Annotated in this window: 44 protein-coding genes, 4 tRNA genes, 6 rRNA genes and 1 pseudogene (1 of these 55 running past the window's edge); 17 read left to right on the top strand and 38 right to left on the bottom strand. The window is 41.0% G+C overall.

What is annotated here, in order from left to right; genetic code table 11:
* From AC3ITD_RS00275 to AC3ITD_RS00260, 4 genes are all read left to right on the top strand, one after another.
* On the top strand, positions 1–673 hold the 3' portion of the coding sequence (locus AC3ITD_RS00275) for a FecR family protein (protein ID WP_489363076.1). 452 nt of this gene lie to the left of the window's left edge; 673 of the gene's 1,125 nt are visible here — the last part of the coding sequence; its start codon lies off the left edge, out of view; it ends in the stop codon at positions 671–673.
* A gap of 74 nt (positions 674–747) precedes the next feature.
* Complete coding sequence (locus AC3ITD_RS00270; RefSeq protein ID WP_489363075.1) at positions 748–4,056, top strand: TonB-dependent receptor; 3,309 nt, start codon at positions 748–750, stop codon at positions 4,054–4,056.
* Positions 4,057–4,067: 11 nt separating this feature from the next.
* Positions 4,068–5,747 carry a RagB/SusD family nutrient uptake outer membrane protein gene (locus AC3ITD_RS00265; protein WP_489363074.1) on the top strand — a complete coding sequence of 560 codons (1,680 nt, stop codon included), beginning with the start codon at positions 4,068–4,070 and terminating at the stop codon, positions 5,745–5,747.
* Positions 5,747–7,744 (top strand): FAD-dependent oxidoreductase, encoded by a 1,998-nt coding sequence (locus tag AC3ITD_RS00260; protein WP_489363073.1) that lies wholly within the window; start codon positions 5,747–5,749, stop codon positions 7,742–7,744. Before AC3ITD_RS00265 ends, AC3ITD_RS00260 begins: the two co-directional genes overlap by 1 nt.
* Positions 7,745–8,195: 451 nt before the next feature.
* Here the strand turns inward: AC3ITD_RS00260 and AC3ITD_RS00255 are convergent, their stop codons facing one another.
* From AC3ITD_RS00255 to AC3ITD_RS00175, 17 genes are all read right to left on the bottom strand, one after another.
* Positions 8,196–8,492, bottom strand: coding sequence for a hypothetical protein (locus AC3ITD_RS00255; protein ID WP_489363072.1), 297 nt, complete (start codon positions 8,490–8,492; stop codon positions 8,196–8,198).
* Between the two features lie 203 nt (positions 8,493–8,695).
* The gene (locus AC3ITD_RS00250; protein WP_489363070.1) at positions 8,696–9,199 is read right to left on the bottom strand and encodes a hypothetical protein; all 504 of its coding nucleotides are present in this window, start codon (positions 9,197–9,199) and stop codon (positions 8,696–8,698) included.
* 152 nt (positions 9,200–9,351) lie between these two features.
* Positions 9,352–10,239: a hypothetical protein gene (locus tag AC3ITD_RS00245; RefSeq protein WP_489363068.1), complete on the bottom strand. Its 888-nt coding sequence runs from the start codon at positions 10,237–10,239 to the stop codon at positions 9,352–9,354.
* Positions 10,240–10,361: 122 nt separating this feature from the next.
* Positions 10,362–11,084 (bottom strand): LytR/AlgR family response regulator transcription factor, encoded by a 723-nt coding sequence (locus AC3ITD_RS00240; protein WP_489363067.1) that lies wholly within the window; start codon positions 11,082–11,084, stop codon positions 10,362–10,364.
* A 301-nt stretch (positions 11,085–11,385) separates the two neighbouring features.
* Positions 11,386–12,024 (bottom strand): hypothetical protein, encoded by a 639-nt coding sequence (locus AC3ITD_RS00235; RefSeq protein ID WP_489363065.1) that lies wholly within the window; start codon positions 12,022–12,024, stop codon positions 11,386–11,388.
* Between the two features lie 44 nt (positions 12,025–12,068).
* Positions 12,069–13,166 carry an RCC1 domain-containing protein gene (locus AC3ITD_RS00230; protein ID WP_489363063.1) on the bottom strand — a complete coding sequence of 366 codons (1,098 nt, stop codon included), beginning with the start codon at positions 13,164–13,166 and terminating at the stop codon, positions 12,069–12,071.
* A 20-nt stretch (positions 13,167–13,186) separates the two neighbouring features.
* The gene (locus AC3ITD_RS00225) at positions 13,187–13,828 is read right to left on the bottom strand and encodes a hypothetical protein (RefSeq protein WP_489363061.1); all 642 of its coding nucleotides are present in this window, start codon (positions 13,826–13,828) and stop codon (positions 13,187–13,189) included.
* Positions 13,829–14,269: 441 nt separating this feature from the next.
* Positions 14,270–14,839 (bottom strand): hypothetical protein, encoded by a 570-nt coding sequence (locus AC3ITD_RS00220; RefSeq protein ID WP_489363059.1) that lies wholly within the window; start codon positions 14,837–14,839, stop codon positions 14,270–14,272.
* A gap of 10 nt (positions 14,840–14,849) precedes the next feature.
* The gene (locus tag AC3ITD_RS00215) at positions 14,850–15,956 is read right to left on the bottom strand and encodes an RCC1 domain-containing protein (protein ID WP_489363057.1); all 1,107 of its coding nucleotides are present in this window, start codon (positions 15,954–15,956) and stop codon (positions 14,850–14,852) included.
* A gap of 25 nt (positions 15,957–15,981) precedes the next feature.
* Positions 15,982–16,587: a hypothetical protein gene (locus AC3ITD_RS00210; RefSeq protein ID WP_489363055.1), complete on the bottom strand. Its 606-nt coding sequence runs from the start codon at positions 16,585–16,587 to the stop codon at positions 15,982–15,984.
* Positions 16,588–16,602: 15 nt separating this feature from the next.
* On the bottom strand, positions 16,603–17,274 hold the full coding sequence (locus AC3ITD_RS00205) for a hypothetical protein (RefSeq protein WP_489363053.1): 672 nt from the start codon (positions 17,272–17,274) through the stop codon (positions 16,603–16,605).
* A 15-nt stretch (positions 17,275–17,289) separates the two neighbouring features.
* On the bottom strand, positions 17,290–17,946 hold the full coding sequence (locus AC3ITD_RS00200) for a hypothetical protein (protein WP_489363051.1): 657 nt from the start codon (positions 17,944–17,946) through the stop codon (positions 17,290–17,292).
* A 47-nt stretch (positions 17,947–17,993) separates the two neighbouring features.
* Positions 17,994–18,653, bottom strand: coding sequence for a hypothetical protein (locus AC3ITD_RS00195; protein ID WP_489363049.1), 660 nt, complete (start codon positions 18,651–18,653; stop codon positions 17,994–17,996).
* A gap of 32 nt (positions 18,654–18,685) precedes the next feature.
* A complete protein-coding gene (locus AC3ITD_RS00190; RefSeq protein ID WP_489363047.1) occupies positions 18,686–19,432 on the bottom strand; it encodes a hypothetical protein in 747 nt (248 codons plus the stop codon).
* A 137-nt stretch (positions 19,433–19,569) separates the two neighbouring features.
* Positions 19,570–20,256, bottom strand: coding sequence for a hypothetical protein (locus tag AC3ITD_RS00185; RefSeq protein ID WP_489363046.1), 687 nt, complete (start codon positions 20,254–20,256; stop codon positions 19,570–19,572).
* Positions 20,257–20,309: 53 nt separating this feature from the next.
* Positions 20,310–20,957 (bottom strand): hypothetical protein, encoded by a 648-nt coding sequence (locus AC3ITD_RS00180; RefSeq protein WP_489363045.1) that lies wholly within the window; start codon positions 20,955–20,957, stop codon positions 20,310–20,312.
* 53 nt (positions 20,958–21,010) lie between these two features.
* Complete coding sequence (locus AC3ITD_RS00175) at positions 21,011–21,538, bottom strand: hypothetical protein (protein WP_489363044.1); 528 nt, start codon at positions 21,536–21,538, stop codon at positions 21,011–21,013.
* Between the two features lie 292 nt (positions 21,539–21,830).
* Between AC3ITD_RS00175 and AC3ITD_RS00170 the strand changes: the two genes are divergently transcribed.
* Positions 21,831–23,969 carry a tetratricopeptide repeat-containing sensor histidine kinase gene (locus tag AC3ITD_RS00170; protein WP_489363043.1) on the top strand — a complete coding sequence of 713 codons (2,139 nt, stop codon included), beginning with the start codon at positions 21,831–21,833 and terminating at the stop codon, positions 23,967–23,969.
* 684 nt (positions 23,970–24,653) lie between these two features.
* On the opposite strand, the gene AC3ITD_RS00165 is transcribed toward AC3ITD_RS00170, so the two are convergent.
* The 3 genes from AC3ITD_RS00165 to AC3ITD_RS00155 are packed head-to-tail and all read right to left on the bottom strand — an operon-like array spanning position 24,654 to position 26,798.
* Complete coding sequence (locus AC3ITD_RS00165; RefSeq protein ID WP_489363042.1) at positions 24,654–25,703, bottom strand: carboxymuconolactone decarboxylase family protein; 1,050 nt, start codon at positions 25,701–25,703, stop codon at positions 24,654–24,656.
* Positions 25,703–26,131, bottom strand: coding sequence for a cupin domain-containing protein (locus AC3ITD_RS00160; RefSeq protein ID WP_489363041.1), 429 nt, complete (start codon positions 26,129–26,131; stop codon positions 25,703–25,705). Before AC3ITD_RS00160 ends, AC3ITD_RS00165 begins: the two co-directional genes overlap by 1 nt.
* Positions 26,132–26,147: 16 nt before the next feature.
* Positions 26,148–26,798, bottom strand: a complete 651-nt coding sequence (locus tag AC3ITD_RS00155; protein ID WP_489363040.1) for a DapH/DapD/GlmU-related protein — start codon at positions 26,796–26,798, stop codon at positions 26,148–26,150.
* Positions 26,799–26,885: 87 nt separating this feature from the next.
* Between AC3ITD_RS00155 and AC3ITD_RS00150 the strand changes: the two genes are divergently transcribed.
* Complete coding sequence (locus AC3ITD_RS00150) at positions 26,886–27,728, top strand: helix-turn-helix domain-containing protein (protein ID WP_489363039.1); 843 nt, start codon at positions 26,886–26,888, stop codon at positions 27,726–27,728.
* A 157-nt stretch (positions 27,729–27,885) separates the two neighbouring features.
* Here AC3ITD_RS00150 and AC3ITD_RS00145 read toward each other — a convergent pair whose 3' ends face one another.
* Positions 27,886–28,641: a GDSL-type esterase/lipase family protein gene (locus AC3ITD_RS00145; protein WP_265802020.1), complete on the bottom strand. Its 756-nt coding sequence runs from the start codon at positions 28,639–28,641 to the stop codon at positions 27,886–27,888.
* Between the two features lie 76 nt (positions 28,642–28,717).
* Entirely contained in the window at positions 28,718–30,103 is a 1,386-nt protein-coding gene (locus AC3ITD_RS00140) for a DASH family cryptochrome (protein WP_489363038.1), read from the bottom strand.
* Positions 30,104–30,288: 185 nt separating this feature from the next.
* Here AC3ITD_RS00140 and AC3ITD_RS00135 point away from each other — a divergent pair, with 185 nt between their 5' ends.
* The 4 genes from AC3ITD_RS00135 (at position 30,289) to AC3ITD_RS00120 (ending at position 34,060) form a co-directional block, all read left to right on the top strand.
* On the top strand, positions 30,289–31,101 hold the full coding sequence (locus AC3ITD_RS00135) for an MOSC domain-containing protein (RefSeq protein ID WP_489363037.1): 813 nt from the start codon (positions 30,289–30,291) through the stop codon (positions 31,099–31,101).
* A 72-nt stretch (positions 31,102–31,173) separates the two neighbouring features.
* Positions 31,174–32,352 carry a glycosyltransferase family 87 protein gene (locus tag AC3ITD_RS00130; protein ID WP_489363036.1) on the top strand — a complete coding sequence of 393 codons (1,179 nt, stop codon included), beginning with the start codon at positions 31,174–31,176 and terminating at the stop codon, positions 32,350–32,352.
* Complete coding sequence (locus tag AC3ITD_RS00125) at positions 32,349–33,281, top strand: glycosyltransferase family 2 protein (protein ID WP_489363035.1); 933 nt, start codon at positions 32,349–32,351, stop codon at positions 33,279–33,281. Before AC3ITD_RS00130 ends, AC3ITD_RS00125 begins: the two co-directional genes overlap by 4 nt.
* Positions 33,281–34,060, top strand: a complete 780-nt coding sequence (locus tag AC3ITD_RS00120; protein WP_489363034.1) for a polysaccharide deacetylase family protein — start codon at positions 33,281–33,283, stop codon at positions 34,058–34,060. The genes AC3ITD_RS00125 and AC3ITD_RS00120 overlap by 1 nt, the downstream gene beginning before the upstream one ends.
* A 37-nt stretch (positions 34,061–34,097) precedes the next feature.
* Here the strand turns inward: AC3ITD_RS00120 and AC3ITD_RS00115 are convergent, their stop codons facing one another.
* From AC3ITD_RS00115 to AC3ITD_RS00085, 7 genes are all read right to left on the bottom strand, one after another.
* A complete protein-coding gene (locus tag AC3ITD_RS00115; RefSeq protein ID WP_489363033.1) occupies positions 34,098–35,867 on the bottom strand; it encodes a S8 family peptidase in 1,770 nt (589 codons plus the stop codon).
* Positions 35,868–36,108: 241 nt separating this feature from the next.
* Positions 36,109–36,220: ribosomal RNA gene (gene rrf / locus AC3ITD_RS00110) — 5S ribosomal RNA — on the bottom strand.
* Between the two features lie 137 nt (positions 36,221–36,357).
* Positions 36,358–39,234 (bottom strand): 23S ribosomal RNA (locus AC3ITD_RS00105).
* Positions 39,235–39,597: 363 nt separating this feature from the next.
* A tRNA-Ala gene (locus AC3ITD_RS00100) sits at positions 39,598–39,671 on the bottom strand.
* A gap of 13 nt (positions 39,672–39,684) precedes the next feature.
* Positions 39,685–39,759, bottom strand: a tRNA-Ile gene (locus AC3ITD_RS00095).
* Positions 39,760–39,941: 182 nt separating this feature from the next.
* A 16S ribosomal RNA gene (locus tag AC3ITD_RS00090) occupies positions 39,942–41,461 on the bottom strand.
* The 16S, 23S and 5S rRNA genes sit together here with 2 tRNA genes alongside, the layout of an rRNA operon.
* Before the next feature lie 1,188 nt (positions 41,462–42,649).
* Positions 42,650–42,844: a hypothetical protein gene (locus tag AC3ITD_RS00085; RefSeq protein WP_265802114.1), complete on the bottom strand. Its 195-nt coding sequence runs from the start codon at positions 42,842–42,844 to the stop codon at positions 42,650–42,652.
* A gap of 243 nt (positions 42,845–43,087) precedes the next feature.
* On the opposite strand from AC3ITD_RS00085, the pseudogene AC3ITD_RS00080 reads away from it, so the two are divergent.
* Positions 43,088–43,384 (top strand): annotated as a pseudogene (locus AC3ITD_RS00080) (transposase); the annotation flags it as partial.
* A 599-nt stretch (positions 43,385–43,983) separates the two neighbouring features.
* Here the strand turns inward: AC3ITD_RS00080 and rrf (AC3ITD_RS00075) are convergent.
* From rrf (AC3ITD_RS00075) to AC3ITD_RS00055, 5 genes are all read right to left on the bottom strand, one after another.
* Positions 43,984–44,095 (bottom strand): 5S ribosomal RNA (gene rrf / locus AC3ITD_RS00075).
* Between the two features lie 137 nt (positions 44,096–44,232).
* Positions 44,233–47,109: ribosomal RNA gene (locus AC3ITD_RS00070) — 23S ribosomal RNA — on the bottom strand.
* 361 nt (positions 47,110–47,470) lie between these two features.
* Positions 47,471–47,544 (bottom strand) — tRNA-Ala (locus AC3ITD_RS00065).
* 13 nt (positions 47,545–47,557) lie between these two features.
* Positions 47,558–47,632, bottom strand: a tRNA-Ile gene (locus tag AC3ITD_RS00060).
* 180 nt (positions 47,633–47,812) lie between these two features.
* A 16S ribosomal RNA gene (locus tag AC3ITD_RS00055) occupies positions 47,813–49,332 on the bottom strand.
* A 906-nt stretch (positions 49,333–50,238) separates the two neighbouring features.
* Here AC3ITD_RS00055 and AC3ITD_RS00050 point away from each other — a divergent pair.
* Entirely contained in the window at positions 50,239–50,448 is a 210-nt protein-coding gene (locus AC3ITD_RS00050; RefSeq protein ID WP_489363032.1) for a hypothetical protein, read from the top strand.
* A 50-nt stretch (positions 50,449–50,498) separates the two neighbouring features.
* Here AC3ITD_RS00050 and AC3ITD_RS00045 read toward each other — a convergent pair whose 3' ends face one another.
* Genes AC3ITD_RS00045 through AC3ITD_RS00035 form a run of 3 tightly spaced genes read right to left on the bottom strand, consistent with a single transcriptional unit; the run spans position 50,499 to position 52,918 of the window.
* A complete protein-coding gene (locus AC3ITD_RS00045; RefSeq protein ID WP_489363031.1) occupies positions 50,499–50,858 on the bottom strand; it encodes a CoA-binding protein in 360 nt (119 codons plus the stop codon).
* Between the two features lie 9 nt (positions 50,859–50,867).
* Complete coding sequence (locus tag AC3ITD_RS00040; RefSeq protein ID WP_265799915.1) at positions 50,868–51,344, bottom strand: DinB family protein; 477 nt, start codon at positions 51,342–51,344, stop codon at positions 50,868–50,870.
* A 32-nt stretch (positions 51,345–51,376) separates the two neighbouring features.
* Positions 51,377–52,918 (bottom strand): NAD(P)/FAD-dependent oxidoreductase, encoded by a 1,542-nt coding sequence (locus AC3ITD_RS00035; RefSeq protein ID WP_489363030.1) that lies wholly within the window; start codon positions 52,916–52,918, stop codon positions 51,377–51,379.
* A gap of 219 nt (positions 52,919–53,137) precedes the next feature.
* Here AC3ITD_RS00035 and AC3ITD_RS00030 point away from each other — a divergent pair, with 219 nt between their 5' ends.
* The 5 genes from AC3ITD_RS00030 to AC3ITD_RS00010 all read left to right on the top strand — a co-directional run bounded on the left by AC3ITD_RS00030 (position 53,138) and on the right by AC3ITD_RS00010 (position 56,104).
* Positions 53,138–53,719 (top strand): LemA family protein, encoded by a 582-nt coding sequence (locus tag AC3ITD_RS00030; protein WP_056852010.1) that lies wholly within the window; start codon positions 53,138–53,140, stop codon positions 53,717–53,719.
* A gap of 83 nt (positions 53,720–53,802) precedes the next feature.
* The gene (locus tag AC3ITD_RS00025; RefSeq protein WP_489363029.1) at positions 53,803–54,246 is read left to right on the top strand and encodes a TPM domain-containing protein; all 444 of its coding nucleotides are present in this window, start codon (positions 53,803–53,805) and stop codon (positions 54,244–54,246) included.
* A gap of 3 nt (positions 54,247–54,249) precedes the next feature.
* Complete coding sequence (locus AC3ITD_RS00020; RefSeq protein WP_489363028.1) at positions 54,250–55,044, top strand: TPM domain-containing protein; 795 nt, start codon at positions 54,250–54,252, stop codon at positions 55,042–55,044.
* An 88-nt stretch (positions 55,045–55,132) separates the two neighbouring features.
* Positions 55,133–55,519, top strand: coding sequence for a hypothetical protein (locus tag AC3ITD_RS00015; RefSeq protein WP_265799921.1), 387 nt, complete (start codon positions 55,133–55,135; stop codon positions 55,517–55,519).
* Between the two features lie 24 nt (positions 55,520–55,543).
* Positions 55,544–56,104: an NUDIX hydrolase gene (locus AC3ITD_RS00010; protein WP_489363027.1), complete on the top strand. Its 561-nt coding sequence runs from the start codon at positions 55,544–55,546 to the stop codon at positions 56,102–56,104.
* A gap of 136 nt (positions 56,105–56,240) precedes the next feature.
* Here AC3ITD_RS00010 and dnaA read toward each other — a convergent pair whose 3' ends face one another.
* Positions 56,241–57,671, bottom strand: a complete 1,431-nt coding sequence (gene dnaA / locus AC3ITD_RS00005) for a chromosomal replication initiator protein DnaA (protein ID WP_056852006.1) — start codon at positions 57,669–57,671, stop codon at positions 56,241–56,243.

Here is a 57,671-nt window from a genome sequence, read left to right as displayed (position 1 = left end):
AAAACAAAAAGAATTAAGTTACGCTCCGACAGAAACTGGTAATAAAGAATGGGCAACCCTGCATGTACCACCAACTAAAGATTACAAGATTACCCTGCCCGATGGAACAGCAGTCTGGATGAATTCTACTTCCAGCCTGCGTTTCCCCTATAGCTTTGATAAAAAAATAAGGGAAGTCTATTTAACAGGCGAAGCTTATTTTGATGTAGCCCATAACCCAAATCTTGAATTTATTGTACATACCGATTTTGCCGACATTAAGGTTCATGGTACTTCTTTTAATGTGAATGCTTATGATAAAAAAACCTTTGCGACATCCCTGGTAACCGGATCAGTTTCGGCCGTAAAAGGAAGTGAAACCGTTAAATTAAAGCCAAACCAACAGGTAAGCAACAGCAATGATAAACTTATCATCAAAACGTTTGACCCTCAAGAGGTCCTTTCCTGGCGAAACGGCACCTATTATTTTCATAACCAGTCTCTGGCCGAAATTGCACAGGTACTCAGCCGTTGGTATGATGTAAAAATCAACTGGAAATCCCCTACTGTATCCGAACAAAACTTTACCGGGGAAATCGACAAGAAGCTTCCCTTGGGTGTAGTGCTATCAAATTTAGAATTATCTTCAGGCATAAAGACTAAACTGGAAAGCGGGATATTGACTTTCAGATAAAAATTTTCAGGTTCCATTCACCCATTCTGGTTACAGTTGCATCTTAAGGGAAACCGATATAAACTTTAACTGTTATGAACAAAAAATTTACCCGAACGGGCCGGATTTCATTGCCGTTTTTTTTCATGATGCTGTTCACCCTCATTACAGGTGCAAGTCCTCAGGCACCCGGAAAGATCAGCATAGAAGGCAAAAACCTCTCCATTGCTTCTGTATTCAGAACCATCAAAAAACAAACAGGCCTCACTGTTTTCTACAGCAACAAGCTGCTTAACGATTCAGAAAAAATTTCTGTTAATTTTAAACAGGCAGAACTTCCCGAAGTAATGAACCTGACTCTAAAAGGGAAAAAGCTCGATTGGGTTTTAAAGGAGAATTACATTGTACTGCAAAAAGCTGCATCTATCGAAAAGGCTGAGGAACGTATTCAAATTAAGCCCAGCCTGGAACAAAAAAAAGAAGATAGAATTGGTATTGTTACCGACGAAACCGGAAAACCGGCTCCAGGGGTAAGTGTAAAGATAAAAGGCCGTAATGGCGGATCAGTGACCGATGTAAATGGTCAGTATAAGATTGATGCTAATGCAGGAGATATCGTGGTATTTTCATATATAGGCTTTGCAGTACAGGAAATACTTGTTGGAGCGGAAAAACGGATAAACGTTAAACTCCTGCCCCTTGATGAAAACCTGAACGATGTCGTGATTGTGGGCTACGGCACCCAGAAAAAGGTAAACCTTACCGGGGCGGTTTCACAGATTTCGGGTAAAGACATTGCTGCGCGGCCAATGGGACAAACATCCGCTACGCTACAGGGAATGGCACCCGGGGTTACCGTAAGGCAGAGTTCCGGAAGACCGGGAGGCGATGGCGGTACCATCAGAATAAGGGGAATCGGTACCTTAGTTGATCCCAATCCGCTGGTCATGATCGATGGAATTGAAGGCTCGATGAACAATATTGACCCCAATTTGATTGAGTCTATATCCATTTTAAAAGATGCAGCTTCCGCCTCCATTTATGGCTCAAGGGCAGCAAACGGGGTAATTCTGATCACCACAAAAAGAGCTGTTGGCGATCAGATCAATGTATCTTACAATAACTATATCGGCTGGCAGGAGGCAACCAATATGCCCAAGCTTGTTGATGCATTAGACCATATGCTGCTAACCAATGAAGCTTATGTGAACACCGGACGCACGCCGTTATATTCTGAAGCGCTTATACAAAAATATCGCGAACAGGGCGGGGTCAGTTCCGATCTGTACCCCAATACCGATTGGCAAAAGGAAACCTTAACCGGTTCAGGCCTACAGCAAAGCCATTTCCTGACCATCATGGGTGGAACCCAAAAAGTAAAACTGCTGGGCTCGTTCGGACTTTTTGATCAGAAAGGAATTATTGAAAACTCAGGCTTTAAACGCTATACCATCCGGAACAATGCGGACATAACGTTTTCGGAAAAATTGAAGGCCAGAATAGACCTGCAATTTGTGAATGCCATCACCACTGACCCCGCAGCAGCATCGAGCGAAATTTTTCAGTGGATGAATGGAATTCCTGCAAATCAGATAGGTATAAACCAGAGCGGCCAGTGGGGTGTTGGATGGAACGGTTCCAATCCGATTTCTGCAGCTAGAGACGGTGGTATCAACCGGACGAGAGGTCCTTTTGGTAGCCTTAATGCCACGCTGAATTATAAACCTGTAGAATGGCTGGAAGCCGAGGCTGCTTATTCACCGAAATATGCCTTATCCTCATCAAAAAATTTCAGGAAAGCAATCCAATCTTACTTGCCAAACGGTGCCACAAGTTTCCTCACCCCTGCCCTGACATCACTCTCGCAAAATAAAAGTGAATCATTTTATAACAATATGCGCGCTACAGTAACGGCCTCAAAAACATTTGGAGACCACAGTTTAAAACTTTTGGCCGGGGCATCAAGGGAGGATTATTTCAATGAATGGACTACCGCCTTTCGCGACACCTACATATTACCTGATTACCCAGTGCTAAATGCTGGTTCGGCCCTAAATCAGCAAGCCACAGGCAGTGAAGAAGAATGGGCATTACAATCGCTTTTCAGCAGGTTCAATTATGTATATAAAAACAAATATCTGCTGGAGGTGAATGCCCGTTATGATGGTTCTTCACGCTTTTCATCCGGAAATAAATACGGCTTTTTCCCATCTGCATCGGCAGGCTGGCGCATCTCGGAGGAAAATTTTATGGCTGGCTTAAAAAACGTAGTTAACGAAGCCAAACTAAGACTTTCATGGGGAAGGTTGGGTAATCAGAACATTGGTACCTACCCCTCCGTTACTACAATCTTACTTGAATCCTATACCCTTGGAAAACAGATTGTAAATACTGCTGCATTAAATACGCTGGCCAACAAGATGATTTCCTGGGAAACCACAGAAGAAAAAAATATCGGTATCGATCTCACTTTGTTCAACAACCTGAGCATAACCGCAGATTATTACAGAAGGAGAACAAGCGATATCCTGCTTCCGTTGGATATTCCGTTAATAGTTGGTGTTGCTAAGCCCTTTCAGAATGCCGGAATTGTTGATAATAAGGGCTGGGAACTTGGACTTGCTTACAAAGGAAAAATAAATGATTTTAATTATAACGTCAGCTTCAATATTTCAGATGTAAAAAACACCATTGTGGATACCAAAGGCGTTAACCAGACCGGGCTGACTGTAAACCGTGAAGGTTATTCAATCGGTTCTCTTTTTGGTTACCAGGCCGAGGGACTCTTTGCTTCTGATGCAGAGGTTGCCACCCATGCTAAACAGTTTGGTACGGTAAAGGCCGGAGACATCCGCTATAAAGATCAAAACGGCGATAACCTGATCAATGAGGCCGATAAAATGGTTATCGGCAGCACCGTACCAAGGCTCACTTATGCATCAAACTTAAGCGGCTCTTACAAAGGTTTTGATCTTTCCGTGTTAATTCAAGGGGTTGGTAAAGCAAACGGCTATCTTGCAGGCCCTGGTATCTTACCATTCAATGTTGGGGGCGCAATTGGCGGAACCATAAGGGAGGATAACAAAGACCGATGGACACCAGATAATCCCAATGCCAAATATCCACGCCTTGCCTTCGGTGAAACCAATAACGAACAGGTTTCTACCTTCTTTTTAAAAGACGCATCCTATCTAAGGATAAAAAATGTCCAGGTTGGTTATACTTTGCCCGTTGGCATTGCCCAGAAAATGGCACTTAAAAGGCTCCGCGTTTTTGCAAACGGATCCAATTTATCTTCATTCGACAGATTCTGGGAAGGGTATGATGTAGAAGCGCCGGTTGGTGCTGGGAATATATACCCCCAGGTTAAGGTTTATAGTTTCGGTTTAGAAGCCACTTTTTAAAAACAGAACAGATGAAAACTAAGATATACAATTTAATGCTCGTGCTTTTATGCACTTCCCTATTTTCCTGTCAAAAAGATTACCTGGACAAAAGCCCCTTAAGCGGCCCTTCAGACGAATCATTTTTCAGCAACCAAGATGAACTTATATTGGCGGTAAACGGCCTCTATCGATATGGAAGTTATGCCCCTTTAGATAACATGCCTCTTAACCTGCTTACCGACAATGGCACGGATATCGGCTGGGATCGGAATAATAGTGCACTACAGAGTCTGGGCAAGGGCAACCAGGATAGCAATAACGGTTTTTCCTTAAGCGTATGGACCGAGGGCTACAAAGTAATTGCCAAGTGTAATTTCATTTTAGATAATATCGATAAAGTAAAAGATAAGGCCACTGCCGCCATCTACAACAGAAGTAAAGCTGAAGCACGTTTTATGCGTGCCTACACTTACCAGTACCTTATTGATTATTTTGGGAGCGTACCCCTGGTTACCAAAACTTTGACACTCGAAGACTCACAACTACCTAAAACGCCAAAGGCCGAGGTACTGAGCTTTGTACTCAAAGAACTGACTGAATCAGCTGCTGATCTCCCTGTTAGCTATGGCGCTGCAGATGTGGGAAGGGCAACCAGGGGTGCCGCGCTGGGAATTAAAGCCAGAGTTGCCCTGAACAATGAGAAATGGGCGGAAGCCGCAGAAGCTGCAAAAGCAGTTATGGACCTGAAAGTTTATAGCCTGCACAATAATTTCGGCACACTGTTTTCTTACGCCGGACAAAATTCGCCTGAAATTATATGGGCTTTTCAATACCTGAAAGCCTCAAAAACAAAAATGCATTCCACCCCCAATAACCTGGTGTCGCGCAATGGTTTGGGGTTCACCAATAAGGTACCGTCTCAATCTCTTGTCGATGCCTATCCATGCACAGACGGGCTCAATATTGACAAGTCTCCCCTGTACGACCCTACATCTCCATATAAAAACAGGGATCCCCGGCTTGGCTTTACAATTGCAGTCCCCGGTTCTATGTTTTACAACTACCAGTTTGAAACACACCGAGACAGCGTAAAATGCTGGAACTACAATACCACACCAGCTACACGTGTAGATAACCAGGATGCCCTGAATGCTTTCGCCACGTTTACCGGTTACTGCTGGAAAAAATATGTCGATCTGGAAGATAAGGCCGACCGGACAAATTCAGAACTCAACGTAATCCAGATCAGATATGCAGAGATACTGTTAATTTATGCGGAAGCAAAAAATGAACTCGGACAGCTGGACCAGTCTGTTTATGACGCCATAAACCTGGTAAGAACACGGCCGAGCGTTAACATGCCGCTTATCACGACAGGAAAAACAATAGCGGAATTCAGAAGCTTGGTTCGTAAAGAACGGATGTATGAACTAGCAATGGAAGGATTCAGGCTTTCTGATTTGCGGAGGTGGAAAATTGCCGAGAAGGCGATGACCGGAAACTTTTATGGCAGGGTTCAAAAAGGATTGCTGGTTGCCGCACCACAAATTGATGTAAATGGCCTGGCCGATTACAGCGCTGTACCAAACCGGGCAGATCTTAGGATAATCGAAGTCCGCGTTTTCGATACCGGAAGAGATTACCTTTGGCCTATTCCAAATATTGAGACTGTTACCAATCCGAAACTCATTCAAAACCCCAAATACTAATGATGAAACATACCTTTCTATACACCATGCTGCTAATGGTATGCGCTTTAACAAATCTTAAGGCGCAAACCTCATTGTATAAAAATTATGACATCTGCATTTATGGGGGAACCTCTTCGGGTGTTATAGCAGCTTACACGGCCGCCAGATCGGGGAAATCTGTTCTTTTGATCGAGCCCGGAAAAAATCTGGGTGGTATGAGTTCGGGTGGGCTCGGTTTAACAGATATTGGAAATAAATATGCCATCAGCGGACTTGCCCTCGATTTTTACCGGAGAATAGGCAAACATTACGGTAAGTTTGAGCAATGGATTTTTGAACCTCATGTGGCCGAAAACCTCTTTAACGAATACATCAAAAAAGCAAGGGTACCTGTTCTATACGAAAACCGGATTACAGGTGTGGAAAAGAATGGAAGTAGCATAACGGCCATTACTCTGGAAAATCCTGCAAATAAAAGTAAGGGAAGCGTAAAAGCTAAAGTATTTATCGACTGCTCATACGAGGGTGATCTGATGGCTAAAGCAGGGGTTTCCTACACCGTTGGGCGCGAAGCAAACAGCACCTATAATGAAACCTTCAATGGTGTACAGCTGATGAACGGCCACCAGCTCCCCGAAGGCATAGACCCTTATAAAATTAGAGGAGATGCATCCAGCGGACTGCTCTGGGGGATTAATTCAGGAAAACTGTTGGAAAAAGGCAGCGGAGATAAAAAGGTGCAGGCTTATAATTTCAGGATCTGCCTTACCAACAATCCTTCTAACCTAATCCCGATTACCAAACCTGAGGACTATGAACCTGAACGCTACGAACTGCTCATCAGACAGATGGAAAAAAGGAACTGGAAGTCCCTCCAGGATGTTTTTATCTGGAGCGGGATGCCCAATCAAAAGACAGATATCAACAACAGGAACGGATTTTCAACCGATATGATCGGGATGAACTGGGACTACCCTGATGCAGACTATACAAAACGCGAACAGATCTGGACAGCCCATACCAATTATACAAAGGGACTGCTTTATTTCGTCGGTCACGATTCCCGGATTCCGGAACACATCCGGAAAGAAATCAGCCAATGGGGCTACCCTAAAGATGAATATACAAACAACGGCAACTGGTCCCCTCAGCTCTACGTAAGGGAAGCACGAAGAATGGTTGGCGCGCTTGTAATGACACAGCAACATTGTCAGAGCAGGGAAGTTGTAACGGATGGGGTCGGGATGGCGGCCTATACAATGGATTCGCACAATTGCGACAGGCTGGTTGTTAACGGCATGGTCAAAAATGAAGGCAATGTAGAAGAAGGCGGATTTGGTCCATACCCTATTTCCTACCGTGCAATCATACCAAAGGAAAGCGAAGTTTCAAATCTAATTGTCCCGGTTTGTCTTTCTGCTACGCACATCGCTTACGGTTCCATCCGGATGGAACCGGTTTTCATGGTGCTTGGACAATCTTCAGCAATGGCGGCCGTACAGACGATAGACCGTAAGATTTCTGTACAAAAAATCGACGTCGCCCTCCTTCAGCGACAATTAAAAAGTGACCCACTGGCTGACGGAAGCACGCCCGATATACTGATCGACAACAGCGATACCGATAAAGTACAGGTAAAAGGCAACTGGACGAAAAAAAGCCGCGGAGGCTTTGGCCCTGATTATTTTGAGGCTTCCCAAGATACAGATACCGCTAAATTTATACGTTATATGCCCGGTTCAAAAACCAGTGGAAAGTATGATCTGTACACCTATTACCCAAAACTTGAGGCGACCGATGCAGAAACCAGCATAACAATATTTGATGGTAAGAAAAGCAATACCACAATGATTAAAGGCGCAGAGGTTAAGGTAGTTGGTCAAACCTCAGGTGAATGGGTACACCTTGGACGCTATACATTTACCGGAAAGGGAAAGCCTTACATTGAAATCAGGGCTAATGGACAGAAAGTGGTTGCCGATGCGGTATTGCTGGTAGCTTCACCCAGGGAATAAGTTTATAGTATTATAATAACATTAAGAATTACAGAATTATCACTCTTAATGTTCAGTGTCCGGTAATGGATATTAATTAAAAGCTCATCGAAAGATGGGCTTTTGTTGTTTAGATCTATCTAAAATTAGTTGAGTTGGGTCTTAGCGGGATTGCGACGACCAGAATGAGTCTGAGTTTATTTAGCCAGAGTTTCGATGATCGATCCAAGCTTTTTACGACTGAAATATTCGTAAAAATACCTATAACTGGGTATTTTTAAGTTTGTAGGATTTGTTGACTTAAGTAAAAGGATTGAATTAGTAATTTAACTACATTACAATTAATAAAACCTACAACTTAGAAATTAAACTCAACTAAAAACGACCACAATTCAACAAAATTTTTGTGAAATACGTTCTAATTTTACTAGCAAAGCGAAATAGGGTGTTATTTTAAAAGAGGAACGCGCGGCTATTTTTGCCGAAATGCCCACTTTAGCCGCATTAAATGCAAAGAAATACTATTTAATAAATCAGCACCAGCGCTTAAATACAATTTATTATCAGTATCAACGCCGGATATCATACAACGCCCATAAGTACCTTTTGAAGAAGTCTTCTTTCCAAAAAACCTGCTTTCACCTGCGCTGACAATAAAGCCCTTTCCCGGCTTTACACCTAAATCTTTTATAGTCAGAAAATTCAGCTTTGCCAAAGCGGTAAACGGCACCGCTAGCAATGATGCCAAAAGAAAGTTACGTCGTTCCATGGGATGTTCTTATTTGTGGTATTGATGTTTCCGTTTGTTTAATATTCAATCTCATTAACTTAAACCTTATTTATCGATAACAGCCTGGCTCTTTTCCGGATAATAGGTAAGCTCAATTTTATCTCCAGTGCAGCTATGCCTTTTACAATTTTGGGTCTTCGAAAGATATTACACGTTCACTAACTTCCGGGATGATCTTATGCTTACGGTCTGAAGTCTTTTTTGAATTCTATTCGGTATGCTACACCATTTTCAAAACCTAAATTCGTAATGGAAGTAGGCCCTTCGGGTTTGATTAACTGGCCAATGTCTACAGGCATTTCATTAATTCGCAAGCTGTCTGATCTAATCAGACTTCCATTCGCATTTTTCTTATAGTTATTTATTTGACAGGGAACAATTGGCTTTGCAATCCACATGATGCTTTTCCATTTATGGGTATGAATTGGCTCTGATTCTTTTCCATTCAGAATTACTGCCAAGACTCTGACATTATCGTCTTCATATACCACCTTATGGTTATCCGCCGCAGCTTTTATTGCATCCAAGCTGTCGGGCCATTCCCATTTTGCAGAACGGGAAGAACTATCAATTGTTTTTGGCTTGGTACCGACACTTTGCTGCCTGATTTTGTCAAAATATTTTGTTAAACCAAAGCCCAAAAGTATACCAAGAAAAAGTCCGGCAAGTAATTGTTTAATTTTCATAGCGTTGTTTTTGTTTTTTGTCATTGAATCTGCGGGTAGGATTTTGGCAAACGTTTTTGGAGATTGGGGTTAGGGCTGAAAAACCAAACACACACTTTCCCGATATACTTTTGGAAAGGCCAGGTTTATGTTTGACGTTTAATCGAAGATTTTTATTTTTTCCAATTGACAATAGCTTGATCCAGAGCGGGATGAGCTGTCTTTAATAAATTTATTAGTTCCAGATCGCTGAGTTTCTGCTTATGGCTCAACAATGCACCCCATAGGTTGTTCATAGCGGCCAAGCCCCCCGAATCGTAGATTTGCCCGGCTACAACGTGAAAACGACATTGATACCAACCATAATTGTCGGGATTTTTCTGCGCAATGTCATTGTAATATATTTCAAAATCCTCAAGACTTGTATATTTCAATCTTTCCAAAGGAAATCCTGCGACGGTCACCTGTGGAAATACCGTGAGCGAGGGTATAAGCCTGGGATTTTTTTCGGCAATGAACGTATGAAGCATTACATTGCAAAGCAACTCACTTAACCAATTGCGTTGTCCTAACATTCCTGCAGCTTTTTGGAACGCATGTCCCAATTCATGAACAGCAAGAAGATCAAAAAAATCTGTTAAGTTAACTTGTCCATTTTTATCCAGGTAGGTGGCTCTCAATTTTCTAACCTGTGCTTCTGGAAGTTTGTCGACTGGTGGTGTATTTCTTTTCCAGAAGTCGTTATTTTCAGAGGCAACCACCAGCCTGCCATCCTGCAGATAGTGAGGGATGCCGTAAATGGCATTGGGATGAGCATAAATTTTCCAGTCTGATGGGGAGAGCACCAACAAAGTATAATCTGGGTGAACTTTTAATTTCTTCTCAAAATAGATCTCAGCTTTGGCAACATTATCTAAAACTTTCCTTGCCCGTTCTCCCGCACTTGCACTAAAATATACTTTTTGGCTTACTCCATTCATTTTTTGGAGACCATTATAGGCCTGCGAGAAAACCATTTTGGTTAATAATAACAGCGTTAAAAAAATGATATTTTTTTTCATGTCTTTTTTATTAATGTTTGAACAATTAGCCAGGAAATTAATCTTTGCTTTTTTAATTGTCAATGAATTTGTTTTTTAGCTCAGCACTAGCACCCTGTTTGATTTTTCTCCTTTCGTTTAAATCAGAACAACTTTTGCAGTAAAGCTTCTTTTCTTTGGGCCGATACTTCTACTTCCGAGCCGTCCGAGAGTTCTAGAGTTCCTCCGTCTCCTTTCCGGTATTTAACGACATAAGTTAAATTGATGATCATCGAACGACTGATACGGGTAAAAAACTCATCATCCAATATGCTTTCAAATTCTTTTAAGGTTTTGGAAACCACTATTTTTTTGCTGCCTGCCAATATAAATACACTATAGTTACTCATGGCTTCAATCCGGATAATTAGAGTCTTATCTACAATATAGATGCCTTCGGCAGTAGTCAGCGCTAGCCGATTGCTATTGATTTTTTCTTTTTTTAAAGACTTGTAGTTAGATTTTTCCGCCACACGTTTTCTTAATCTGGTAAGGGCAGTTTTCAGTTCCTCCTCATCAACTGGTTTAAGCAAATAATCTACAGCACTTAACCGGAGTGCCTCAAGGGTGTAGCTATCATATGCGGTAGTAAAAATGACCTCAAAATCGAAGCTGCCCAAACGCTCTAAAAATTGAAAACCATTTATTTGCGGCATTTCGACGTCTAAAAAAAGTACGTCCGGTTTAAGCTCAAGAATAGCATTTAAAGCCTTAGCCGGCTGATTAAAAATGCCAACCACCTGTAACTCATCTTCAAAAAATCCGAGCTTTTGACTGAGCAGTTTACTCCCCTTAATCTCGTCATCCAATATCGCGGCTTTTAACATGTTTTTTTATTAAATTTCGTTTATTAATTTGGGCTAAACAAATAAAAATTAAGCTGTTAAAACTGATCTAGATATTTAAAAAAGTTGAAGGCTTTGAGTTTATCGTCCCCCATATTTCTGGAAAAAAATTCCACTTATGAGTGCTAAACCTATAGGGTCATGCATGTGACTAATAGGTCTATGCTGGTTTAATGTGCATCGCGGTTTCAAATTTACTTGGTCTATCCACCTCAAATGAACGACAGGGAAGGCCTGGCAAACTGTTTTTTCTTCAGATTAAGTGATTTATTTGGCGAAAATGTTATAGACCTTCAATTCTTATTGACGTTTTATTTTTTTTAGGAGGAATGGGTTGTGGATTCAGAATTACTTTGTCTTTTGGATAAATCTTTACAGGTCCTAATTTTTGATCAGGAATTTTATCGGTGATGGGTCGCTGCGGAATAAGATGAGTTGTAGGGGTTTGATCCAGAGCTTTGTTATGTATTGCGGGCGGACCAACACGGTTAATTATAGTATACCAAAATAAAGATTTTTTTCCCATATATTCCTGGTAAACATTTAGCCGATAAATTGTTTTTCCTTCAACCATCTTCTTACCAGGTATATGGTAGGGTTTAGGTTCGATATATAGATTTGTAATGCTCCATTTACCGCCATTTCCAATATTTACCGCCAGCGTTCTTTTATTCCCATATCTTTTTTGGTCGCCTTCCATGTTGTAAGCCATCATGATTTCGGCCTTCACCGATGCAGAAACTTTATTCGGCCAAACGGCGCCTGGTATTTCAGAGAATGGAACACCTACTATATCAAAGGGAAAGCTTACTGTCATTTGCGTGTCTGTTGGCACGCCTACCACTTGTGGTATGGTGAGTTGTTGAGCGAAGCCTATGTAACTTAAACTCATTAAAACGATGTAAAAAAAGTATTTTTTCATGATAGATAATGTTAAATTGTTTGTGAAAAGCAGGTGTAAATTGACTACAGCTTTATCTCCGTAAAACTGTTTTTGGCTATAGTTGTGCCGTCACCCAGCTGCCCTGAACTATTTACACCGGTAACCCAAACTGTATTGTCATTTTTTATAATCAGACTGTGCTGATGACGCGTTTTAACTTCCCTTACATCCATCATTACTTGTTTAAAAGTTCTGACACTGGTATTGGTAGCGTCACCAATCTGGCCGGCAACATTAAAACCGGCAGCCCACAATGTGTTGTCCGTTTTTAACACCATGGTATGAGCATCTCCGGAACTTACCGCTTTTACATTGGTCATTATCTGTTTGGCTACATATGCAGTACCTTGGGTATTGTCACCAAATTCGTACATGCTACCATTTCCCAGGCCCCAAAGCGTTTTGTCGGTTTTCAAAATCATGGTGTTGAGTGTTCCGGCAGTTACCGACTCTACATCTGCCATAATTTGCTTAAAGGTTTTTACGTTATTTTTGTCAAAGCCCCCAAGGTTGTAATAAGCATTTTCTCCTGCTGCTAATAAGCTGTTATCTGTACGCAAAACGAACGTGTTATTATTTTTTGCTAAAATGCTTTTTACATTTACCATTATTTGCTTCGGTAGTGTAGACACGGTCGTTGTGCCATCTCCATACTGTCCATAACTGTTGTTTCCCATTGCCCAGAGTGTATTGTCAGATTTTAAGATCAATGAATGAAAATTGCCTGTGGCGACCGACTTCACCTCTGTCATAATTTGTTGAGGTGTTTTCGCAGCAATAGTGGTACCATCACCCAACTGACCGTAAGTATTATTTCCCATTGCCCATAGGGTTTTATCTTTCTTCACAATCAAAGTATGTTCAGGAGCTGCGCTTACCATTTCTACGTTGTCCATAATCTTTTTTGCCTTAGTCACATTGGTTGTCGTGCCATCACCCAGTTGTCCGAACTGATTGGCTCCGGTGGCCCATAAGGTGCCGTCAGCTTTTAGAAAGAAGCTGTTCAAATCTCCTGCAAAGATATTGACCACCGTATTTTGACCCTTATCCTGAGATTTATCTTTTTTACATGCCATAAAGCTCAAAAGCAATAGCAGGGGTAGCATTCTTAAATTTTTCATAATAATGATTAAGTTTAAAATTATTGTTTCGTGAACTCGCCTGTTGCCAATTCTCCGTTAGCATAATTTCTTGTTCCGTAAAGTTTTCCGTCAATCATTATCAATAGCGTGCTTACATTATTGATGTAGCTATAAGCACCGATATTTTTAATCGATGTGTACTGTTTATTTGGAACAGGCAAATCAAATGAAGCCTCGGCAAAATGCGTGTCTGTAAATTTGAATGCTGAAGCTTGAAACAGTAGGCTTCCGCGATTTTTCCAGCTGCCAGAATAGGTATTGCCATTTAGCTGATTTCCTTTTGGTATTTTAATTAACTGACAACTATAGGGCTGATTTTTATTAGAATAGGAGATGATTTTTTGATTTTCAATTTTGAACTCACTGTGAAGAGTGGCTCCCTGGTAAATTCTTAAAACACCATCATTATAACTATAGGTAGGACCCGAAAGAAACCCAGACGAGGTGTACCAGATAGCTTTACCTTGTAATTCGAAGGTGGTAATGACATGATCATTATCCGAAACACCTAAGCCTTTTTCTACCAGTACATACGCTGTAATATCAAACGGCTCTTCTAAGGTTTCTGGCCCAACTTTTTCTTTTTTACATGCCATAAAACTCAGCAGCAATAGCAGGGGTAGTATTCTTAAATTTTTCATGATTATGGATATAATTGCCGTCCCAAAAAAACGATTTTAATGCTTTCTAATTTTTGATAATGAGTGAGTGGGTAATTTGAATGAGTAAACAAGGTTATGGATTAGCGAATGAAGATTATGCTGGCACAATTTATTGAAGCGCAGTACCTGTGTCTTGATTAAGTTATTCCCGCTGCTGCAGTCTTTTTTTGTTTTTTACTGATGATGAAGCATCTGCTTTTGTATCACAAATCCATCACGTCCCAGTAAATATTTGAAGTTGCTTGGAAAAAAAGGATTTCCTGGACAATCGGGGCCACGAATTAAGGGCGATCTAAAGTTATGCACCTACTGGGCAGAATGTACAAAAGAACCACTGGCTCTAAATGATAAACCCGATTGTAAAGCGGTGTTCAGTTGCGAAGCGCTACCAAGATTAATTTTCAAATACTTTTATACTTGCTATGGATTTACTATCAGTTTTTTTTTAATCGTCCTTGGCGGAATAGGCTGCGGATTAAGAATTACTTTATCTTTTGGATGGACAACCACCGGGCCTAATTTTTCCTCTGGTATTTTACGAATTTGCACATCGCTACGATTGATATTCGCATACCACATTGCTGAATGCTTACCCCCAAAAGACTGATAAACAGACAGCAGGTAGGAAGTTTTTTCGTACACCATGCCTTTGCCTGGTTTAGAATAAGGTGATGGTGCCACGGCGAGACCAGTTATAGTCCAGCTTCCTGCTTTTTCTGAAGGATTTACGAACTTGACTGTTTTAGTGGTGTATTTCGTGGCATCTCCCTCCATGTAATAAGTCATTAGTAACTCGGCCACGATACTCGAATTAGGATACCATGTACTGCCCGGCGTTTGTGAAAACGGAACTCCCTTTATACCAAAAGGAAAACTCACCTGAATTGTACTACCACTAACATAGTCCTTTACCTGTGGGGGCGTTAACTCTTGAGCAAAGCCCAGATAGCTTAAGTTTATCAAAACGATATATAAAATAAATTTTTTCATGATAGTAAGGTTAAAGTTTAAGTTCTTTGAACAGGAATCTGAATTTATCTGCTTCATCTCCTAACTGGCCGTAAACATTGTAGCCGGTAAGCCAAACTGAATGATCAGTTTTTAAAATTATCGAATGATCGCTTCCCGCACCTATGCTTTCAACATTATCAGTTACAAATTGTGGTGAGCTAAACATGGGCATATCACCTATACCTAGCTGACCGGCCCTGTTATCTCCGGTAGCCCAAAGTGTATTGTCTGTTTTTAGAATTAAGGTATGGTGCGCCATCGAACTCATCGCAGCTACATTTGTCATCATTTGTTTTTGGGTACTGATATTATCATAAGTTCCGTCACCTAATTTACCGGTAGGATTAGCGCCAATCGCCCAAAGTGTATTGTCATCCTTTAAAATCAGACTGGCATCAATAGTTGCATTTATGGCTCTTACACCAGACATAATGAATTTGGGTGTTTTAGCACTGGTGGTATTGCCATTGCCAAACTTCCCATATTCGTTAATGCCGGTTGCCCACAGGGTATGGTCTGTTTTTAAAATTAAAGCGTAATTATACTCTGTGCTTACGGCCAGCACATCTGTCATAATTTGTTTGGGTGTTTTAATCATTTGGTTCGTACCATCTCCCAGCTCGCCATAATAGTTGCCTCCCATAGCCCAAAGTGTGCCGTCGGTTTTTATTGCAAATGTTTGGTTAATCGAAGTACTTATCGCCCGTACATCCGTCATAATTTGCTTTGGGCTTGCCGAAGGCTGAGTGGTATTATCACCCAATTGTCCGCCCGAATTATAGCCCACTCCCCAAAGTGTTTTATCGGTTTTTAAAATCATAGTATGTGTACCTCCGGAACTTACAGCAGAAACGTTACTCATCACCATTTTTGGTCTGGTTATCCCCTTTGTCGTGCCATCAGCCAATTGCCCATGATCATTCCTCCCAGTTGCCCATAGACTATGGTCAGCTTTGATAAACATAGAAAATTGTGCGCCGGCGTAGACGGCTATAACTCTGTTATTTTCTTCTGCATCATTATTTTCATGATCTTTTTTGCATGCCATAAAGCTCAGTAGCAGTAAGAGCACCGATGTGATTTTTAATGTTTTCATTTTGAAATGTTAAATAAAAAATGTGTCAGCCTTCTTGCATCATAAAAGTGCCCCAAACATTAACCGGATATGTACTGCGGCCTCCCTCAAGCCTATTGTTCATTATCGTAAATAAGGTAATGCTGTTGCCCTCCTGTTTTTTAACTGCGAGGTTATTGATCAGCGTATAATTAGCTTCACTTTGCTGGTTATTGGTAACTTCTGTGTACTTGGTTCCGGTGAATTTAATTTGTGTTGAATGCCCTGTCCCATTCCAATTCCCTTTAAATGTTTTACCATCAAATTGATTGGTAACAGGTATTTTTACCAAATCGTAGGTGTTAATTATCACTGGTCCGTTATAAGCTTTGATTTGACCATTTTCGATCACAAAAAAACCTATAAGCTCATTATCGAAATTAAACTTAAAGACACCATTGATGTAAGTATAGCTTCCACTGCTGACGCTGTAATGGGTAAGCGTTGCTTTATCAGCTCCTTCTAATGTTAGAATATAAGGGTAGCCACCAGTTAATTTCCCAATAATGGCGTGTTTGGTAATGTCAAAGACTTCTGGACGAGGGTCTTTCTTTTTACAGCTCGCCATTATCGTTAACAATAATATTGGTAGCATTCTCAATATGTTTTTCATGATTATGGTTTGAAATTACTGTTTAGTGAAAGTGCCCGTTGATCTATTGGGATTATTATTGCCGTAGTAGGTTCGATACCCTTCCAAATTTCCGTCTGATAGTACCCAAAGTGTGAGGACCTTATTGGTTACATCTTTTTTATAAGCAGCTATATTTTTAATGAGCTCGTAGGTTTTATCTGGTACTGGTAAATTGATGGAAGCCTCACTAAAATGAGTGTCAGTAAATTTTAAACTGGCAACAACCGTTACCAAGCTTCCTTCGGACTTCCATCCACCTGAGTAAATATTTCCATTAAATGGATTATCTGAGGGTATTTTAATCAATTTATATGATCTGCCTGCTGCATTATCTGTCGTTGCTTTAATAGCGTTATTTTCGATCATCAATTCGTGATTAGGCCTTCCGTCATAAAATAGTTTCAAGATACCTTTATCATAACTATAGGTAAACCCATTATCGGCAATAGGCCCGCTTTCAGTAATTATGACACATTTATCTTGCGCTTCGAAAGTCCTTAACCTGATATCATCTACCCAACCGTTACTTTTTGTTTGTTTTATTACCAGAACATATTGCCGGATGTCAAAAAGCTCTTCTTCCGGCTCCAGCGTAACTTTATCCTTTTTACATGCCACAAAGCTTAATAGCAAAAATATCATTGGTAGTATTTTTAATATTTTCATGATAATTCTTTTAAATTATTGCTTAGTAAATGTGCCCACGCTTTCCTTTAAAGTGTTGACATTAATTCTGGTTCCCTCTAGTTTTCCATCATCTAGCAACCAAATACTTCCTATGCCATCTATATAACTTTGAGCAGCTATATTTTTAAATAAGGTATATTCTTTATTTGGTATAGGTAGGTTAATTGACGCCTCACTGTAATGCGTATCTGTAAATTTCAAGCTGGCCACAAAAATCAGTGTGCTTCCTTCGGTTCTCCAACCTCCAGCATAGGTATTTCCATTAAACATGTTATTAGCAGAGGTTGGAATTTTAACCAGTTTGCAGGTATAATTAGCTAATTTTGCTGAACTTGATACGATGGCTTTATTTTCTATTTTAAATTCCTTTCGAAGCGTGCCTTCGTAAAAGATTTTGAGAATACCATCCTGATAAGTGTGGGTATGGTTTGGGATACTACCTCCAATTATTGTCAGGATTGCAGTTTTGCCCTGCGGATCAAATGTATTGATGATCGGATCATTCCGTGTAAATCCAAGTCCTTTTTCCACGATAACATATTTTGTAATATCAAATGGTTCTTCTATAGGATCTGGCGTAACTTTATCCTTTTTGCATGCCATAAAGCTTAAGAGCAATATTGACAGCAATTTGATTTTTAGCGTGTTCATAGCGATTTTTTGTTGTTCAAAACTAAGTTCATGAGATCTTCAAACGTTTATTCTGCTTTGAGCAGTCCGTAATAATGTGTGTTACCGGCAGCATTATATTGTGAATAATATAACTTTCCATTGGCAATGCTCATCAGATGGAGCCTTCCCTCGTTGCCCGTATTCGCGGTAGCTACTCCGTTATTTTGCAGGGTGTAGTCGGCTCCATTACCGGTCTGGCCAAACCCGTCGATACTTACAGTAAATTTTTTAGCTGCAGTAAATTTTATTGAGCACGTTTTTCCATTAACAAGACCGTTTGTCGCTACCGTTCCTCTAAAGTTCCTTCCCGAAAAAGCATCGGCATCTGGTATTTTTTGTAAATAGTAAGATTTGTAATTCGGGTTGCTACTGGAAGTAACCGCACCGTTTACGATTGTAAAGGCTACACCAATATTTTCAGCTTTTAAAGCACCACCTTCGTATATATAATTAAAAGAGGCATTCTGGATTCCGCCACGCGCACTGAAATGGCCCAGGGCATTGGGTTTTAAAACGATAGCATATGATGTGCTATAGCTATCTACTCCCTCCCCTGTAATGTAATACTGAGTAGGATCGAAAACATCCTCCTTAGTGGCATCTTTATCTTTCTTGCAAGAAGCAAACACAGCCCATACAGCAAAAATGAAGAGTGTTTTTGTGAATATATATTTTAAGCTTTTCATGACTTACTTTTTAACGATTTATATTATCCGCATTATTGTAACCAAAACACCATTTTGTTATACATTTGCTTGGTCCAGTCGCCACCACAATGGCTGTTACAATTATTGTCTGTTATCCCTTCACTCTTAGCTTTAACAGCAGAACTAACCGGAATTTGATCGTAAAGCGCCTTTCCATTAAAGTTTCCTTCGTTATTAGCACTACAGTTTATTGCAAAAACTGGGACTTTAAAATTTTGTGCGTTCCAGGCTCCGCTTCCGCCACATGCGCCTAAAACGCCTTTGGTGTAACTAAGGGTTGTATTTACAGATATATCTGAAAACAGCATGAATGATGCATAAGAGAAACCACCCACAACCGACTTGTTTTTATCGATACTGTATTTTCCCGAAATACCTACAATGGCCTTATTGAAATCTTCGCCCATTAATTTGGCCCTGCTATTCCAGTCAGCACCATTTGGAGGTTTTTGATATCTTACAATTGCTGCTGCATAACCGTTAGCGGCGGCTTTTTCGCACAAAGCAGTTTCACTTGCACCGTTGATTTGGCCTTCTGAAGGATTATTTTCGTCGTTACCGCTGCCCACAACCAAAATCCCTTTGAAATCGGTTGCATTTTTATCCGTAAAGATTTTGTAGGTGATGCCATTTACAGTTTCCACAATTTGTTTGATATCACCTTTAATCACCTCTTGATCTTCTGCAGGTGTTTTATGCTTTTTACAAGCAAGTGCCGTAAGGATGATACACATTGGTACGATTAATGATTTTTTCATGGTTCTTGGTTTTATGTTATTTTTGATTTGCTTACCCAAACTTAACAAGCACCTGGAAGGTATTTGTTAACGATGATTGAACACTGCTTTTTAACGAGTGGAGGCTATGGTGAAATGAGCAAACAGATACTTATTTTTTATGGAACTTTAGTAAATATGCCGTAAGTGAAAATTTCTGAGCCAGTACCTACCAGATTTTTCTTATTGCAGGTGACCTCCAATTTGCCATCAATTAACACGATATCATACTCTGCGTAATTGTTGGCTGCTGCATCTGGTGTATTGCTTCTGGCTGCGAGGTTTGCAATTAAAGTGTACTTGCCGGAAAATGGATAAATTGCACCAGCTTTTTCATCGTAATTATCCGGGCGAAAAGTAAACACCGAAAATGTTTTCGCTATGTTGGTCCAATTTCCTTGATAGGAAGTTCCATTCAGTTGATTTTTAGCTGGCTTTTTTTGCAGATTGTAAGTGGTAAATGGATAGCGTTTGAACAAATCTTCGTAAGCAGTAATCGCCTTGTTTTGCACAGTAAAAACCATTGTGCCATCAATTCTGATTTTGCCGTCTTTAAAAGTAAACGGTTTAGCGCTTTCTCTCAATAGTGATGCTTTTCCATATTCATCAAAGTTAATAATGTAAGGTATTGGTAAGGTTTGGCCATTGGAGAGTTGCGCAGGTTTTCTGCCAATGATACAATAGTCTGCCAGATTAATTTCTCCTTCATCTTTATTATCCGCATCCACTCCATCCTTCTTGCAGGAAGCAAATAGTACTAGGCAAAATATTATCCCATATTTCAGGATGTTTTTTAAAGTTTTCATTAGTAGATGGTTTTAAGATTGGTAATTATTGAGTGTTTATACCAAAAAAAAAACTAGTTGGCATTCCACAATATTTTTAGGATACGCCTGTTCACATAATCGCTCGAAGTGTAGCCCTTTTCGCCCTTTATACCCGCTATTCCGCCAACTCTAAATGTTACTTCAGGTTTACAATCTTGATTATAATATGAAAAGGCCCTGGCGCAATCCTTGCAGTTGGCCAGTTTTGGGTCTGTTTCATGCTCTATACCGTAAAGAATCTTTTCTTTGATACGCACCTGCACGATTATTTTCACGCCTGACTTTTTTAACGAATCCGGATTCGACATAATTTTTGTGATGCATGCTGCAACCGGTTCCTGCTTTTCACCATAGCGAACGTTATGAAAACCGGATTTACCGAAATCTGCTACTGCATAACCGTCTGCTACAAAACCGCTTGGCCCCCTGGTGTTCATAAAATACGCTACTGTATTACAGTTCGCATCGTAATAAACTATCCCTCTTTCACAATGGATGCATTGGTGTTTGCTCGTGATGGAAAATTCATAGACCGTCCTATTGCCGCTAAGCTTTAGAACCCGCTCGAACCTTTTAGTGGTCAGATCTGTTTTGCTGTTGAGCTTTTCAATACATTTGGGCAAATTTTGCGCTGGGCTACCACTGCTAAACAAAAGCGTTAATAGCTTAATTATGAACATGTTTTTCATCTCTTCATTAATTCAGATAAATAATGACTATCTCCTTACCTTTCCTAATGATGTGACCTTGCAGGCATCTTAACGGTTTCCATTAACATGGTTAATTTTGGCGAGGCCAAATATTCGATGTTTTTAGTCTGATAGGTATAAGATCCAAATATCTGGTCAACAAAAGCAAATATCCTTCGGCCGGTTGTTTTACTATCAAACCTTACTTCTATCAACGGACTTTGCCACACACCATTGGCATCTGCCTTAGCACTAAAATGTTGTTGTTTATGCTGAGGGGTACTGACAACCAAAACTGGTTTTCCGTTAGCGCTTTTTGGTAATTTATATATTGGCGTAACATATATATTTATAGCTGTATTGGGCTCAGCCTTACCCACCAATACAAAAGGGCCATCTACTGTTGAACCGGCCATGGGCGATGTAATCACTGGCTTGACTTTGCCTTCCATAGGATCTGCCGGCTTTTTGGTTAGTTTTTTACCCACTTGAGCATCCGCATTAATGCTATAAATAACTAAAAGACAAACAGCTATACTGGTCTTTAATAAGTTTTGAAGGTCGCTTTTCATATGATATATTTTTTAAGAATTTCGATTTGCTTAACCAAACTTATGAGCGCTAACCATATCGTTTTTTACTGATGAGTGAAATAGGTTATATAATGAGTGAAGTCATCTTTAGGGTTAGGGAAGAAGAAGAAATATTCCTAAAAGAACTTTTATATTTAAAAAACCTTTTATCTTGTTGGTAATCAATAAAAAACAGAGAGATAGACGAATCTATTTCCTACAACCCTATAAATTTTTAAGAATGTATCTTAAGCAAAAACCCCTGGTCTATATATTTATTTTGACTTTTTGGATGGTAAGACCTGATACCGCTTTAGGACAATCTAAAAAAATTGATTCTCTTGATATTTTATTAAAAGTCCATTCAAATGAAGGCAACGCAAGAGCTTTGGTTTTATATGATTTAGCAGTCATAAAGATGCGGACTGATATAAGTAAATCTTTCGAACACGTTGAGGAAATCATTTCATTTCAGGATAAAATCACTAAAAAAAACATTGTTGCAAATGCTTATAGGGTCAAAGCTATATTGCAATATTTTACTTCTAAGTTTCCAGAAGCATTAGCATCACTGAATAATGCATTGAAAATAGATAACGCACTTAAAAATAATACCGGGGTTGGGAAAGATCTATCTACTATTGGCCTGATTTACATGGCGCAATCTAAATTTCCGGAAGCATTAAGGTCTTATTTAGCAGCATTAACAAAACTGGACCCCATAAAAGATGAGCTTGATATAGCAGCTACGAATTCAAATATTGGAACTATCTATAATGAAATGGGCAACGTGACGCAAGCCATGGATAATTATCAGAAATCTTATCTGATACATAAAAAACACAAAAACTATATTAACCAGGTTAATACACTCACTAATATAGCCACTGTTCATTTTAAGAAGAATGATTTAAATGAGGCGATAAGATATAGTAAACTGTCTTTAAAATTAGCGGATTCAATAGCAGACTTAGGAGCCATTGCCAGAGAAAGCGGTAATTTGTCAGGATATTATGCTAACCAGATGCAACCAAATTTATCTCTGACATATGGATTAAAAGCCATTGAACTCAACAAAAAATTAAATAACGAGAGAAGTCTTGGATTCAATTATATTAATGTATCATCAGCCTATTACAAAAGCGGCAATTATCAACAAGCCAAATCATATGGCCATAACGCATTAAACGTTGGTAAAAAGCTAGATATTAATGAAATCAAAAGAGATGCAAGTTTAGGATTAAGTGAAGTGTATGAAGCCTTGAAAATTCCGGATAGTTCATTGTTTTACCATAAACAGTTCTTTAAGTTTGCAGACAGCATTGGTAGCAATAAAAAGAAAACTGAAATTACCCGGATGGGAATACAGTACGAATTTGATAGAAAGGAACTCTCCTATCAGCAAAATCAGTTGCTAGCAGATGAGCAATTGAAACAACAAAAGCTACAATTGGCTTTGAATTACGCGGAACTGCAGAAGGGCCTACAGTTTAGAGATCTTCAGGCCATTCAACTACAAAATGAAAAGTTACAATCTGATGAAAAAGAAAAACAGCTTTTAATAGCGAGAAATAATGAGAAGTTGCAGGCGAGCAAAGTAAATGAACTTTCACAGCAACAAAAATTAAATAAGTTAGAATTAAAACAATTGTGGTTATATGGGATTCTAGCGCTGGTTATTTTAATGTCAGTGTTGATTTACTTTTTAAACATTAACCGGATTAGACGGTTAAAGTTCAAGAACGAACTTCAAGAGCACCAATACCAATTATCTGAAAGCGAGCTAAAGGCCATCAGGTCTCAAATGAACCCACATTTCATATTCAATGTCCTCAATTCAATTGAGGCCTATGTAATGGACAATGAGAAAAGGAAAGCTTCCAGGTTAATACAAAAATTTGCCTCATTAAGTAGATTAATCCTTGAAAATTCTACCAAAAGTTTAGTAACCGGCGATAAAGAATGGAAAGCGCTAAACTTATATACAGAACTGGAAGCAATGCGCTATGATAATGCCTTTACTTACACATTTAGTGTTGAGGAGAACATTGAATTGAAAACTTTGTACCTCCCGCCGATGTTAATTCAGCCATTAATAGAAAATGCTATATTACACGGACTGATTATCGATTCAAAAGCGGAAGCTCATCTCGCTGTGACAATTAAAAGAAAAGAAGATAAAATCTGTATCACCGTAGAAGATAACGGTGTGGGAATTGAGAATGCCGCAAATAAAAATGTAACTGGCGGGATTAAAGAAATCTCAATGGGACTTGTTTCGATTAAGGAGAGGATTGATATGATCAACAAACAGCAATCAGGTAAGCTGGCAACCTTTGCAATAGGACCCGGTGCAAATCAGCGAGGAACCATTGCCATTATATGTTTGCCATTTTCTATCAGGACACCGGGTTCCAAAGAAAACACATGAGAAATAATACAAGTATTGAAATCAGGATGGATAAAATAGTCATTGAACCATAAATCCAGGGTAACATATACGGAAGTTCTTACCTGAGTCAAGGCAGTTTATAAAAACTCTGTTTTTTGTTGAGTTTTTAAGGGACTGGATTATTGTATTGAAAGATGTCATTGCCTAATAGACATCTTTAATGAAGATTACTATGAACCTGCCTTTCCAGTTGTCGCGACGTCCAGTTGTTCTTTTTTGTTTCAGCAACATAAAATTCTCTTTTTCTTCATTGTCAACACTAAGGAGTAATTTATACTGTATCCAACTCAATTTTGCGTGCAGTGCATGCACAGTCGGAAAAGTACGATAACGATAGCATCGTTAAGGCATACATTAAAATTGATTCATTCAACCGAAACACATTCTATGCAAGTGATCCTATTTGATTTCTTAAATTTTGTAATGTTAAAAGGTTTATCTTCTATTAACTTCAGCTAACTAGAATTCGGGTTAGCACCAAAAGTAAAATAGGTGCTTTTTCGAAGCCGCCATCAAAAATATATAGTCATCTAAGAACAGCGAAATCAGTTTGTGGAATAGATTTAAGGAACACCACTGTCCATAGGCTTTTTATTTAAAAAACAATGAAGTTGCCAAAATATGGTTCAGTTTTTTATTAGCATCTCAAAAAATAGTGCAGGTTTATTTCAACTTTTTAAATATTGCCTTCATGATTTCCTGATCCAGGCTTTCCATATCAATCAATTTTAATGCTTTCACCATTTTTAAAGTAGATGTTTTATATTCTTTAAAATGAGGAGTCTGCAAATGCTGTTCGTAGGCAGCTTTGTCGGCATAAATCTCTATAATCCTCACTTGTGAGGGCTGCTCCCTTTGTAACATTGGAAAAATGGCGATCACTCCCGGTTCTTTCGCTATTGACGCTGCCGATTCTTCCTTTAAGATCGCATTGTAGGTCTCCAGATTTTCTGGAAATATTTCGATTTGAGAAATGCGGACTATCATATCGGGCTTGATCACTGCAAGTGTCGGTTGATCTATATTCTTAAGCAAGATGTTCGCCTGCGTAGTACTTACCAACTGCTGAACAACAGCACTCAGTGCTTCTAGCTCCGCAACTGTAATTCCTGTGCTTCTGCCCATTTTGATATGAGATTGTAGTTGGCTTTCTACGCCCTCCATAGAGGCCAGTGCGCTAATGGTAACCAGTTCCCGCTGGCGAAAATCCAGCACCTTACTGGCAAAAATATCGGCAAACAAATGTTCTTTCAAAAAAGCATCGATACGAGGCGCAAACTCTCCAAAACCAGGTGCAGGCTTTGTTTGCAGTGTTTGAGTTAATTGTTCTAAAACCTTTCTGCCCTGTTCATACTTATTCTTTACCGTATTCGGGATAATTTTTTCTCCTTCAACATCGTTAATTTTGTTCGCTTTGCGATCGGTTAATACGGCAGAAAACGTATTAATGGCATTTAAACTTCGTGGGAAACCACAGTAAGCGTACAATTGCGTCAGGGTTTCTTTGATTTCATTGACCGTCAATCCATTGTTCAAACCCTCAACGAGTTGAACTTTAAGCAAGTCTAGCTTACCTGTTGCCGTTGTAGCAGAAATACCAGCGAGGCTTTTTTCCTGTTTAGTTAATGTTACCATTTCTTGTGCTTTCGTTTTGGGAATCATGATATTGGATAGCAAAAGGAGCAATCCAACTTTCCAGCTGATGACTTTCATTATTTCAAAATTTGATTGTTAGCAACCTGATAATCTTCATCACTAACAGCCTCCAGCCATTTATTTTCGTTGGAAGCCGGGCTACCGTTGGTGGCAAGGTGCGAAAACCAACTCTTGGATATGGCGCCATGCCAATGCTCAACATTTGGCCCGATTTCAACGATATTACCCGCCTTCAAATGCCTCGCCGGTTTCCCCCGCTCCTGATATAAGCCTTCGCCGCCGATCACAATGAGCAACTGCCCGCCGGTATGGCTGTGCCAGTTATTTCTACAGCCAGGTTCGAAAGTTACATTGGCCAAGGGAACGTTAAGGCCTTTATCGCTGGTTAATGGAGCGAGATAAGATTTACCCGTAAAATATTGGGCAAAGCCTGTGTTTTCTTCTCCCGTTGGGAAATCGCTGATTTTTGGAATATCTCTTTTCATCTTGTTTTCTGTTTTTTCAGGTTTTACTTGCGCCTGTAGCTGGAGCGTACTTAAGCTGGCTATCAAGCTTAGGATGATCAACTTTTTCATTATCTACTACATTAATCTTTTTGATAAACTTTGCCGGCACCCCACCAACAACGGTATTGTCATCAACATTTTTTGATACTACTGCACCAGCAGCAACCACAGCATTTTCGCCAACAGTTACGCCCGGCAAAATGATGGCATTAGCACCTATCCAGGTATTTCTTTTAATATGGATTTTGCCTGGCACGAGTGAATCTCTTTCAGCAGCAGCCAGTGGATGTCCTTCAGAAAGCAAGCTTACTTTCGGGCCTATGAGTACATGATCTTCAATTGTGATTCCACCTAAAGTCAGGAAAGTGCAGTCGAAATTGATGAAAACGTTTTTCCCAATACTTAAATTTTCTCCGTTGTTGATGTACAATGGCGGAAACACAGCTACCGTTTCATCTATCTTTTTACCGGTAATTTTAGCCAAAAACTCATTAATTAAGAGCGGATCGGCGCTGCTATTCATTTGCTGTAATAGGCCAATAGTTGCGTAGGATGATTTTCTAAGTTCGTCGCGACCGGGATGGGATGAGGTGATTGTTTTCCCATTTCTTAAATCATCAAATACCGAGTGATTTTTCTTTTTCATCTTTTGTGTTCATCAAATTTCCGACCACTTTATTTCTGATTTATGCCACTAATGGCGCCGTTAATGTCAAATATTACTTAATTTAGAATGCAAATAATAAAAATGACACAAACGCCTGCCCCAAGAGTTGTATCATTATCACTTTGGAACGTGGATGATGCAACTCAAAAGCTTTTAAAAAAATATCATGTGCACCTGTATTGCCATAGTGGAAAATTAAATTTTATTTTCAACGATCAGCAAATGAGCTGTGCAGCTGGCCAGTTTCTCTTTTGGTTTGCAGAATCCAGATGGAAAATATCCCAAGTATCAAAAGGTTTTAAGGCAACGGTTTTACTCGTAGAAAAAAATTTCCTGATCGATAACGTTCCCGATCAGGGATGGAGCATAAATGCACAGCTCCACTCCAGGGTACACCCTGTTAAAGATATTAATACTAAAGCCGAGAAGGATAAAATATTAAACAACTTTAACTGGCTCCTGCTGCGTTTCCAGGAAACCGATCACCGCTTTTACGAGGAAGCACTCAAATTACAGATGCGTCTGTTTATATTAGAGATGTGGCATAGCTTTGCAAACGAATATGAGCGTCGGCGTCATAGTTTGCAAACAGGAACGCTCTACGAACAGTTTATCCAGTTACTGCAACAGCATTGCCTCACCCAAAGAGAGGTACAATTTTATGCCAATGAGTTAAACATTACACCAAAATACTTAAACCACCTTTGCAAAATCCATTCAGATCGCACTGCTTCCGATTGGATAAAAAGCCATGCCAGAGAAAGAATCATTTTGCTTTTGCAAAATAGACACTTAAATATATCCGAGATTGCCGAGGAGATGCGTTTCAGCAGCAAATCTTTCTTTACACGGTACGTTAAAAAATTATTGGGACAAACGCCAACTGACTTTAGGACAAGATTAGGCTAATTTAGAAAACCCCTTTAGAGATAAAGCATTCTACCTCAAATGCGTTTTTTTTCTTTGGATAACGCGAACTATCATACTGTTATAGAATACACGCGTTTCTTTGCCTTTAACTCAACAGAACATCGAGGCTGTGCATGAAAAAACAATAGAGTGGTTACTAAAGCTGTTCTAGCAGTGGTTTTTCGAAAGCTACCCATTTCTGATATCCCTTATCATTTAAGTGCACCCCATCTTTTGTAAACTCTTCCTCTAAATCGCCATTGCCATCTAAAAATACAGAATAAAGATCAACAAGCTGATAAAAACCCTTGGTTGCATTTTGCTTAATGTGACTGTTCAGAATAAGAATATCCTTCTTGAGAAAGGCTCTTCTGGTTGGCAGCAGCGTTAGAACAAAGATTTTGGTATGGGGCGATTTGCGGTGAATCTCCTTTGTGATTTTCAATATGTTTTTGGCTACAAAAACCGGAGAGGGAACGGTGTTGGCATATTTCAAAGCAGGATTATCTTCCAACTGGTGAATATTAAACAAATCGTTAATCCCAATGAGGATAAAAACAGCTTTTGGTTTGAAATAAGTTATCTCATCTAAACGTCGCAACACACCATCTGAGAGATCGCCTGCAATACCCCGGTTACGAATATGCTTGATACCAAACTTGCTGCTCCAATCACCACCGCCTTCTGTAATGCTGTTGCCAATGAAAACAATTTCTCCAAATTCAAGCGGCTGCTCCATAAACTCTTTAATCCGTTTTGGAAAATGCTTTTGAGTCCAGGAATTGTGATAGGGAGATACGTTAGTTTGCTCGGGATAAAGTTTCTTAAATTTCTCAATCGATAGATTTGAGGTCTGTCCGAAGCCTTTAAAACTAATGATACCAAGAACGAGTGCAAATAGAAATTTGTTCATTTTGTATAGAATTTGACTAAAAGACACATCCAGTTTTTAACTTCTGGTTGCTTCCAAAATTATTCTTTCCTCAAACTTACAGTTTTTCGATCAAGCCAATTGCCCTATCCCACTTTTTGTAAACCTCAATTGGCTTTATATATTCTGAAATTTCAAATTGCCAGGGGATTAAAACTTCGATATCGTTTTTGTCCGAAAGCGCGGGAATCCATTTGCGTATAAAATCCTGTGCCTTGTATTTGTTTGATTGGTGCACAGGGTTAGTGTACCAGATTTCGAATGCCTGCATATGCCAGTTCATCCAATTAGAACTGACATCATAATCGATTAATTTCGATTCGAAATAGGCTGCCCCCCAGGTCCAATCGATTTTTAAGTCGTGTACAAAATAACTGGCACAATTTACCCGTCCACGATTACTCATATATCCGGTTTGGTTTAATTGCCGCATATGCGCATCAATAAATGGAATTCCCGTTTCACCATCGCACCATTTCCTAAACTTTAATGGGTCGTTCTCCCACTCTAATTTTTTCTTTTTATAACCTTCTGTTTTGTAAATTTTGCTACCGAAGCGCATGGCTTTGAAAGTAAAATAATCTCTCCATACCAGCTCAAAAATCAGCCACCAGGTACTTTGATTTTTTTTGATCTTCGATTCGTAATCTCTAACCTTTTCATAAATTTCTCGGGCAGAAATACAGCCTAATGCCAAATAAGGAGAAAACTTCGAACTGTAATCTAGCCCGTCCGATTTATTTCTACTCCAGCGGTAACCTGTTAAAAGTTCGGATTGGAAAGTATAATATTCCAACCTTTTTAAAGCTGCCGTTTCACCACCTTCAACAAAAGGCTTTGCACCGTCATATTCTTTTTTAGTAAATCCGAAAGTTTTATAAGAAGGACATTTATGACTTACAATTTTTTTGATTGATTTTAACTTGTCAGGTAGGCCGAGAGTTGCCCGTGGATCAGCTTCTTTCCCCGCAGGAATTCGGTAAGCTTTGCTGGTAAGTGGAATCTTAGCTATCGTAAAGGGAATATCATCTATATGATAAAGCGTTTTGCCCCAATAAAAATGAAATTGAACCTCTGGTAAAGCTTCAGTGATGCGATTAACCAGGTTCAGTTCATAATCAGCATATTCTTTTTCCGAATAAATAGCTGTTATGCCATACTCCTCTACCAGTATGGGCAAAGTTTCTAGTGCAGACACCGATCCAATGACTAATTTCCCACCTTTTGATTCAAGATTTTTTTCCAAATCCAAAATAGATTGTTCCAAAAATTTGAATCTCACTATATCTATTTTTCGAAATCCAAGTTCCAGCTTTTCAAAATCGCACTTTTCAAAACAATAGCAAAATATTAATTCATCGCATTCTCCTGCTGCCTTTGTCAAGGCTTCGTTATCATGCAACCTTAAATCATTTTTGAACCAAACCAAGCCGCGTTTTGCCATTAAGAATATATCAAGATGAAGCTATAACAACAGTACAGCTTAACTAAAGTTTTAAACCGCAATTTTGCTTCATAATCTTACACGGCTTGATATTTATTAAACTGAACTTGTTATTAAAAACCAATCAGCAGGGCTTATTATCTATCCTACTCTGCAAAAGGTTTTTTGTTTTCTATCTTTATGGGATGAATGACTTATACATTTCTGGCATCTATGTCTACCCAATCAAGTCTCTTGGTGGCGTGAGTTTAAAGGAGGCTATTATGGAAGATCGCGGCTTGAAATACGATAGAAGGTGGATGCTTATTGATAATGAAGGAACTTTTATTACACAAAGGAAACACCATCAATTAGCCTTACTTAATGTCGAAATTGAAAATGAAAACATTATTGTTTCTCACAAAAATGATTCAGGCGTAAAGATTTCGTTTCCCATAGCTGAGGTCAGTGCTACAGAAATTGTGGTTAGCATTTGGGATGATATTTCTGTAGGTGTGGAAGTGAGTAAAAATGTGAGCAAATGGTTTACTGATTTTATGGAAATGGAAGTCAGACTTGTAAAGATGCCTTTAAAAGCAAAAAGAAAAGTCGATCCAAACTATGCTACCCAGGGTGAAATTGTGAGTTTTGCAGATGGCTATCCATACCTGCTTATCGGACAATCATCACTGGATAATCTTAATCAAAAGCTTGAAGAACCCATAAACATGAATCGATTTCGCCCTAACTTTGTTTTTACTGGTGATGAGGCGCATATGGAAGACCGCATTAAAACATTCGCATTAAATGGAATTGAATTCCAATGCGTTAAACCTTGTGCCCGATGTATTTTAATTACCGTTGATCAAGAAACAGGAATAAGGGGAGGCGAGCCCTTAAAGACTTTAGCTAGCTACCGTAAAGAAGGTAATAAGATTATGTTCGGTCAAAATCTTATCCACAAAGGAGAAGGAAAAATCAACCTGGGAGATCAGATGATAGTTAGCAATTGGAAATAATTTACTTCTCATTTGCTATTTTAGGGAAATAATGCACTTATCAAAAATGCTTATCTTCGGCCGTTAATTACCATGGTGGATTCAAATAACCTAAAATCACGTAAAATCTTTAGCTTTCTATTAAAAAAGGAATGCATCATTGCCGTTTACATTCTCCTGGCCATTATTGCTGGCTTCAAGCAATATCAACATCATTCTTATAACAATTATCTCATTTTTAAATATGTTTATTACCACACGATAGACTTACAGAACCTTTATAATAATTACCCTGAGTATGGCGATAGTAACCATTATGGCCCTATATTTTCAGTATTTATAGCACCTTTTGCATTATTGCCAGATGGTTTGGGGATGATTTTATGGAACGTAGCAAATGTTGCTGTGCTACTGTTTGGAATTTTCAGTCTGCCAATTTCAATAAGGAAAAGGAGTATCATTGCGTGGATTTGTGCCCACGAAACTTTAACGGCGTTATTCAGTTTTCAATTTAATATTGCACTTACTGGGCTCATCATCCTCAGTTTCTCCTACTTAATAAAACAGAAAGAAGTTAAATCTGCGTTACTGATCGCCATTGGCACATTAATAAAATTATATGGGATAGTAGGTCTGGCTTTCTTTTTCTTTGCCCGTAACAAACTTAAGTTTATCATAGCTGGGCTTATCGCATTTTGTATATTATTCGCCTTACCGATGGTTCTATCATCTCCAACATTTGTAGTGCAATCTTATGCTGATTGGTATAATTCACTGGTGCATAAAAATGCGACAAATGCGTCATTAACGTCTTTTCAGGATATCTCGCTAATGGGCATGGCAAGGAGAATTAGTGGAAATGTGGAACTATCTAACACCCCATTTCTATTGGGTGGATTATTACTCTTCGGCTTACCATATTTACGCGTTAGCCAGTTTAAGCATTTAGCCTTTCGATTAATGTTGTTGGCTTCTACATTAATATTTACGGTAATTTTTAGCAGTGGTTCCGAATCGCCGACTTACATCATTGCATTCGCTGGTGTCGCAATTTGGTTCGTTATTCAGCAAAAAAACAATTGGGTTGTGGGCCTATTCATTTTTGCGTTTATACTTACCAGCCTATCGCCTACTGACATTTTTCCGAGAGCGATAAAAGAATTTATTCGTCTATATTCGCTCAAAGCCCTACCTTGTATAATCATCTGGCTAACCATTATCTTCCAGATGCTGAAAGAAGATTTTGGATCTTATTTGACTACCGATAAATGAGAAAATTAGTTTCCATAGTGATACCGGCTTACAACGAAGCTGATAATATTTTTGTTATTGCAGAAAGTATTAAAAAGGTTTTCTCATCAATTGATTATCATTATGAAATCATACTGGTTGACGATGGAAGCGCCGATCATACGCTCGAAAAGATCAAAGCTTATGCATCAACTTCCGATAATGTTTTTTTCCTTGAATTCTCCAGAAATTTTGGCCATCAACTCGCTGTAAAAGCAGGGATGGACCATGCTTTCGGTGATTGTGTAATTTCTATGGATTGTGATATGCAACATCCGCCAGAACTGATTCCAGAAATGCTACAAAAATGGCAGGAAGGTTTTGAAGTTGTCTATACCATTCGTGAGGAAGATAAGACGCTTTCAAAAGGAAAACGCAGTTCGTCGAGTTTATTTTATAAAACATTAAACTGGCTATCAGATATCGATTTAGAACCCGGAGCGGCAGATTTTCGTCTGCTCGATCAAAAAGTGGTCAATGTGTTTAGAAATTTCCAGGAGAACGAACCTTTTCTGCGTGGACTGGTAAAATGGCTGGGATTTAAACAGTACGCCATAAAATATAACCCGGCTGCACGCTTTTCTGGAAAAAGTAAATACACCATAAAAAAGATGTTTCGCCTCGCACTTCATGGTGTTACCTCATTTAGTATTAAACCACTTTATTCTGCCGTCTATTTAGGCTTCATCTTGTCACTGGCTTCGGTACTCTATATTCCTTATGTTATTTATGCATTTGTAAACAATGTAGAGGTTTCCGGCTGGGCATCAATGATCATGACTATCGTATTTTTTGGGGGTTTGCAACTGATCATTTTAGGTATTATTGGCATCTATGTGGGTAAAATGTTTATGCAAACTAAAAACCGCCCAAATTATATCATCCGTTCAACAAATATTCCCAATAAATAATGGTGCTTTTAAGTTTCGATATTGAAGAATTTGATATGCCCTTTGAATACGGAAAAGATATATCTTTTGCCGATCAAATCGCCATTTCCAGAAAGGGTACAATTGCTATTCTGGATCTGTTAGATAAACATCAAGTTAAAGCTACCTTTTTTTGCACAGTAACATTTGCAGAAAATATTCCAGATCTAATCAAACGAATTATCGAAACTGGCCACGAGTTAGCTTCCCATGGTTACTACCATTCCGATTTCAAACCGGAACATTTGCTTCAATCAAAATTGAAATTGGAAGAACTATCAGGTGCTGAAATCACAGGCTATCGCATGGCTCGAATGATGCCTGTAGATGAAAAGGAAATCGAAAAAGCAGGATATCAATATAATACTTCCATTAATCCTACTTACCTTCCTGGGCGGTACAACAATTTCCATATCTCCAGAACATTCTATACCGAAGAGAATGTTTTACAAATTCCGGCTTCAGTAAGTCCAGTTTTAAGGTTTCCACTTTTTTGGCTTTCCTTTCATAATTTACCTTTAAGTCTTTATAAGAAATTGGCCAGCTGGACTTATAAAAAAGATAAATACCTTAATATTTACTTCCACCCATGGGAATTTACAGATCTTGACGACTTTGAACGATTTGGTTTCCCAGCTTATGTTCGTAAAAACACTGGCGATAAAATGATGAGTAGAATGGACGATTTTATCAAGTGGCTAAAATCAAAAGGCTATCCGTTCGGTACTTTTCAACAGTTTATCATAAATATCAATAGGTAATGAATAGATAAATGGAATTGCAAAGAGCAGATTAAAACTATTTATATGTCTCTGCCAATTTTAAGGCGTTGTAAGCGTTGACTATTCCACCACTTACGCAAATTTCGCTAAACATAGCACGGACATTGTCACCCTTATTATCTTTATATTTGACTTTGTGTACCACTGGCGAAACCGATTTCATAATAATTTCCCGTACCTGTGTAGGAGTTAACTGCGGATAATAACTGAGAATTAATGCGGCAAGACCTGACACCACTGGGGCAGCCATACTCGTTCCATCAGCCTCTTCATATTTCCCCTCAGGAACAGTAGAATTGATTAAAAATCCAGGAGCAAAAACGTCTACAGTATATTTTCCATAATTAGAAAAACTTGCTTTTAAATTTTCATCATCTTTGTAGGAGCTTGCGCCTACTTCAATCCAATTATTGGCATGCGGGAGAGCAAATTTTGCGGTATCTAACGGATTTTTTTTAGCTTCAGGGGTTCTCCCTATTGAAGGTGCTATTCCTCCAATTCCACTACTTTGATTAGTTTTTGGAAGGGGTACAAAATCCGGCTTAACAGGTTTTTTATGAACTTCTTTATAAGCTTCAGCTTCCCTACTCTCGAAATATTTAGTGGGAAAATTTTCTTCAACGTCATTGTTTTGGTTATCATTCCCAGCAGCATGTACCAACAAAACCCCTTTGGTTTCTGCATATTTAACCGCTTCATCAACAATTTTTTTGTCCCATTTGTAGGCTTTTCCGAAGCTCATGTTAATTACTCTGGCACCATTATCTACCGCATACCTGATTCCATTAGCCACATCTTTATCACGCTCATCACCAGTAGGCACTACTCTAACAGCCATAATACTGACATTATTTGCAACCCCCATAATCCCCAAAGAATTTGAACGATCGGCACCAATAATTCCAGATACATGCGTTCCATGAAAGGCATCTGGCCCCTTTACATCACTATTGCCATAGTTTTTTTGATGAGAATTAGTATAGTCATCTCCTACTAATTCAGCTCTAAGATCGTATTTGGGATTAAGATTATATTTAAGCATAGCGTCATATTGCTTATATCCCTCTTTGATACTTTTATAAAATTTTTCAAAACTCCCGTCTTCTTTTGAGCCTTTTCTGATAATCGTCTTGACTTGTTCCTCCGTTTCATCATTAGCTTTATATTTCTCGATGTCTTCGTATGACGGAATTTTCTTATTATTTGATATTGATACGGAATCCAAAACCTTATTAATAGCCAACAAAACAGAAAAAGTATTGCTGGCATCTTCATATTTTTTACCGAAGTCACCAACCATTTTTTTATACAAATTAAATTCTTCTTTCTGCGCACTATCTAAAGGGGTAAGATTGGTTGTAGATTGATATTTTGGCGTGTAAATTCTTAGCAGTCTTACAAGTTCTAAATTATCGAATTCCAAATTCCCATTTTTAGATCCTATAAAATTCCATCCATGAATATCATCAACATATCCATTACCGTCATCATCAATACCATTATTGGGAATTTCTTTTTTATTCCTCCACAAAACATTTTTTAAATCGTGATGATTAGTGTCAACCCCACCGTCAATAACAGCAACGATAACATTTTGCTCAACTTTTTTATCTTTTAATAAGTCATTATATGCTTTTTCAGCACTGATACCAAAATAGCCACTTTCAGTCAAGTCCAAATTGTACCAATTGGTAGGAAGTTGTACATTCTTAGATTGACCGAAAACACTTGTAGCCAAAAGGTGAAAAAAAATGAATAAAATTAATTTATGGGATATGTTATTCATGATAAATAAAGTGTACATAGTATTACAATAATACGGTTTTATTGCCTTGGAGGAGATATATTTTGCTTTTTTTAACAGATTCGAATATAGTATTTCAATTCTCCTTCAGCCCCGGTGTCCCTCAATCTTTTAGGGTATATCTTTCCTACTACAGTGTCAGTCTTATGAGGGGCTCTTAAACGAGGAAACCCCATCAGCTGTTGCTGATGGGGTTCTCGTTAATGCCCTTTTGGGCTTTAAGATTTGGCACCGACCTACTCTCCCACGTGTTACCGCAGTACCATCGGCTCTGGTGGGCTTAACTTCTCTGTTCGGAATGGGAAGAGGTGGACACCACCGATATAGGCACCTAAATGTTTTTAAATAAGTCTTGAGTTTTAAGTATTGGGTTTTACGTTTTTGAACGTACCACCCACAGCTTATCACCTACAACCTAAATGACATATTATTGAAAGAAGTTATCTTAGAAGAACAAACAACAGTCTGTTTGCTTTGAAAGCTTCGGATGATTAGTACTACTCGACTGTGCTGTCGCCAGCTTTACATCTGTAGCCTATCAACGTAGTAGTCTTCTACGGTCCTATATGGAATTCTCATCTCGTGGCTAGTTTCGCACTTAGATGCTTTCAGCGCTTATCTATTCCCAGCGTAGCTACTCTGCAATGCCCCTGGCGGAACAACAGATTCACTAGAGGCTAGTCCAACCCGGTCCTCTCGTACTAAGGTCAGCCCCACTCAAAATTCCTACGCCCACAACAGATAGGGACCGAACTGTCTCGCGACGTTCTGAACCCAGCTCGCGTGCCACTTTAATCGGCGAACAGCCGAACCCTTGGGACCTTCTCCAGCCCCAGGATGTGACGAGCCGACATCGAGGTGCCAAACCTCCCCGTCGATATGAGCTCTTGGGGGAGATCAGCCTGTTATCCCCAGCGTACCTTTTATCCTTTGAGCGATGGCCCTTCCATGCAGAACCACCGGATCACTATATCCGTCTTTCGACCCTGATCGACCTGTATGTCTCACAGTCAAGCAAGCTTATGCTATTGCACTCCGCGTACGGTTACCAAGCGTACTGAGCTTACCTTTGAAAGCCTCCGTTACCTTTTTGGAGGCGACCACCCCAGTCAAACTACCCATCAAACAATGTCTCCCGCTTAGCGGGATTAGACACCGAATACAGAAAGGGTGGTATTTCAACGTTGGCTCCACGACGCCTAGCGACGCCGCTTCAAAGCCTCCCACCTATCCTACACATCCTGTATCCAATGTCAATGTTAAATTGTAGTGAAGGTGCATGGGGTCTTTCCGTCCCGTTGCGGGTACCCGGCGTCTTCACCGGGACCACAATTTCACCGAGCTCATGGCTGAGACAGCGCCCAGATCGTTACACCATTCGTGCAGGTCGGAACTTACCCGACAAGGAATTTCGCTACCTTAGGACCGTTATAGTTACGGCCGCCGTTTACTGGGGCTTCGATTCAATGCTTCTCCTTGCGGATGACATCCCCTCTTAACCTTCCAGCACCGGGCAGGTGTCAGGCCTTATACCTCATCTTTCGATTTTGCAAAGCCATGTGTTTTTGTTAAACAGTCGCCTGGGCCTTTTCACTGCGGCTGACATTGCTGCCAGCGCCCCTTCTCCCGAAGTTACAGGGCCATTTTGCCGAGTTCCTTAGCCATGATTCACTCGAGCACCTTAGAATCCTCTTCCCGGATACCTGTGTCGGTTTGCGGTACGGGTTTTTATAACCTGAAGCTTAGCGGTTTTTCTTGGAAGTCTGATTACCTGCGCTATCCACTCACCCGAAGGCTTGCGGTACTATCGACTTTCAGCTAGATCGGCGGATTTGCCTACCGTTCCATTACCTACTGTCTTTAACGATCTATTCCGTCAGATCGCGGCAGTGTCACTACTCCGTCCCCACATCGCAGTTATAAAAAGTACTGGAATATTAACCAGTTGTCCATCGAATTTCCCCTTCGGGTTCTCCTTAGGTCCCGACTGACCCTGATCCGATTAGCGTTGATCAGGAAACCTTATCCTTTCGGTGGGCGGGTTTCTCTCCCGCCTTATCGTTACTTATGCCTACATTTGCTTTTCTAGAAGCTCCAGCACCCATTACCAGATACCTTCGCTGCCGCTAGAATGCTCCCCTACCGATATATTTCAATCCCATAGCTTCGGTGTACAATTTAATGCCCGTTTATTATCCATGCCCGATCGCTCGACTAGTGAGCTGTTACGCACTCTTTAAATGAATGGCTGCTTCCAAGCCAACATCCTAGCTGTCTGTGCAATCGGACCTCGTTAGTTCAACTTAACTGTAACTTGGGGACCTTAGCTGATGGTCTGGGTTCTTTCCCTCTCGGCGCGTGACCTTAGCACCCCGCGCCTCACTGCAGATCATATTTCATAGCATTCGGAGTTTGTCTGGATTTGGTAGGATTTGACTCCCCCGCACCCAATCAGTAGCTCTACCTCTATGAAACTTAATATCCACGCTGTTCCTAAAAACATTTCGGGGAGTACGAGCTATTTCCCAGTTTGATTAGCCTTTCACCCCTACCCACAGATCATCCGGAAACTTTTCAACGTTTATCGGTTCGGTCCTCCAGTACGTGTTACCGCACCTTCAACCTGTCCATGGGTAGATCACAAGGTTTCGCGTCTACCCCCTCTGACTATACGCCCTGTTCAGACTCGCTTTCGCTTCGGATCCGTGCCTGAAGCACTTAACCTTGCCAGAGAGGAGTAACTCGTAGGCTCATTATGCAAAAGGCACGCCGTCACACCACTTGGATGCTCCGACCGCTTGTAAGTACACGGTTTCAGGTTCTATTTCACTCCCCTGTTCGGGGTTCTTTTCACCTTTCCCTCACGGTACTGGTTCACTATCGGTCTCTCAGGAGTATTTAGCCTTACCGGATGGTGCCGGCAGATTCCCACAAGGCGTCTCCGACCTCGCGGTACTCAGGATACTGCTAGACTAGCATTCTATACGTGTACCGGGCTATCACCGTGTATCGCTGGGCTTCCCATCCCATTCCACTTCTGTTTGCTAATGCCACGTTGCAGTCCTACAACCCCACCTATGCCGTAACATGGATGGTTTGGGCTCTTTCCCTTTCGCTCGCCACTACTCAGGAAATCATTGTTATTTTCTCTTCCTCTGCTTACTTAGATGTTTCAGTTCGGCAGGTTTGCTCATTATATGTGACTGGTCTTCAACCAGCCGGGTTGCCCCATTCGGAAATCTTCGGATCAATTCCTATTTGCAAATACCCGAAGCTTATCGCAGCTTATCACGTCCTTCATCGCCTCTGAGAGCCAAGGCATCCCCCGTGTACTCTTTATTACTTTCTTCTACTCATATGCCTTTTGCGCCATATGGTATGCTTTTTTTGCTCTTGTTATGATGTCTCATGCTTATCGGTCCCTTGCGGTTCCTTTAAGCGAGCACAAACACAACAGTCGCCTATTGTTGTTTGCTCTTCTTTTTTAACTTCTTCCAATATGTCAAAGAACTTTATTAAGGTACAGCGCTGAGGGTATAAAGGTTCAGGGTTTAATGTCCCCCGGACCAAGCCTATAGCCTATTCCTTATTAGTCAAAAACCGCGGTCTCGAACCGTTTCATATACCTTCCATATATGTGCCCCATGGCGTTTCTTTTTTCTTTCAGTCTGTCAATGATGACCACCGATCCCGGTGATGTATTTTCTTGATGTGGAGAATAACGGAGTCGAACCGTTGACCTCCTGCGTGCAAGGCAGGCGCTCTAGCCAGCTGAGCTAATCCCCCAGGATTATTAAAGTAGTCCCGTCCAGATTTGAACTGGAGACCCCTACATTATCAGTGTAGTGCTCTAACCAGGCTGAGCTACGGGACTGTGCTTTTCGGTTCGGCATTCTTCGCGGTTAGTATATTACCGCTACCGCTCCCTTTGCTTTACCTAGCTTTCGTTCCGATGGCCCTATCGTTGAGGACAACCGTCATTTCTTCTGGGTGTTTCTTCTTTTTTCTCTTTTTTGAAATATCATGTTGCGCAGTGAGTAGTCAACTCCACTCCAGAAAGGAGGTATTCCAGCCGCACCTTCCGGTACGGCTACCTTGTTACGACTTAGCCCCAGTTATCGGTTTTACCCTAGGACGCTCCTTTCGGTTACATACTTTAGGTACCCCCAACTTCCATGGCTTGACGGGCGGTGTGTACAAGGCCCGGGAACGTATTCACCGCGTCATTGCTGATACGCGATTACTAGCGAATCCAACTTCATGGGGTCGAGTTGCAGACCCCAATCCGAACTGTGAATGGCTTTGTGAGATTCGCATCATATTGCTATGTAGCTGCCCTCTGTACCATCCATTGTAGCACGTGTGTAGCCCCGGACGTAAGGGCCATGATGACTTGACGTCGTCCCCTCCTTCCTCTCTGTTTGCACAGGCAGTCTGTTTAGAGTCCCCACCTTAACGTGCTGGCAACTAAACATAGGGGTTGCGCTCGTTGCGGGACTTAACCCAACACCTCACGGCACGAGCTGACGACAGCCATGCAGCACCTAGTTTCGTGTGATTGCTCACTGATCCATCTCTGGATCATTCACTAACTTTCAAGCCCGGGTAAGGTTCCTCGCGTATCATCGAATTAAACCACATGCTCCTCCGCTTGTGCGGGCCCCCGTCAATTCCTTTGAGTTTCACTCTTGCGAGCGTACTCCCCAGGTGGAACACTTAACGCTTTCGCTTAGCCGCTGACTGTGTATCGCCAACAGCGAGTGTTCATCGTTTAGGGCGTGGACTACCAGGGTATCTAATCCTGTTTGATCCCCACGCTTTCGTGCCTCAGCGTCAATAAGACCATAGTAAGCTGCCTTCGCAATCGGTGTTCTGAGACATATCTATGCATTTCACCGCTACTTGTCTCATTCCGCCTACCTCTAGTCCATTCAAGCCCATCAGTATCAAGGGCACTGCGATAGTTGAGCTACCGTCTTTCACCCCTGACTTAACAGGCCGCCTACGCACCCTTTAAACCCAATAAATCCGGATAACGCTTGGATCCTCCGTATTACCGCGGCTGCTGGCACGGAGTTAGCCGATCCTTATTCCTTCGGTACATTCAGCTAGATACACGTATCTAGGTTTATTCCCGAATAAAAGCAGTTTACAACCCATAGGGCAGTCTTCCTGCACGCGGCATGGCTGGTTCAGAGTTGCCTCCATTGACCAATATTCCTTACTGCTGCCTCCCGTAGGAGTCTGGTCCGTGTCTCAGTACCAGTGTGGGGGGCCATCCTCTCAGATCCCCTAGTCATCGTCGCCTTGGTGGGCCGTTACCCCGCCAACTAGCTAATGACACGCATGCCCATCTCCATCCCATAAATGTTTGATCATTGGATAATGCCATCCTGTGATTTTATGCGGTATTAATCCGGATTTCTCCGGGCTATCCCCCAGATGAAGGTAGGTTGCATACGCGTTACGCACCCGTGCGCCGGTCTCAAAGAAGCAAGCCTCTTCTACCCCTCGACTTGCATGTATTAGGCCTGCCGCTAGCGTTCATCCTGAGCCAGGATCAAACTCTCCATTGTAAAATGTGTTGTAAGATTCTGACCAGTTTTAACTATCGTTAAAAATAGTCTTCTTTTGTTTTGTCCGTTGGACATTGACTTTAAAATGTAATAAGGAACTCTGTACTTGAATTCGTACTTCATTACCCCACTACGCATCATTGACATCTCTTTTAAGAACTTATCGACTATCGCCTCACGGCATGTCTTTATATATCGTCTCGCTTCAGTTGGGCGTGAGTCTTGATCGTCTCTCCCCTGTTTCCGCTCGTCTCAATCTTTTTGTTTCCCGTCTTCCGCGACATCCGCCGCTCGACTTTTTCTAACCCTTCCTTTCGGTTGGGAGTGCAAAGGTAGAAAACTTTTTCGAACTTCCAAATAAAATAATTTTTATTTTTTCTATTGATATGATATCTGACTTACCCTTAAAGAATAAATTGGTGATAGGCAATATGATTGCAGGAAAGTATTTGATAGACCAATCCTTAAAATGCCTGCCTTGCAATAGAAACCATGTAATAGATAAACCGAAAAATTAAGATTCTTCACGATAGCATACGCCTACTGAACATGGAAGAGCTGCTGATGGGAAATTAACTCACTTTGGAAAAATAGGATGTAATAGATAAGGAATGACTAACATATCGGTTAGTAATTTCAACACCCCGCTTGAAGAATCTATGCGGCGACTTTTAGTGGGCATAAACTTCTATGTCAATCGGAATACGATTTGGAAAATATGCTATTTAATCTTAGAATTTGCTATAGATAACATTATGTCAACAATCGTTTTATTGGACGATCCTACTACGATGAAAACCATTTACAATTTTCTTTCGTATATTGTAAAATACAATATTTTAATATGATGTTGGCTAACCAAGACATTGAAACGTTAAAAATATCGGTGAGTGATAGATGCGGCTTTGAACTTTCGGATTCACAATCATGTAAATTGCTATCTATCGATATATTCCTGAAGACCGATAATTATTTAAGTACAAAGACATTAATGAAGTTTTTTGGCTTGATTGATACCTATGATGAAGAAAATCCGATAGTAAAGACTTTCCTAGCAATTTATGTTACTTAGGTGAACAAACCCTTTGGGATTAATAAGATAAATAAATTAAGGATAGACTATTACAAAAATCAACTGTATTTATCTCCCGATGGTGAATATAGGGCGTTTCCGAGACATTCGCATGCTCATGACTTAATTTGTATCAACCCAACTGCAACTAGCCCATCTTCAGCAAGCTCGATTTCAAAACCAACCTGGCTACACAAAACGAGCTCATCTTTTAGTGATGAGAAATGGAATTCTATTTCTTGTTCGTTTTCATCAAGAATGATCCCTTTTCCCAGTTGGGTATCAATCGACGTTATAACTCCAATTCGCATTTAATGTATTTTAAATGTGCCTGATATTGGCAGAAATTTTTCCCCAGTGTAATAGTTCAATCGAGTATTGGATTTCATTGCTCATTATCCTGAAAAAATAGTACAAGAGAACTTATTCCTATCAGAAGTAAATTTAATTAATAATATCTGTCTTTTGAAGAAAAAAAATATTTATTTTTTGACCACATCAACAGTCGAACAAATCTGCCAAATTAAAGGTGTTGTGTCAAAACCGTAGCAACCCTTTTAGCTGAGACCAACGGCTTGCTGCTGTTCAGCAATGCGCGAAAACTGATCAGTTTCGCCGGATATGATGTGGTAGAGAATCAGAGTGGGAATCATATCGGAAAAAAAAGGATGTCAAAAAAGGGCGATGGTCGGATACGCAGAATACTGCATATGCCAGCGTTTTGGGCAGGAAGAAACGACGTTCCCCTTTACTTTACAGACCTGTACGAACGAACAGTAGCGAAACATGGTATTAAATTGAAAAGTAACGTAGCGGTACAGAAAAAGCTTCTAACGACAATTTACTCATGATAGAAAAATGACCGTGCTTTTATGAAAATTATAGCCAGCAAAAACATAAGGAAACAAGGATATTTGAGCCAATCTAATGATCAAAACTAACCATCAAAGCGATAGAAAAATAGATAGTTCCAATCTAGTCAGAAACCGGATCGTAACTACGCAAGCTAGGCATACCAATGAATGATCACCCTATGTCTCCTCTATTGAAAACAAAGTTAAAAAATATTAGGAATAACTTGTATTTATAGATAGTACCTTCCTATTGTAGATAGCTTTATAACCTGCAAGAATAAGCTGGGCCACTTACTGATTGCGGCCAGGATGATATTCGAAGTATGCCAGTTTGGTGAGTGGAGCCTGAGTCCCCGTGCAGTATCGGGCTTCTGTTTGTCGTGCAACATCACCGGACTAAATCCGCCTCATATACAGTTTCTGCTCGTAAGCCCAGATTTGCCGCCGACTTCCTTCAGATCCGCAGTCACCTGCTACACCCTTGTCTTAAGCTAGCACTCCTACTACAGTGTCAGTCTTATGAGGGGCTCTTAAACGAGGAAACCCCATCAGCTGTTGCTGATGGGGTTCTCGTTAATGCCCTATTGGGCTTTAAGATTTGGCACCGACCTACTCTCCCACGTGTTACCGCAGTACCATCGGCTCTGGTGGGCTTAACTTCTCTGTTCGGAATGGGAAGAGGTGGACACCACCGATATAGGCACCTAAATGTTTTTAAATAAGTCTTGAGTTTTAAGTATTGGGTTTTACGTTTTTGAACGTACCACCCACAGCTTATCACCTACAACCTAAATGACATATTATTGAAAGAAGTTATCTTAGAAGAACAAACAACAGTCTGTTTGCTTTGAAAGCTTCGGATGATTAGTACTACTCGACTGTGCTGTCGCCAGCTTTACATCTGTAGCCTATCAACGTAGTAGTCTTCTACGGTCCTATATGGAATTCTCATCTCGTGGCTAGTTTCGCACTTAGATGCTTTCAGCGCTTATCTATTCCCAGCGTAGCTACTCTGCAATGCCCCTGGCGGAACAACAGATTCACTAGAGGCTAGTCCAACCCGGTCCTCTCGTACTAAGGTCAGCCCCACTCAAAATTCCTACGCCCACAACAGATAGGGACCGAACTGTCTCGCGACGTTCTGAACCCAGCTCGCGTGCCACTTTAATCGGCGAACAGCCGAACCCTTGGGACCTTCTCCAGCCCCAGGATGTGACGAGCCGACATCGAGGTGCCAAACCTCCCCGTCGATATGAGCTCTTGGGGGAGATCAGCCTGTTATCCCCAGCGTACCTTTTATCCTTTGAGCGATGGCCCTTCCATGCAGAACCACCGGATCACTATATCCGTCTTTCGACCCTGATCGACCTGTATGTCTCACAGTCAAGCAAGCTTATGCTATTGCACTCCGCGTACGGTTACCAAGCGTACTGAGCTTACCTTTGAAAGCCTCCGTTACCTTTTTGGAGGCGACCACCCCAGTCAAACTACCCATCAAACAATGTCTCCCGACAGGCGGGATTAGACACCGAATACAGAAAGGGTGGTATTTCAACGTTGGCTCCACGACGCCTAGCGACGCCGCTTCAAAGCCTCCCACCTATCCTACACATCCTGTATCCAATGTCAATGTTAAATTGTAGTGAAGGTGCATGGGGTCTTTCCGTCCCGTTGCGGGTACCCGGCGTCTTCACCGGGACCACAATTTCACCGAGCTCATGGCTGAGACAGCGCCCAGATCGTTACACCATTCGTGCAGGTCGGAACTTACCCGACAAGGAATTTCGCTACCTTAGGACCGTTATAGTTACGGCCGCCGTTTACTGGGGCTTCGATTCAATGCTTCTCCTTGCGGATGACATCCCCTCTTAACCTTCCAGCACCGGGCAGGTGTCAGGCCTTATACCTCATCTTTCGATTTTGCAAAGCCATGTGTTTTTGTTAAACAGTCGCCTGGGCCTTTTCACTGCGGCTGACATTGCTGCCAGCGCCCCTTCTCCCGAAGTTACAGGGCCATTTTGCCGAGTTCCTTAGCCATGATTCACTCGAGCACCTTAGAATCCTCTTCCCGGATACCTGTGTCGGTTTGCGGTACGGGTTTTTATAACCTGAAGCTTAGCGGTTTTTCTTGGAAGTCTGATTACCTGCGCTATCCACTCACCCGAAGGCTTGCGGTACTATCGACTTTCAGCTAGATCGGCGGATTTGCCTACCGTTCCATTACCTACTGTCTTTAACGATCTATTCCGTCAGATCGCGGCAGTGTCACTACTCCGTCCCCACATCGCAGTTATAAAAAGTACTGGAATATTAACCAGTTGTCCATCGAATTTCCCCTTCGGGTTCTCCTTAGGTCCCGACTGACCCTGATCCGATTAGCGTTGATCAGGAAACCTTATCCTTTCGGTGGGCGGGTTTCTCTCCCGCCTTATCGTTACTTATGCCTACATTTGCTTTTCTAGAAGCTCCAGCACCCATTACCAGATACCTTCGCTGCCGCTAGAATGCTCCCCTACCGATATATTTCAATCCCATAGCTTCGGTGTACAATTTAATGCCCGTTTATTATCCATGCCCGATCGCTCGACTAGTGAGCTGTTACGCACTCTTTAAATGAATGGCTGCTTCCAAGCCAACATCCTAGCTGTCTGTGCAATCGGACCTCGTTAGTTCAACTTAACTGTAACTTGGGGACCTTAGCTGATGGTCTGGGTTCTTTCCCTCTCGGCGCGTGACCTTAGCACCCCGCGCCTCACTGCAGATCATATTTCATAGCATTCGGAGTTTGTCTGGATTTGGTAGGATTTGACTCCCCCGCACCCAATCAGTAGCTCTACCTCTATGAAACTTAATATCCACGCTGTTCCTAAAAACATTTCGGGGAGTACGAGCTATTTCCCAGTTTGATTAGCCTTTCACCCCTACCCACAGATCATCCGGAAACTTTTCAACGTTTATCGGTTCGGTCCTCCAGTACGTGTTACCGCACCTTCAACCTGTCCATGGGTAGATCACAAGGTTTCGCGTCTACCCCCTCTGACTATACGCCCTGTTCAGACTCGCTTTCGCTTCGGATCCGTGCCTGAAGCACTTAACCTTGCCAGAGAGGAGTAACTCGTAGGCTCATTATGCAAAAGGCACGCCGTCACACCACTTGGATGCTCCGACCGCTTGTAAGTACACGGTTTCAGGTTCTATTTCACTCCCCTGTTCGGGGTTCTTTTCACCTTTCCCTCACGGTACTGGTTCACTATCGGTCTCTCAGGAGTATTTAGCCTTACCGGATGGTGCCGGCAGATTCCCACAAGGCGTCTCCGACCTCGCGGTACTCAGGATACTGCTAGACTAGCATTCTATACGTGTACCGGGCTATCACCGTGTATCGCTGGGCTTCCCATCCCATTCCACTTCTGTTTGCTAATGCCACGTTGCAGTCCTACAACCCCACCTATGCCGTAACATGGATGGTTTGGGCTCTTTCCCTTTCGCTCGCCACTACTCAGGAAATCATTGTTATTTTCTCTTCCTCTGCTTACTTAGATGTTTCAGTTCGGCAGGTTTGCTCATTATATGTGACTGGTCTTCAACCAGCCGGGTTGCCCCATTCGGAAATCTTCGGATCAATTCCTATTTGCAAATACCCGAAGCTTATCGCAGCTTATCACGTCCTTCATCGCCTCTGAGAGCCAAGGCATCCCCCGTGTACTCTTTATTACTTTCTTCTACTCATATGCCTTTTGCGCCATATGGTATGCTTTTTTTGCTCTTGTTATGATGTCTCATGCTTATCGGTCCCTTGCGGTTCCTTTAAGCGAGCACAAACACAACAGTCGCCTATTGTTGTTTGCTCTTCTTTTTTAACTTCTTCCAATATGTCAAAGAACTTTACTGAGGCTGAAGGTCGAAGGTATAAAGGTAGAGGGTTTCATTGTCCCCTGCCTAAGCTCCGTTTCAGCTTCGTTAGTCAAAAACCGCGGTCTCGAACCGTTTCATATACATTCAATATATGTGCCCCATGGCGTTTCTTTTTTCTTTCAATCTGTCAATGATGACCACCGATCCCGGTGATGTGTTTTCTTAATGTGGAGAATAACGGAGTCGAACCGTTGACCTCCTGCGTGCAAGGCAGGCGCTCTAGCCAGCTGAGCTAATCCCCCAGGATTATTAAAGTAGTCCCGTCCAGATTTGAACTGGAGACCCCTACATTATCAGTGTAGTGCTCTAACCAGGCTGAGCTACGGGACTGTCTGTTAGGTTGCTTATAGTTGCGGGTTAGTATATTACCGCTACCGCTTCCTTTGCTTACCTAGCTTTCGTTCCGATGACCCTATCGTTAAGGACAACCGTCATTTCTTCTGGGTGTTTCTTCTTTTTTCTCTTTTTTGAAATATCATGTTGCGCAGTGAGTAGTCAACTCCACTCCAGAAAGGAGGTATTCCAGCCGCACCTTCCGGTACGGCTACCTTGTTACGACTTAGCCCCAGTTATCGGTTTTACCCTAGGACGCTCCTTTCGGTTACATACTTTAGGTACCCCCAACTTCCATGGCTTGACGGGCGGTGTGTACAAGGCCCGGGAACGTATTCACCGCGTCATTGCTGATACGCGATTACTAGCGAATCCAACTTCATGGGGTCGAGTTGCAGACCCCAATCCGAACTGTGAATGGCTTTGTGAGATTCGCATCATATTGCTATGTAGCTGCCCTCTGTACCATCCATTGTAGCACGTGTGTAGCCCCGGACGTAAGGGCCATGATGACTTGACGTCGTCCCCTCCTTCCTCTCTGTTTGCACAGGCAGTCTGTTTAGAGTCCCCACCTTAACGTGCTGGCAACTAAACATAGGGGTTGCGCTCGTTGCGGGACTTAACCCAACACCTCACGGCACGAGCTGACGACAGCCATGCAGCACCTAGTTTCGTGTGATTGCTCACTGATCCATCTCTGGATCATTCACTAACTTTCAAGCCCGGGTAAGGTTCCTCGCGTATCATCGAATTAAACCACATGCTCCTCCGCTTGTGCGGGCCCCCGTCAATTCCTTTGAGTTTCACTCTTGCGAGCGTACTCCCCAGGTGGAACACTTAACGCTTTCGCTTAGCCGCTGACTGTGTATCGCCAACAGCGAGTGTTCATCGTTTAGGGCGTGGACTACCAGGGTATCTAATCCTGTTTGATCCCCACGCTTTCGTGCCTCAGCGTCAATAAGACCATAGTAAGCTGCCTTCGCAATCGGTGTTCTGAGACATATCTATGCATTTCACCGCTACTTGTCTCATTCCGCCTACCTCTAGTCCATTCAAGCCCATCAGTATCAAGGGCACTGCGATAGTTGAGCTACCGTCTTTCACCCCTGACTTAACAGGCCGCCTACGCACCCTTTAAACCCAATAAATCCGGATAACGCTTGGATCCTCCGTATTACCGCGGCTGCTGGCACGGAGTTAGCCGATCCTTATTCCTTCGGTACATTCAGCTAGATACACGTATCTAGGTTTATTCCCGAATAAAAGCAGTTTACAACCCATAGGGCAGTCTTCCTGCACGCGGCATGGCTGGTTCAGAGTTGCCTCCATTGACCAATATTCCTTACTGCTGCCTCCCGTAGGAGTCTGGTCCGTGTCTCAGTACCAGTGTGGGGGGCCATCCTCTCAGATCCCCTAGTCATCGTCGCCTTGGTGGGCCGTTACCCCGCCAACTAGCTAATGACACGCATGCCCATCTCCATCCCATAAATGTTTGATCATTGGATAATGCCATCCTGTGATTTTATGCGGTATTAATCCGGATTTCTCCGGGCTATCCCCCAGATGAAGGTAGGTTGCATACGCGTTACGCACCCGTGCGCCGGTCTCAAAGAAGCAAGCCTCTTCTACCCCTCGACTTGCATGTATTAGGCCTGCCGCTAGCGTTCATCCTGAGCCAGGATCAAACTCTCCATTGTAAAATGTGTTGTAAGATTCTGACCAGTTTTAACTATCGTTAAAAATAGTCTTCTTTTGTTTTGTCCGTTGGACATTGACTTTAAAATGTAATAAGGAACTCTGTACTTGAATTCGTACTTCATTACCCCACTACGCATCATTGACATCTCTTTTAAGAACTTATCGACTATCGCCTCGCGGCCTGTCTTTATATATCGTCTCGCTTCAGTTGGGCGTGAGTCTTGATCGTCTCTTCCCTGTTTCCGCTCGTCTCAATCTTTTTGTTTCCCGTCTTCCGCGACATCCGCCGCTCGACTTTTTCTAACCCTTCCTTTCGGTTGGGAGTGCAAAGGTAGAAAACTTTTTCGAACTTCCAAATAAAATAATTTTTATTTTTTCGTCCCCGTTTTCTTTCTGCTTTTCAATTCTCCGCTCTTTCAGGCGGCTTCCCGTTTCTTCCGAACCGGGCTGCAAAGGTAGCGATCTTTTTCTTTTCCGCAAATTTATTTTAAAGTAAATTTTTGGCCTTTTCCACTCTAATCTATCAACCAACCGGCTTTTCAATGCAACCGTTTCCTCCGAAGCGGGATGCAAAAGTAGAAAAAAATCCGCTCCCAACAAATATTCAATCCCCTTTTTTCCATCCTTTACTGTAAACGCCTGTTTTTCAAGCCGAAAATTTTTAGGGAACGCCAAAACAAAAAGGGCGATCGAGTGTACGTTCGGGAAATCAAGCCCGCAGGAGCCGGGTAGAAATATAGGGAGCAGGGAGACATACGATGGCCTGATGCTGCAGAATGTTAGCTATTATAGGTTTTGAATCATATATTACACATAGAGAACATATAGGTTACCTAACGGGGCAAAGCTTTTAAGTATTCAGCAGACGCCGTGCTTTTTGCTTTCGCCCACGAGCTTTTTGTTTTATGAACCATATAGGAGAAATATATACAATAGACGGCGTATCAGCGGTAGAAACTAAATACAACGGAAAGGGTTTCGGTATCGTGGTTTTTGGCTTGATAGGTGGAATAGGGTTTGTTTCTTCAAATGCTGCGCCATGTAAGGCCGTCCGAATTAGAAAATACTGCCTGCAGCTGGCAAGCGCCGCATCACATTTCCGGAGGAGCATTTAAAAAAAAGGAGGGGCTGAAGTTCGAGGATAACAGAAACAGCGTTTTCTCAATCAATATTGACCTGTACTTAGCATCACTAATGTACAAGCTCTAACCGGTTCAATTCCATGCTGATCTAATAATTTTTCGAGCTCGAAGTTTTCGGTACCAGGATTGAAAATTACCCGCTTTGGCTTGGTGTCTAGTATATAATTATGATATTGAGACTGCAGAGCTGGCCCGATATAAAGTGTAACAGTGTCAATATCATCATGGATTACTCCAGGCTTTTCGATCTCGATGCCAGCAACTTCACCTTTTTTGATGCCAACATTAACAAAATCGTGATTGAAGCGCTTTAACATATGGGCGGCTTTATAAGCGTATCTTGATGGATCTGGTGAAGCTCCTATTATTAATGTCTTTTTCATTTCTTAAAGTTAAGCATTATTAAATTTTGATAACAGCGCAATTTGGCCAGCATGATAAGCGTGGTGTTGTATCAAGCCATTTAACAACTCTGCTTTGGTTATTGCTGAACCTGAAATTGGAGTGATTTCATTTAATGTTTCTGAATCCCATTGACTATCTGAAAATTCAGTACATTGCCTGATAAGTTCTTCATTGGCTACCTTGAAATCAAAAATAATTCTTTCCCACGCTTGAGCAGATTTTGTTTCAGGAATTGGCCAATCTCCTTTTACTGGTTCACCCGATGGAGCGCCCATCAATCTAGAAGTCACTTCTTCTGTCCAAGAGGTAAGGTGAAGTGCAATTTCTGCAATAGAATGTGCTCCGGGAATGAAATGTTCGAATGCATTTTCTGCCAGAACATTATTTAAAATCTGCATGGAATGATTACCATGCCAAGCATCGCCATTAAAGGCCCTTTGCATTTCGTTTAAAATATTCAGCATATCTTAAATAACAAGCCTAGCATTATAATGTTTTATAGCGAGTTTAGGATTGCGTTGGCACAATTAATTCCATCAATAGCGGCTGAAACAATTCCGCCAGCATACCCAGCACCTTCTGCGCAGGGATACAAACCCTTGATCTGGGGATGCTGATAGGATTCTTTATCTCGTGGAATACGAACGGGCGACGAGGTTCGGCTTTCTACACCAACCAAGATTGCCTCATTTGTATAATAGCCTTTCATTTTTTTTCCAAACAATGGCAGTGCGGCTTTTAGACTCTCTGATACGAATTGTGGAAGAATATTATCTAACATTACGCTTTTGGTACCTGGCAAATAAGAATTTCTTGGCAAATCTATCGATAGCTTGTTATTAACGAAATCTATCATGCGTTGTGCCGGGGCTACTAGGTTTCCTCCGCCAGCTTCGAAAGCAAGCTTTTCTATTTCCGATTGAAAGTTTAGCATTCTCAGCGGATCATAACCCTGAACATCATCTAAAGTAACCTGAACGACGGTGCCAGAATTTGCAAATGGATTATTCCTTTTTGAAGGCGACCAGCCATTTACCACGATTTCGTTTTCGCCCGTAGCACAAGGTGCTATGATGCCGCCGGGACACATACAAAATGAAAATACACCACGTGCCCCCACCTGCTCTACCAAGCTATAATAAGCAGGTGGCAAAAATTCAGACCGGTTATCGCAGTGATATTGGGCTGCATCGATAATTTCCTGAGGGTGTTCAATTCTTACTCCTAATGCAAATGGCTTTGCTTCGATTAAAATATTCTTTCCATGCAATAATTCATACACATCTCTTGCAGAATGACCGGTAGCAAGAATGAGATGTTCTGCATATATCTTATCTTCAAAATTTACTTCAATGCCTTTTACTTTACCAAATTCGGTGATGATGTCTGTCATCTGTGTATCGAAGAAAACTTCTCCACCAGCATTTAATATGGTATCTTTTATTGCGGTAATAATGTGTGGCAATTTGTTTGTACCAATGTGCGGCCGAGCATCTATCCTGATATCCTTCTCAGCACCGTGATCAACAAAAACCTGTAATACTTTGTTTATGTCCCCCCTTTTATTAGAGCGTGTATAAAGTTTCCCATCAGAATAGGTACCGGCACCACCTTCTCCATAACAGTAATTTGATTCGGTATTGACCAAACCTTGTTTATTTATAGCTGCTAAATCTCTGCGGCGCTGCTTCACATCTTTTCCACGCTCAATTATGATGGGTTTTAAACCATTCTCAATACATTGTAAGGCGGCGAATAATCCGGCGGGCCCGGCCCCAATAATTAATACAGGTTGTGCATTGCTTACATCTTGATAAGTGATCATTGAGATATCTATTGCAGGTTCTTCATCTATAAAAACCCTGACTTGCAGGCGGAAAATAACCTTTCTGGAGCGGGCATCAATAGAACGTTTCAAAATCTCGAAAGCCTTGATTCGGTTTTCTGCCATTTTTAAGGATTCTGAAATCTTGTTTTTGATGATTTCATCCTGATCGAGCTGATGAGGAAGAAGCGTAATTTCGATGTCTTTTTGCATATATCATTGCTCAGGTATTTATCCCAAGAAAGTACAAAAATACAAAATCGGAGCAATAAATAGTATTTTACTGATTGTGCTGTTAAATTATCATATTGCTAGAGTTTTTAGTGATGCTAAAAGCTGTTATTATGACAGTTTGTAACAAAGGCATACAATTTGATATCTAATTTGTAAATTGAATAAAATTTAATTGGAACAAAGACAAAAAACATAAAGATGAAAAAATTAGTATTTGGAATTATTGCTGCTGTAATTGCGGTAAGCACTTTAAGCTCATGCGGATACAATAGTATGGTGAGCCTGGACGAGAATGTGAAATCGAAATGGGGAACGGTACAAACACAGTATCAAAGAAGAGCGGATTTGATTCCGAACCTGGTAGCGACCGTTAAAGGTGCAGCAAAATTTGAACAGGGAACATTGACAGCAGTTACCGAAGCAAGAGCAAAGGCAACTCAAATGACTGTTAAAGCAGATGATTTGACTCCTGAAAATATTCAAAAATATCAAGCTGCACAAGGCCAGTTAAGTCAGGCTTTGGGTAAGTTACTATCCATTACCGAAAACTATCCAGAACTTAGGGCTACCCAGCAGTTTAGTGATCTATCTGCCCAATTGGAAAGTACCGAAAACAGAATTACTGTGGCACGTAAAGACTTTAATGATGCCGTTCAACAATATAATGGTAAGATCAGATCTTTCCCTACTAATCTAACAGCAGGGATGTTTGGGTTTAAACCTAAAGGTTATTTTGAAGCAGATGCCACTGCAAAAGACGCACCAAAGGTAGAATTCTAACTATAGGAACATAACATTTCGGGGTAATACGTGTTTAATTGTTTTAACATGTATTACCCTTTTTTACTTCTAAAACCAAAGACATGTCGTTATTTTCAGAGTTGGAACAAGACAGAATTGCAAAGGCCATTGCCGATGCCGAAAAAGCAACCTCGGGTGAAATCAGGATTGCGATAGAAAAGCACTGCCCTGATGATCCGTTTACCAGAGCTACACAATATTTCTCTGACCTGGATATGGACAAAACATTGCGAAGAAATGGCGTTTTGATTTACCTGGCAAATGCCGATCATAAATTTGCGATCATCGGTGACTTAGGGATTAATGCTCTGGTACCGGAAAATTTCTGGGAAACTACTAAAGTTGCCATGACTGCCCATTTTGCCAAAGGCAATTTAGCCGATGGCATAATTGCAGGAGTAGCTTTGGCTGGAGAAAAGCTAGCATTATTTTTTCCTCCTCAAAATGGAGATATAAATGAATTGCCAAATGATATTGTTTATATGGACAACAAAAAAAATAAATAAGAGATGAGAAAAATATTCCTTTTATTTTTATTTCTCTTCACCGCAAGCATTGGCTTTGCCCAGGATTTTCCTGAAAAACCATCTACTTTGGTTAACGATTATGCTGGTGTGCTTTCTATTGAACAAAGAGCGTCCCTGGAGAAAAAACTTGTAGCTTTTGATGATTCTTCCTCCACTCAAATAGCGATTGCGGTATTAAAATCGGTTGGGGATTATGACATTAACGAATATGCAGTAGAATTAGGCAGAACGTGGGGCGTGGGCCAGGGAGGTAAAAACAACGGAATCATGATTGTAGTGGCAGTTGGAGATCGCAAAATTTCCATTCAAACTGGCTACGGCCTGGAGGGGGCCTTACCCGATGTTTACGCAAAGCGAATTATAGATGAAGATATCAAGCCAAATTTTAAAACCGGTGATTACTATACGGGATTAGACCAGGCAACCACAGAAATAATAAATTATACCAAGGGAGAATATAAGAATGATAAACCTCGAACGTCGAATGCATCAAAAAAAGGCGGCGTTGGTAGTATTGCTGTAATTATTATTATTGTTATTGTAGTGATAATCATTATGCGTAAAGGCGGTGGAGGCGGCGGCAGCGAAATTATAGGCGGCCGTGGTGCTTCAAATGCGCTTTTTTGGGCTATGCTTTTCGGAAGCGGAAGTGGCCGAGGTAGCGGAAGCAGTTGGGGTAGCGGTGGCTTTGGAAGCGGTTCTTCTGGAGGTGGCGGTGGATTTGGTGGCTTCGGCGGTGGAAGCTTTGGCGGTGGCGGATCAAGCGGTAGCTGGTAGATCCGAGTTATAGGTTATAGGTTTGGAATACCTGCTTAACTATTGTTACTAGCACCTATTGTTTTTAGGCAATTAAACATTGAATTAAATGTATAGAAAAGACTTAATCACCGCGGAGATACAAAAGCTTGCTGAAGTTTTAGCCCGGATTATGGGGTTGAAATTAGAAGGTAAAATTCGAGACGCTCAAGCAATGTTTGACGAAACAATGGAAAAAAGTTTCACTTTAGCAACCGGAAGCTTAGAAGATACCGATCTAGCTATTTTTAAAAACTGGCTCGAATCGGTAAATTTTGCCCCGGAGAAGCTTGATTCGCTAAGCGAATTTCTATATTATGAACTGGGAGTAAGCGCTGAAAGAAATAAGCTGATCGCCCCTAAACTAAATATGATCTATAATTATTTATCAGATAAACACAAGGTTGTACATTTGGTTAATCTGCATCGACAGAAAACGATTCAACAATATATTTAATTTACGATTTCAGATTGAAGAAATATGAATAAAATTGAAAAGTGGCGAAAGCTCGCTTCTAAATATTTAGTGAAAGAAAAGTGGGCTACGCTAAGGGTAGACGAAGTGATGCTTCCTAACGGAACTGTGAAAGATGATTATTTCGTACTCGAATATCCTGATTGGGCCACTGCGATCGCCTTAACTGAAGAAGGCAAAATGATATTGGTTCGGCAATACCGCCATGCTGCTGATATCGTTTCTTTGGAAGTTCCGGGCGGAGTAATAGATGGAGATGAAGGTCCGGAGGCGGGTGTAAAGCGTGAGTTATTGGAAGAAACTGGTTATACCTTCAAAACCTGCAAACTGGTTGCTGAGCTCTATCCTAATCCAGCTACAGCAAATAACAGAACATTTACTTATGTATTAACAGGCGGGATTAAAACGCATGAACAACATTTAGATGAACACGAAATTCTAAGCGTTGAAGAATATACGATTGATGAAGTAAAACTATTACTTAAGGAAAATAAGATTGCCCAATGTATACATGTGGCTGCACTGCATTATGGTTTAGCTGCGCTAGAGGAGATGAAAGAGGTATAAAACTGCTTTCCATATTTGGGAACCTAGGAATGTAGAAGTACAAAAAAGAGGCCTGATTTTCAAAATGAAACAAGGCCTCTTTTTTTAGTGCTGGATATAAAATATTCTTTGATAGATCTTCTTCCTTAAAACCTGCTTAGCTCATTTTCAATTTCTTCTGGATATCATGAACATAGGCTTTAAATTTCTTATCCGTATCTATTAAATCTTCTACCGTTTGGCAAGCATAAATTACCGTACTATGATCGCGACCACCAAAGAAAGCACCAATAGTTTTTAGTGATGATTTGGTATGGCTCTTTGAAAGATACATTGAAATTTGGCGGGCCTGTACAATTTCCCGTTTCCGGGTTTGCGACTTTACCATATCAACCGGAACCTCAAAATATTCGCAAACCAATTTCTGGATATACTCCATTGAAATTTCTTTCGATGTATTTTTGATAAAATTCTTTAACATTTGTTTGGCTAACGCTAAATCAATCTCTTTCTTATTCAACGTTGCTTGAGCAAGTAAAGAAACCATAGCACCTTCCAACTCCCGAACGTTATTATCAATGTTATGCGCAACGTATTCAACTACCTCACCGGGCAATTCAATTCCATCAGCATACATTTTCTTCCTTAAGATAGCAATACGGGTTTCCAAATCGGGGATCTGCAAATCGGCAGATAAACCCCATTTGAAACGACTTAAAAGGCGCTCTTCCAATCCAGCTAAATCTTTTGGCGCTTTATCTGAAGTCAAGATCACCTGCTTACCAGATTGGTGCAGATGGTTGAAAATATGGAAGAAAATATCCTGGGTTTTCTCTTTACCGGCAAAATTGTGTACATCATCCATAATGATGACGTCCATTGCCTGATAGAAATTCACAAAATCGTTAATGGTATTATTCTTTAATGAATCTACAAACTGCTGGCAAAATTTCTCGCAGCTTACATAAATCACCAGTTTATCTGGCATACTGCGTTTAATTTCGTTACCAATTGCTTGCGCTAAGTGAGTTTTACCTAAACCAACCCCACCATAGATCATCAATGGGTTGAATGATGTACCACCTGGTTTTGCCGCTACGGCATATCCTGCAGAACGAGCTAAACGGTTGCAATCTCCTTCTATATAATTTTCAAAAGTATAATTGGAATTTAATTGTGGATCAACATTTAACTTTTTTAATCCAGGGATGATGAAAGGGTTTTTGATATCCTTATTTATTGATACGGGGATTGGCATTGATTGTACTTTTGCCTCTGCCCCATTTCCATTTGATGGCATGTTGGTGGTATATGGACTACCACTATTGGATGATTTATCAACTACGATATTATATTCCAACCGGCCATCCTCTCCAAGTTGTTTTTTTACTGTTTTACGTAGTAAGCCTACATAATGTTCTTCAAGCCATTCGTAAAAGAACAAACTTGGTACTTGTATGGTTAAAACCTTACCTTCCAATTTAAGGGCTGTGATAGGCTCGAACCAAGTTTTGAAACTTTGGTTCGGGATGTTATCCTTAATAATTTGAAGACAGTTCTTCCACACTTCTGTACAAGTTTTTTCCAT

The sequence above is a fragment of the Pedobacter sp. KH_004 genome, assembly GCF_057840755.1.
The sequence above is the reverse complement of the archived record's forward strand: the minus strand, read 5'-3'. Positions and strand labels throughout refer to the sequence as shown.

Excerpts from the sequence above, each read along its gene's own strand:
- AC3ITD_RS00270 (WP_489363075.1), top strand. The coding sequence starts at position 748 with ATGAACAAAAAATTTACCCGAACGGGCCGGATTTCATTGCCGTTTTTT.
- AC3ITD_RS00265 (WP_489363074.1), top strand. The coding sequence starts at position 4,068 with ATGAAAACTAAGATATACAATTTAATGCTCGTGCTTTTATGCACTTCC.
- AC3ITD_RS00260 (WP_489363073.1), top strand. The coding sequence starts at position 5,747 with ATGATGAAACATACCTTTCTATACACCATGCTGCTAATGGTATGCGCT.
- AC3ITD_RS00255 (WP_489363072.1), bottom strand. The coding sequence starts at position 8,492 with ATGGAACGACGTAACTTTCTTTTGGCATCATTGCTAGCGGTGCCGTTT.
- AC3ITD_RS00250 (WP_489363070.1), bottom strand. The coding sequence starts at position 9,199 with ATGAAAATTAAACAATTACTTGCCGGACTTTTTCTTGGTATACTTTTG.
- AC3ITD_RS00245 (WP_489363068.1), bottom strand. The coding sequence starts at position 10,239 with ATGAAAAAAAATATCATTTTTTTAACGCTGTTATTATTAACCAAAATG.
- AC3ITD_RS00240 (WP_489363067.1), bottom strand. The coding sequence starts at position 11,084 with ATGTTAAAAGCCGCGATATTGGATGACGAGATTAAGGGGAGTAAACTG.
- AC3ITD_RS00235 (WP_489363065.1), bottom strand. The coding sequence starts at position 12,024 with ATGAAAAAATACTTTTTTTACATCGTTTTAATGAGTTTAAGTTACATA.
- AC3ITD_RS00230 (WP_489363063.1), bottom strand. The coding sequence starts at position 13,166 with ATGAAAAATTTAAGAATGCTACCCCTGCTATTGCTTTTGAGCTTTATG.
- AC3ITD_RS00225 (WP_489363061.1), bottom strand. The coding sequence starts at position 13,828 with ATGAAAAATTTAAGAATACTACCCCTGCTATTGCTGCTGAGTTTTATG.
- AC3ITD_RS00220 (WP_489363059.1), bottom strand. The coding sequence starts at position 14,839 with ATGAAAAAATTTATTTTATATATCGTTTTGATAAACTTAAGCTATCTG.
- AC3ITD_RS00215 (WP_489363057.1), bottom strand. The coding sequence starts at position 15,956 with ATGAAAACATTAAAAATCACATCGGTGCTCTTACTGCTACTGAGCTTT.
- AC3ITD_RS00210 (WP_489363055.1), bottom strand. The coding sequence starts at position 16,587 with ATGAAAAACATATTGAGAATGCTACCAATATTATTGTTAACGATAATG.
- AC3ITD_RS00205 (WP_489363053.1), bottom strand. The coding sequence starts at position 17,274 with ATGAAAATATTAAAAATACTACCAATGATATTTTTGCTATTAAGCTTT.
- AC3ITD_RS00200 (WP_489363051.1), bottom strand. The coding sequence starts at position 17,946 with ATGAACACGCTAAAAATCAAATTGCTGTCAATATTGCTCTTAAGCTTT.
- AC3ITD_RS00195 (WP_489363049.1), bottom strand. The coding sequence starts at position 18,653 with ATGAAAAGCTTAAAATATATATTCACAAAAACACTCTTCATTTTTGCT.
- AC3ITD_RS00190 (WP_489363047.1), bottom strand. The coding sequence starts at position 19,432 with ATGAAAAAATCATTAATCGTACCAATGTGTATCATCCTTACGGCACTT.
- AC3ITD_RS00185 (WP_489363046.1), bottom strand. The coding sequence starts at position 20,256 with ATGAAAACTTTAAAAAACATCCTGAAATATGGGATAATATTTTGCCTA.
- AC3ITD_RS00180 (WP_489363045.1), bottom strand. The coding sequence starts at position 20,957 with ATGTTCATAATTAAGCTATTAACGCTTTTGTTTAGCAGTGGTAGCCCA.
- AC3ITD_RS00175 (WP_489363044.1), bottom strand. The coding sequence starts at position 21,538 with ATGAAAAGCGACCTTCAAAACTTATTAAAGACCAGTATAGCTGTTTGT.
- AC3ITD_RS00170 (WP_489363043.1), top strand. The coding sequence starts at position 21,831 with ATGGTAAGACCTGATACCGCTTTAGGACAATCTAAAAAAATTGATTCT.
- AC3ITD_RS00165 (WP_489363042.1), bottom strand. The coding sequence starts at position 25,703 with ATGAAAGTCATCAGCTGGAAAGTTGGATTGCTCCTTTTGCTATCCAAT.
- AC3ITD_RS00160 (WP_489363041.1), bottom strand. The coding sequence starts at position 26,131 with ATGAAAAGAGATATTCCAAAAATCAGCGATTTCCCAACGGGAGAAGAA.
- AC3ITD_RS00155 (WP_489363040.1), bottom strand. The coding sequence starts at position 26,798 with ATGAAAAAGAAAAATCACTCGGTATTTGATGATTTAAGAAATGGGAAA.
- AC3ITD_RS00150 (WP_489363039.1), top strand. The coding sequence starts at position 26,886 with ATGCAAATAATAAAAATGACACAAACGCCTGCCCCAAGAGTTGTATCA.
- AC3ITD_RS00145 (WP_265802020.1), bottom strand. The coding sequence starts at position 28,641 with ATGAACAAATTTCTATTTGCACTCGTTCTTGGTATCATTAGTTTTAAA.
- AC3ITD_RS00140 (WP_489363038.1), bottom strand. The coding sequence starts at position 30,103 with ATGGCAAAACGCGGCTTGGTTTGGTTCAAAAATGATTTAAGGTTGCAT.
- AC3ITD_RS00135 (WP_489363037.1), top strand. The coding sequence starts at position 30,289 with ATGAATGACTTATACATTTCTGGCATCTATGTCTACCCAATCAAGTCT.
- AC3ITD_RS00130 (WP_489363036.1), top strand. The coding sequence starts at position 31,174 with ATGGTGGATTCAAATAACCTAAAATCACGTAAAATCTTTAGCTTTCTA.
- AC3ITD_RS00125 (WP_489363035.1), top strand. The coding sequence starts at position 32,349 with ATGAGAAAATTAGTTTCCATAGTGATACCGGCTTACAACGAAGCTGAT.
- AC3ITD_RS00120 (WP_489363034.1), top strand. The coding sequence starts at position 33,281 with ATGGTGCTTTTAAGTTTCGATATTGAAGAATTTGATATGCCCTTTGAA.
- AC3ITD_RS00115 (WP_489363033.1), bottom strand. The coding sequence starts at position 35,867 with ATGAATAACATATCCCATAAATTAATTTTATTCATTTTTTTTCACCTT.
- AC3ITD_RS00085 (WP_265802114.1), bottom strand. The coding sequence starts at position 42,844 with ATGCGAATTGGAGTTATAACGTCGATTGATACCCAACTGGGAAAAGGG.
- AC3ITD_RS00050 (WP_489363032.1), top strand. The coding sequence starts at position 50,239 with ATGAACCATATAGGAGAAATATATACAATAGACGGCGTATCAGCGGTA.
- AC3ITD_RS00045 (WP_489363031.1), bottom strand. The coding sequence starts at position 50,858 with ATGAAAAAGACATTAATAATAGGAGCTTCACCAGATCCATCAAGATAC.
- AC3ITD_RS00040 (WP_265799915.1), bottom strand. The coding sequence starts at position 51,344 with ATGCTGAATATTTTAAACGAAATGCAAAGGGCCTTTAATGGCGATGCT.
- AC3ITD_RS00035 (WP_489363030.1), bottom strand. The coding sequence starts at position 52,918 with ATGCAAAAAGACATCGAAATTACGCTTCTTCCTCATCAGCTCGATCAG.
- AC3ITD_RS00030 (WP_056852010.1), top strand. The coding sequence starts at position 53,138 with ATGAAAAAATTAGTATTTGGAATTATTGCTGCTGTAATTGCGGTAAGC.
- AC3ITD_RS00025 (WP_489363029.1), top strand. The coding sequence starts at position 53,803 with ATGTCGTTATTTTCAGAGTTGGAACAAGACAGAATTGCAAAGGCCATT.
- AC3ITD_RS00020 (WP_489363028.1), top strand. The coding sequence starts at position 54,250 with ATGAGAAAAATATTCCTTTTATTTTTATTTCTCTTCACCGCAAGCATT.
- AC3ITD_RS00015 (WP_265799921.1), top strand. The coding sequence starts at position 55,133 with ATGTATAGAAAAGACTTAATCACCGCGGAGATACAAAAGCTTGCTGAA.
- AC3ITD_RS00010 (WP_489363027.1), top strand. The coding sequence starts at position 55,544 with ATGAATAAAATTGAAAAGTGGCGAAAGCTCGCTTCTAAATATTTAGTG.
- dnaA (WP_056852006.1), bottom strand. The coding sequence starts at position 57,671 with ATGGAAAAAACTTGTACAGAAGTGTGGAAGAACTGTCTTCAAATTATT.